This window comes from Methylomonas albis, from assembly GCF_014850955.1.
GTDB lineage: Bacteria > Pseudomonadota > Gammaproteobacteria > Methylococcales > Methylomonadaceae > Methylomonas > Methylomonas albis.
In genome coordinates this window covers 2,187,588-2,244,083 of the sequence record NZ_JACXSS010000001.1, presented here as the reverse complement: position 1 = coordinate 2,244,083, position 56,496 = coordinate 2,187,588, and the positions used below count along the sequence as shown (strand labels likewise).

General features: G+C 49.6%; 60 protein-coding genes and 2 pseudogenes (2 of these 62 running past the window's edge). 40 read left to right on the top strand and 22 right to left on the bottom strand.

Features of this window, described 5'->3' with window-relative positions; translation table 11 throughout:
- On the bottom strand, positions 1-459 hold the start of the coding sequence (locus EBA_RS10345) for a DUF2252 domain-containing protein (protein ID WP_192374651.1). It extends 741 nt beyond the left edge of the window; only the first 459 of its 1,200 coding nucleotides appear in the window; its start codon is at positions 457-459; the stop codon falls past the left edge of the window.
- Between the two features lie 245 nt (positions 460-704).
- On the opposite strand from EBA_RS10345, the gene EBA_RS10340 reads away from it, so the two are divergent.
- Positions 705-2,198, top strand: a complete 1,494-nt coding sequence (locus EBA_RS10340) for a hypothetical protein (RefSeq protein ID WP_192374650.1) — start codon at positions 705-707, stop codon at positions 2,196-2,198.
- Here the strand turns inward: EBA_RS10340 and EBA_RS10335 are convergent.
- The gene (locus EBA_RS10335) at positions 2,142-2,384 is read right to left on the bottom strand and encodes a hypothetical protein (RefSeq protein ID WP_192374649.1); all 243 of its coding nucleotides are present in this window, start codon (positions 2,382-2,384) and stop codon (positions 2,142-2,144) included. The genes EBA_RS10340 and EBA_RS10335 overlap by 57 nt on opposite strands.
- Before the next feature lie 191 nt (positions 2,385-2,575).
- On the opposite strand from EBA_RS10335, the gene EBA_RS10330 reads away from it, so the two are divergent.
- The gene (locus EBA_RS10330; protein ID WP_192374648.1) at positions 2,576-3,706 is read left to right on the top strand and encodes a hypothetical protein; all 1,131 of its coding nucleotides are present in this window, start codon (positions 2,576-2,578) and stop codon (positions 3,704-3,706) included.
- A 358-nt stretch (positions 3,707-4,064) separates the two neighbouring features.
- On the opposite strand, the gene EBA_RS10325 is transcribed toward EBA_RS10330, so the two are convergent.
- The 5 genes and pseudogenes from EBA_RS10325 to EBA_RS10305 all read right to left on the bottom strand — a co-directional run.
- Positions 4,065-4,622, bottom strand: coding sequence for a DUF2799 domain-containing protein (locus EBA_RS10325; RefSeq protein WP_192374647.1), 558 nt, complete (start codon positions 4,620-4,622; stop codon positions 4,065-4,067).
- A 154-nt stretch (positions 4,623-4,776) separates the two neighbouring features.
- A complete protein-coding gene (locus EBA_RS10320) occupies positions 4,777-5,223 on the bottom strand; it encodes an NIF family HAD-type phosphatase (protein ID WP_192374646.1) in 447 nt (148 codons plus the stop codon).
- A 364-nt stretch (positions 5,224-5,587) separates the two neighbouring features.
- Positions 5,588-7,522: a hypothetical protein gene (locus tag EBA_RS10315; protein ID WP_192374645.1), complete on the bottom strand. Its 1,935-nt coding sequence runs from the start codon at positions 7,520-7,522 to the stop codon at positions 5,588-5,590.
- An 80-nt stretch (positions 7,523-7,602) separates the two neighbouring features.
- The gene (locus tag EBA_RS10310; protein WP_223146752.1) at positions 7,603-8,490 is read right to left on the bottom strand and encodes an FAD:protein FMN transferase; all 888 of its coding nucleotides are present in this window, start codon (positions 8,488-8,490) and stop codon (positions 7,603-7,605) included.
- Positions 8,491-8,667: 177 nt separating this feature from the next.
- Positions 8,668-9,006, bottom strand: a pseudogene (locus tag EBA_RS10305) (TlpA disulfide reductase family protein); the annotation flags it as partial.
- Positions 9,007-9,424: 418 nt separating this feature from the next.
- On the opposite strand from EBA_RS10305, the gene fliK reads away from it, so the two are divergent.
- The 3 genes from fliK (at position 9,425) to EBA_RS10290 (ending at position 12,898) form a co-directional block, all read left to right on the top strand.
- Positions 9,425-10,942: a flagellar hook-length control protein FliK gene (gene fliK, locus EBA_RS10300; protein ID WP_225616524.1), complete on the top strand. Its 1,518-nt coding sequence runs from the start codon at positions 9,425-9,427 to the stop codon at positions 10,940-10,942.
- A 154-nt stretch (positions 10,943-11,096) separates the two neighbouring features.
- Complete coding sequence (locus EBA_RS10295) at positions 11,097-12,101, top strand: class 1 fructose-bisphosphatase (RefSeq protein WP_192374642.1); 1,005 nt, start codon at positions 11,097-11,099, stop codon at positions 12,099-12,101.
- Between the two features lie 62 nt (positions 12,102-12,163).
- Entirely contained in the window at positions 12,164-12,898 is a 735-nt protein-coding gene (locus EBA_RS10290) for a helix-turn-helix domain-containing protein (RefSeq protein ID WP_192374641.1), read from the top strand.
- Positions 12,899-12,901: 3 nt separating this feature from the next.
- On the opposite strand, the gene EBA_RS10285 is transcribed toward EBA_RS10290, so the two are convergent.
- Both EBA_RS10285 and EBA_RS10280 read right to left on the bottom strand, forming a co-directional pair.
- On the bottom strand, positions 12,902-13,666 hold the full coding sequence (locus EBA_RS10285) for an ABC transporter permease (RefSeq protein WP_192374640.1): 765 nt from the start codon (positions 13,664-13,666) through the stop codon (positions 12,902-12,904).
- A complete protein-coding gene (locus EBA_RS10280) occupies positions 13,663-14,568 on the bottom strand; it encodes an ABC transporter ATP-binding protein (protein WP_192374639.1) in 906 nt (301 codons plus the stop codon). The genes EBA_RS10285 and EBA_RS10280 overlap by 4 nt, the downstream gene beginning before the upstream one ends.
- Positions 14,569-14,686: 118 nt before the next feature.
- Between EBA_RS10280 and ppx the strand changes: the two genes are divergently transcribed.
- Together ppx and EBA_RS10270 are read left to right on the top strand one after the other, a co-directional pair.
- Positions 14,687-16,189, top strand: coding sequence for an exopolyphosphatase (ppx, locus tag EBA_RS10275; RefSeq protein ID WP_192374638.1), 1,503 nt, complete (start codon positions 14,687-14,689; stop codon positions 16,187-16,189).
- Positions 16,183-17,427 carry a hypothetical protein gene (locus tag EBA_RS10270; protein ID WP_192374637.1) on the top strand — a complete coding sequence of 415 codons (1,245 nt, stop codon included), beginning with the start codon at positions 16,183-16,185 and terminating at the stop codon, positions 17,425-17,427. The genes ppx and EBA_RS10270 overlap by 7 nt, the downstream gene beginning before the upstream one ends.
- A 75-nt stretch (positions 17,428-17,502) precedes the next feature.
- Here EBA_RS10270 and rpoS read toward each other — a convergent pair whose 3' ends face one another.
- Positions 17,503-18,483, bottom strand: coding sequence for an RNA polymerase sigma factor RpoS (gene rpoS / locus EBA_RS10265; RefSeq protein WP_192374636.1), 981 nt, complete (start codon positions 18,481-18,483; stop codon positions 17,503-17,505).
- Between the two features lie 468 nt (positions 18,484-18,951).
- Positions 18,952-19,467 carry a DnaJ domain-containing protein gene (locus tag EBA_RS10260; protein ID WP_225616095.1) on the bottom strand — a complete coding sequence of 172 codons (516 nt, stop codon included), beginning with the start codon at positions 19,465-19,467 and terminating at the stop codon, positions 18,952-18,954.
- 53 nt (positions 19,468-19,520) lie between these two features.
- On the opposite strand from EBA_RS10260, the gene mobB reads away from it, so the two are divergent.
- Both mobB and moeA read left to right on the top strand, forming a co-directional pair.
- Entirely contained in the window at positions 19,521-20,045 is a 525-nt protein-coding gene (mobB, locus tag EBA_RS10255) for a molybdopterin-guanine dinucleotide biosynthesis protein B (protein WP_192374635.1), read from the top strand.
- Positions 20,038-21,282, top strand: a complete 1,245-nt coding sequence (gene moeA / locus EBA_RS10250; RefSeq protein ID WP_192374634.1) for a molybdopterin molybdotransferase MoeA — start codon at positions 20,038-20,040, stop codon at positions 21,280-21,282. The genes mobB and moeA overlap by 8 nt, the downstream gene beginning before the upstream one ends.
- Positions 21,283-21,383: 101 nt before the next feature.
- Here moeA and EBA_RS10245 read toward each other — a convergent pair whose 3' ends face one another.
- The 3 genes from EBA_RS10245 to EBA_RS10235 are packed head-to-tail and all read right to left on the bottom strand — an operon-like array spanning position 21,384 to position 23,605.
- Positions 21,384-22,112: a DUF3581 domain-containing protein gene (locus EBA_RS10245; protein ID WP_192374633.1), complete on the bottom strand. Its 729-nt coding sequence runs from the start codon at positions 22,110-22,112 to the stop codon at positions 21,384-21,386.
- Between the two features lie 15 nt (positions 22,113-22,127).
- The gene (locus EBA_RS10240; RefSeq protein WP_192374632.1) at positions 22,128-22,451 is read right to left on the bottom strand and encodes a rhodanese-like domain-containing protein; all 324 of its coding nucleotides are present in this window, start codon (positions 22,449-22,451) and stop codon (positions 22,128-22,130) included.
- A complete protein-coding gene (locus EBA_RS10235) occupies positions 22,442-23,605 on the bottom strand; it encodes a pyridoxal phosphate-dependent aminotransferase (protein ID WP_192374631.1) in 1,164 nt (387 codons plus the stop codon). The genes EBA_RS10240 and EBA_RS10235 overlap by 10 nt, the downstream gene beginning before the upstream one ends.
- 110 nt (positions 23,606-23,715) lie before the next feature.
- Between EBA_RS10235 and dksA the strand changes: the two genes are divergently transcribed.
- The 4 genes from dksA to EBA_RS10215 are packed head-to-tail and all read left to right on the top strand — an operon-like array spanning position 23,716 to position 27,902.
- Positions 23,716-24,147: an RNA polymerase-binding protein DksA gene (dksA, locus tag EBA_RS10230; protein ID WP_192374630.1), complete on the top strand. Its 432-nt coding sequence runs from the start codon at positions 23,716-23,718 to the stop codon at positions 24,145-24,147.
- On the top strand, positions 24,138-25,043 hold the full coding sequence (gluQRS, locus tag EBA_RS10225) for a tRNA glutamyl-Q(34) synthetase GluQRS (RefSeq protein ID WP_324615378.1): 906 nt from the start codon (positions 24,138-24,140) through the stop codon (positions 25,041-25,043). Before dksA ends, gluQRS begins: the two co-directional genes overlap by 10 nt.
- A 26-nt stretch (positions 25,044-25,069) precedes the next feature.
- Entirely contained in the window at positions 25,070-27,010 is a 1,941-nt protein-coding gene (acs, locus tag EBA_RS10220; RefSeq protein WP_192374629.1) for an acetate--CoA ligase, read from the top strand.
- Between the two features lies 1 nt (position 27,011).
- A complete protein-coding gene (locus tag EBA_RS10215) occupies positions 27,012-27,902 on the top strand; it encodes a DMT family transporter (protein WP_223146663.1) in 891 nt (296 codons plus the stop codon).
- A gap of 22 nt (positions 27,903-27,924) precedes the next feature.
- Here the strand turns inward: EBA_RS10215 and EBA_RS10210 are convergent.
- Positions 27,925-28,206: pseudogene (locus EBA_RS10210) on the bottom strand (UTP--glucose-1-phosphate uridylyltransferase); the annotation flags it as partial.
- A 221-nt stretch (positions 28,207-28,427) separates the two neighbouring features.
- On the opposite strand from EBA_RS10210, the gene EBA_RS10205 reads away from it, so the two are divergent.
- The 10 genes from EBA_RS10205 to EBA_RS10160 all read left to right on the top strand — a co-directional run bounded on the left by EBA_RS10205 (position 28,428) and on the right by EBA_RS10160 (position 38,514).
- Complete coding sequence (locus tag EBA_RS10205; protein WP_192374628.1) at positions 28,428-28,568, top strand: hypothetical protein; 141 nt, start codon at positions 28,428-28,430, stop codon at positions 28,566-28,568.
- Between the two features lie 52 nt (positions 28,569-28,620).
- Positions 28,621-30,141 (top strand): DUF4301 family protein, encoded by a 1,521-nt coding sequence (locus EBA_RS10200; RefSeq protein ID WP_192374627.1) that lies wholly within the window; start codon positions 28,621-28,623, stop codon positions 30,139-30,141.
- A 505-nt stretch (positions 30,142-30,646) separates the two neighbouring features.
- Positions 30,647-31,966: a TolC family outer membrane protein gene (locus tag EBA_RS10195; RefSeq protein ID WP_192374626.1), complete on the top strand. Its 1,320-nt coding sequence runs from the start codon at positions 30,647-30,649 to the stop codon at positions 31,964-31,966.
- Between the two features lie 1,093 nt (positions 31,967-33,059).
- Positions 33,060-33,869, top strand: coding sequence for an energy transducer TonB (locus EBA_RS10190; protein WP_192374625.1), 810 nt, complete (start codon positions 33,060-33,062; stop codon positions 33,867-33,869).
- A 19-nt stretch (positions 33,870-33,888) separates the two neighbouring features.
- Positions 33,889-34,665, top strand: coding sequence for a MotA/TolQ/ExbB proton channel family protein (locus tag EBA_RS10185; RefSeq protein WP_192374624.1), 777 nt, complete (start codon positions 33,889-33,891; stop codon positions 34,663-34,665).
- Positions 34,665-35,075, top strand: coding sequence for an ExbD/TolR family protein (locus EBA_RS10180; RefSeq protein WP_192374623.1), 411 nt, complete (start codon positions 34,665-34,667; stop codon positions 35,073-35,075). The genes EBA_RS10185 and EBA_RS10180 overlap by 1 nt, the downstream gene beginning before the upstream one ends.
- Before the next feature lie 169 nt (positions 35,076-35,244).
- A complete protein-coding gene (locus tag EBA_RS10175) occupies positions 35,245-36,138 on the top strand; it encodes a dienelactone hydrolase family protein (protein WP_192374622.1) in 894 nt (297 codons plus the stop codon).
- A gap of 18 nt (positions 36,139-36,156) precedes the next feature.
- A complete protein-coding gene (locus EBA_RS10170) occupies positions 36,157-36,867 on the top strand; it encodes a cytochrome b/b6 domain-containing protein (RefSeq protein ID WP_192374621.1) in 711 nt (236 codons plus the stop codon).
- Positions 36,868-36,905: 38 nt separating this feature from the next.
- A complete protein-coding gene (locus EBA_RS10165; protein ID WP_192374620.1) occupies positions 36,906-37,367 on the top strand; it encodes a c-type cytochrome in 462 nt (153 codons plus the stop codon).
- A gap of 298 nt (positions 37,368-37,665) precedes the next feature.
- On the top strand, positions 37,666-38,514 hold the full coding sequence (locus EBA_RS10160; protein ID WP_192374619.1) for an EAL domain-containing protein: 849 nt from the start codon (positions 37,666-37,668) through the stop codon (positions 38,512-38,514).
- A gap of 150 nt (positions 38,515-38,664) precedes the next feature.
- Here the strand turns inward: EBA_RS10160 and EBA_RS10155 are convergent, their stop codons facing one another.
- Positions 38,665-40,152, bottom strand: coding sequence for an alginate export family protein (locus EBA_RS10155; RefSeq protein WP_192374618.1), 1,488 nt, complete (start codon positions 40,150-40,152; stop codon positions 38,665-38,667).
- 138 nt (positions 40,153-40,290) lie between these two features.
- Positions 40,291-40,476 carry a YezD family protein gene (locus EBA_RS10150; protein ID WP_192374617.1) on the bottom strand — a complete coding sequence of 62 codons (186 nt, stop codon included), beginning with the start codon at positions 40,474-40,476 and terminating at the stop codon, positions 40,291-40,293.
- Between the two features lie 306 nt (positions 40,477-40,782).
- Between EBA_RS10150 and cysT the strand changes: the two genes are divergently transcribed.
- The 4 genes from cysT (at position 40,783) to EBA_RS10130 (ending at position 44,631) form a co-directional block, all read left to right on the top strand.
- A complete protein-coding gene (cysT, locus tag EBA_RS10145; RefSeq protein WP_192374616.1) occupies positions 40,783-41,610 on the top strand; it encodes a sulfate ABC transporter permease subunit CysT in 828 nt (275 codons plus the stop codon).
- A gap of 8 nt (positions 41,611-41,618) precedes the next feature.
- Complete coding sequence (gene cysW, locus EBA_RS10140) at positions 41,619-42,482, top strand: sulfate ABC transporter permease subunit CysW (RefSeq protein ID WP_192374615.1); 864 nt, start codon at positions 41,619-41,621, stop codon at positions 42,480-42,482.
- Positions 42,483-42,578: 96 nt separating this feature from the next.
- Positions 42,579-43,622 carry a sulfate/molybdate ABC transporter ATP-binding protein gene (locus tag EBA_RS10135; RefSeq protein ID WP_192374614.1) on the top strand — a complete coding sequence of 348 codons (1,044 nt, stop codon included), beginning with the start codon at positions 42,579-42,581 and terminating at the stop codon, positions 43,620-43,622.
- A gap of 106 nt (positions 43,623-43,728) precedes the next feature.
- Positions 43,729-44,631: a LysR substrate-binding domain-containing protein gene (locus tag EBA_RS10130; RefSeq protein WP_192374613.1), complete on the top strand. Its 903-nt coding sequence runs from the start codon at positions 43,729-43,731 to the stop codon at positions 44,629-44,631.
- 175 nt (positions 44,632-44,806) lie between these two features.
- On the opposite strand, the gene EBA_RS10125 is transcribed toward EBA_RS10130, so the two are convergent.
- On the bottom strand, positions 44,807-44,965 hold the full coding sequence (locus EBA_RS10125; RefSeq protein WP_192374612.1) for a hypothetical protein: 159 nt from the start codon (positions 44,963-44,965) through the stop codon (positions 44,807-44,809).
- Here EBA_RS10125 and cysK point away from each other — a divergent pair.
- The 11 genes from cysK to EBA_RS10070 all read left to right on the top strand — a co-directional run bounded on the left by cysK (position 44,964) and on the right by EBA_RS10070 (position 53,996).
- Positions 44,964-45,941 (top strand): cysteine synthase A, encoded by a 978-nt coding sequence (gene cysK / locus EBA_RS10120; protein WP_192374611.1) that lies wholly within the window; start codon positions 44,964-44,966, stop codon positions 45,939-45,941. The two genes, EBA_RS10125 and cysK, sit on opposite strands and share 2 nt — an antisense overlap.
- Complete coding sequence (epsC, locus tag EBA_RS10115) at positions 45,938-46,867, top strand: serine O-acetyltransferase EpsC (RefSeq protein WP_192374610.1); 930 nt, start codon at positions 45,938-45,940, stop codon at positions 46,865-46,867. Before cysK ends, epsC begins: the two co-directional genes overlap by 4 nt.
- Before the next feature lie 98 nt (positions 46,868-46,965).
- Positions 46,966-47,883, top strand: a complete 918-nt coding sequence (locus EBA_RS10110; RefSeq protein ID WP_192374609.1) for a family 2A encapsulin nanocompartment shell protein — start codon at positions 46,966-46,968, stop codon at positions 47,881-47,883.
- Complete coding sequence (locus EBA_RS10105) at positions 47,870-49,519, top strand: family 2A encapsulin nanocompartment cargo protein cysteine desulfurase (RefSeq protein ID WP_192374608.1); 1,650 nt, start codon at positions 47,870-47,872, stop codon at positions 49,517-49,519. Before EBA_RS10110 ends, EBA_RS10105 begins: the two co-directional genes overlap by 14 nt.
- An 836-nt stretch (positions 49,520-50,355) precedes the next feature.
- Positions 50,356-51,132, top strand: a complete 777-nt coding sequence (locus tag EBA_RS10100; protein WP_225616093.1) for a transglycosylase SLT domain-containing protein — start codon at positions 50,356-50,358, stop codon at positions 51,130-51,132.
- Positions 51,133-51,150: 18 nt separating this feature from the next.
- Complete coding sequence (locus EBA_RS10095; protein WP_192374607.1) at positions 51,151-51,462, top strand: flagellar transcriptional regulator FlhD; 312 nt, start codon at positions 51,151-51,153, stop codon at positions 51,460-51,462.
- A complete protein-coding gene (locus EBA_RS10090) occupies positions 51,459-52,016 on the top strand; it encodes a FlhC family transcriptional regulator (protein ID WP_192374606.1) in 558 nt (185 codons plus the stop codon). Before EBA_RS10095 ends, EBA_RS10090 begins: the two co-directional genes overlap by 4 nt.
- Before the next feature lie 144 nt (positions 52,017-52,160).
- Positions 52,161-52,505 (top strand): UPF0175 family protein, encoded by a 345-nt coding sequence (locus EBA_RS10085; RefSeq protein ID WP_192374605.1) that lies wholly within the window; start codon positions 52,161-52,163, stop codon positions 52,503-52,505.
- A 6-nt stretch (positions 52,506-52,511) separates the two neighbouring features.
- The gene (locus tag EBA_RS10080) at positions 52,512-53,000 is read left to right on the top strand and encodes a DUF3368 domain-containing protein (RefSeq protein ID WP_192374604.1); all 489 of its coding nucleotides are present in this window, start codon (positions 52,512-52,514) and stop codon (positions 52,998-53,000) included.
- 122 nt (positions 53,001-53,122) lie between these two features.
- The gene (locus tag EBA_RS10075; protein WP_192374603.1) at positions 53,123-53,500 is read left to right on the top strand and encodes a hypothetical protein; all 378 of its coding nucleotides are present in this window, start codon (positions 53,123-53,125) and stop codon (positions 53,498-53,500) included.
- Between the two features lie 13 nt (positions 53,501-53,513).
- Positions 53,514-53,996: a hypothetical protein gene (locus tag EBA_RS10070; protein ID WP_192374602.1), complete on the top strand. Its 483-nt coding sequence runs from the start codon at positions 53,514-53,516 to the stop codon at positions 53,994-53,996.
- 22 nt (positions 53,997-54,018) lie between these two features.
- On the opposite strand, the gene EBA_RS10065 is transcribed toward EBA_RS10070, so the two are convergent.
- Together EBA_RS10065 and EBA_RS10060 are read right to left on the bottom strand one after the other, a co-directional pair.
- Positions 54,019-54,360: a hypothetical protein gene (locus tag EBA_RS10065; protein ID WP_192374601.1), complete on the bottom strand. Its 342-nt coding sequence runs from the start codon at positions 54,358-54,360 to the stop codon at positions 54,019-54,021.
- A complete protein-coding gene (locus tag EBA_RS10060) occupies positions 54,347-54,787 on the bottom strand; it encodes a hypothetical protein (RefSeq protein WP_192374600.1) in 441 nt (146 codons plus the stop codon). The genes EBA_RS10065 and EBA_RS10060 overlap by 14 nt, the downstream gene beginning before the upstream one ends.
- A gap of 109 nt (positions 54,788-54,896) precedes the next feature.
- Between EBA_RS10060 and EBA_RS10055 the strand changes: the two genes are divergently transcribed.
- Both EBA_RS10055 and EBA_RS10050 read left to right on the top strand, forming a co-directional pair.
- Positions 54,897-55,085 (top strand): transposase, encoded by a 189-nt coding sequence (locus EBA_RS10055; protein WP_225616091.1) that lies wholly within the window; start codon positions 54,897-54,899, stop codon positions 55,083-55,085.
- 3 nt (positions 55,086-55,088) lie between these two features.
- The gene (locus EBA_RS10050) at positions 55,089-55,721 is read left to right on the top strand and encodes a DUF4400 domain-containing protein (protein WP_192374599.1); all 633 of its coding nucleotides are present in this window, start codon (positions 55,089-55,091) and stop codon (positions 55,719-55,721) included.
- Positions 55,722-55,834: 113 nt separating this feature from the next.
- On the opposite strand, the gene EBA_RS10045 is transcribed toward EBA_RS10050, so the two are convergent.
- Together EBA_RS10045 and EBA_RS10040 are read right to left on the bottom strand one after the other, a co-directional pair.
- Positions 55,835-56,203 carry a hypothetical protein gene (locus tag EBA_RS10045; protein ID WP_192374598.1) on the bottom strand — a complete coding sequence of 123 codons (369 nt, stop codon included), beginning with the start codon at positions 56,201-56,203 and terminating at the stop codon, positions 55,835-55,837.
- Between the two features lie 278 nt (positions 56,204-56,481).
- Positions 56,482-56,496 carry the end of a hypothetical protein gene (locus EBA_RS10040; protein ID WP_192374597.1) on the bottom strand. The gene runs 768 nt beyond the window's last position, so only the last 15 of its 783 coding nucleotides appear in the window; the start codon falls outside the window, past its right edge — the gene reads right to left on this strand; it ends in the stop codon at positions 56,482-56,484.

Here is a 56,496-nt window from a genome sequence, read left to right as displayed (position 1 = left end):
AATCATGCCTGAAGCCGTCGAACGTTCGATCCAGCGGGCTTTGCAGACCTGGAGTTCCTGGCTATAGCACAACAGAAAACTCTTACATAACGCTAAGGCTTGGCTTTCCTTAATCTCCAAACTCTGTGCTGCGACCAATAAGCTACATAAAAATCGAGCTATATCCCAAGTACACGGCGCCAACAACGCTTCATCAAAATCGTTTATATCGAAATAGCTCAAGCGATTGTCGCCTCGGTAACTACCAAAGTTTTCCAAATGCAAATCACCGCAAACCCAGGCTAAGGGGGCATCGTTCAAAGCCGATTGTTGCGGCCAGTCTTGGTAAAACAGGTGGGCCGTTCCGCGCAAAAAGGCAAAGCTGCTTTCCCGCATGGCCTGATATTTCATATGCAGACGTTCGGGATCTCTTCCTTGATTAAAGGTATCGATACGTTGCCGTAAAGTAGTGCTGGTCATCCGTTTCAGTCCTGATAGAAATGGCAAATCCCCGTAATGGGGGCATATATTTCAGTCTAGCTAAACAGTTTGCTTAAACAACAATCTGGTTTCATTAAGCCAATCGCTTGTTGTGACAATCTGCGGTCAGCTCCCACAAGTCATCGCTAGTCATTATCTTGTCATTCTCAGTCGTTAGGGTGGCGTTGGAAAGCTGTAACTGGCTTTTCCAAATAAAACTCTAATCGCTGATCCCGAGAAATATTATGAATTTTAAAGTTTCCACCAGCTTGGTCACTGGCGCCGTGTTAACCGCTATTGGCCTGACAGCAACACTACCTTCCGTTAGTTTTGCCGAACATCATTACTCTGTCGTGCGCGCCGCTTTACCTAAAGGCGCTATCGAACACATTTTAGTGATCGATCTTGAAAACGAAAATTACAACACCACCTTTGGGCCAAACTCCCCGGCGGTTTATCTAAATAAAACCTTGCTTAGTCAAGGTGAGTTGATCACCAATTACTATGGTACCAGCCACGTCAGTGCGGGAAACTATATCTCGCAAGTATCTGGTCAAGGCCCGACTGTTGCCATCAACAATGACTGCTTAAATCTTGGTTCGCTAAGAAATCCGCCTTTGGTTGGTGGCTTTGAAGATGTATTACCAGGTTTAGCGGCCGCCGATCAAGCAGCCTATCCCGGCCAAGTAGTGGGTGACGGTTGCGTATTCCCTGCGCCAAGCGCTGATGCTCAAGGGGTGATCACTATCGGCGATCAGCTGGATGCCAAGTTTTCTCACGGTGACCGAGATCAACAGGATAAGGAGCATCGCGATGCTAAAAATCAAAAATTGACTTGGCGTTCCTATGCTGAAGATATGGGTAACGACCCGATTAGGGATTATGGTACGCCCGATCCGATGGGTGGAACCACTTGTGCTCATCCACCGATTGGCGGCGTCGATAACTCCAACTCTGCCGCGGCTGACGATCAGTATGCAACCCGGCACAATCCGTTCGTTTATTTCCATTCGGTGATTGACGATCAAGAGCGTTGTGACCGTCATGTCGTGCCACTGGGTAAACTGCAAGTCGGTAGCAACGGCGACGCGGATAACTTTAGCGGTCATTTATACGAAGATTTGAAACGCATCGAAACGACGCCTAAATTTATGCTCGTTTCACCCAATCTCTGCAACGACGGCCATGATGCTACTTGTATTGGCCCGAATGTGGAAGGCAGCAAAAATGCCGCTGGAAAAAATATCGGCGGACTGACTGCCGCAGATTTATGGCTGAAACACTGGATGCCTATGATCTTCAATTCACCGGCATACCAAAGCGGCAAGATGCTGGTAGTGCTGACATTTGACGAATCTGGTTTAAGCGATTCCACCGCCTGCTCCGCAATCGATCAAGCAGACTGCGATGCACCTAACGGCCCTAATGTCAGCAACTTTGGTTACAGCCAAGTGTTGGGCTTGTTTGGTCTGCAACAACCACCTAAAACAGATAATGTCTATCCTGGCGGCGGCAAAATCGGTGCGGTAGTTTTCAACAAACACTACATCAAACCCGGCAGCATCAATACCACCGGCACTTACAATCACTTCTCGGCGTTACGTAGCTACGAAGACTTATTGGGATTGCACGAAGGTGGCGATGACGGCTTGGGGCATCTTGGCTATGCGTCGAAAGACGGTTTAATCCCCTTCGGTCCGGATGTTTTCAATAACAGACACGACGATGATCGCGATTAATAAAATCAGTTGAATTGGGTCAATCCCAACCTGGCAGTGACGGCTCTTTGCACGCGTTGCTGTCAGGTCGATTCGTTTTGCTACTTCAGGAGTAGAGACATCTCTGTTTTGATCAATCAACGGCAAACCGCCGATTCCTTGCTGCACCCTCGTTTCCAAGGCGGGCAAACTTAATTTCGCAGTCATTAGGCTGTAACTTTGCATGCCTAATATCGAAAGCATCCGTTGCTAAAACGGATGCACAGCTGATCTCCCGATCAAGGTCTAGTACTGGTTATCAAGATATTCGCAACATTTGTTGACTTCTATCGCTATCCGCTTCTCCGGCCTACTGAATCAGCCTGGTATAAACAACAATATGCAAAGGATAACGTAGGATGAAAACGCCTTTTTTGAGAGTAAAGAATGTAGTATCGGTTTCGGCTTTATGCGCCGCCAGTTTGATTTACGCCACTTCAGGGTACGCTGACGACCAACGCCACGACGATGAAAACTCTGATCGTCCAATTACAGTCGCCGTGACCGGGGACTGGCCATACAATAAACTTTTGCTAGACAACGCCCATTTGTTGGTTGATTCCGTCAATGCAGACACCGCTGTTAGTCGGTTGATTCATGTCGGTGACATCCATGCTGGCAGTATGCCTTGCACCAGTGCCGATATTTTGCCGCCAATTCCTCAGTCAAATCCTGGCTATAACCAAAAAATTTATTACCAGTTTCAGCAATTCGCCAAGCCTGTTATCTACACGCCAGGTGACAATGAGTGGACCGATTGCCAAAAAACCAAGCAATTTAAAAGTGGTGCACCGCTGAATGAATTAGCTAGCGTCCGTAGCCAATTCTTTGCAAAACCTGGTTTGACCTTAGGTAAAGAAACGGAAGTTCTGAGTCAGTCGCGACATTTCGATCCAACATATCCAACTGATGCCCAATTTGTCGAAAACGTGATGTGGAAACAAGGGAAAGTGGTATTTGCTACCTTGAACGTACCCGGATCAAACAATGATACCTTGCCTTGGGCCGGCACTTTCGCTAATCAGACGGCACAAGATAAAGAAGTTTCCGAGCGCACCGGTGCTGACTTACGCTGGTTGGAAGCCGCTTTTAAGAAAGCCAAAAAAGAACATGCCCGTGCGGTAGTGATCGGCATTCAAGCGGATATGTGGGATCCAGCGGCCATTACAGCCACCAGTAACGAACTATCCAATTACACACCTATCGTACAAAAATTGGCTGACCTTGTAGAAGATTTTGGTGGTCCAGTCTTATTGTTAAACGGCGATTCACACGTTTACGGTGCCGATCAACCGCTGACAAATTCCAGCAGCGCAACAGGAAGCATTCACCATACTCAAGCTGTCCCCAATTTGACCCGTATCACGGTCCAAGGCTCAACGACGGCCCCTGCTGAGTGGTTACGCTTAACCATTGATCCGAGAAAACTACAGCCATTCAGTTGGGAAAATGTAGCTTACTGCGCCGATCCTGCCATTAGTTGCGAATAAGCATATTTGTTTAGTATTACTCGGCAAATACTGTAGCGGATGATTATCCGCTACAGCTCTAAACGAAAAATCATCATCTTCAATTCGCTTGTAACTCGGGTTGGATTCAAAATAGGCTTAATTTAGCCATCTGAAGGTGAATGACGCTAAACCATTTTTTAGTTCAATGTCCGCTTAATTGACTAGACCAGACAGCTAATAATTGGGGGCAAAGGACTGGTTTGGGTCGATACCGACATTACACACGCAGTCTTCCTGAGGATTAACTGCAAGATCAATCTCCAGTATTTCTGAGTTTTGGGCTAGAAGCTAATTTTGAAATATCAAATGTCACCGGACACAATCGGGTTTGAAGTTCTCAACGATAAGACAGTGATTCATGGCGAAAATCATCGAGTTGCCGCTCGTGGTAATAAAGATCGTCGCGAGTCCGGTCCCGGTTGCGGGATAGCTGCCGGATATCGTCACGAATTCTGTCCCGGTCTTTGTCGGATAATTTTTTATCCGACAAATTGTTTTCCTTGCCGGAGAGTTGGCTATCGATCCTATCGAGTTCGGCGCGTTCCTTATGTACCGCAAGGGCCGCCGCATGGTAGCGGCTAAATACCGCATCGATAGCCGGCGGACAGACATGGTGATAATCGTGCCCATCCAAACCCTCTTTAAAAGCATTCTCGATCAGGCAATACTCTTTTAAGCCCTGTTCGCGGCCGGCAAGATACTGGGTATCGTTGAGCGCGATGCCGTATTCGGAACAGGCTTTTTGATGATCGTGCAAGCGGTCGTTCGCCGCCCCGGCTCGGCCGTCTTGCAAGCCCACGCCAAACCAATCGCCGCGCTGACAGTCTTGTTGGCTAAGCGTCGCGCAGCCGCTTAAAAAAATAGCCAATAGATAGCAACTTAAGTATTTCATCATGATTTATCCTGCCGGCTAAAGATCCACCACACCGCGAGAACAGCCGCAACGTTCCGTCTGCTCTCACCCACCTTGAAACCTAGGAAATATAGCCCACATTGGCAATTAATCGAACCGGCCAGGGGATATTGTTTGCACGACAGATTCGACTCGCCTAATTCCGCAAAGATAGGTAATGTTCCAGCAACTTTAATACACGCTCAAGTTCGGCATCCGTTTCCGAATAAGGTGGATCGAAACTGTCGATTTTGATCCACCGCGACGTTTGCCGGGCGTGGATGAACGGTTCGAAATCGTCAATCAGCAACACATCGCCATCTTGGGCGTCCGGAATAAACCCCGGGTCTTTCACCGGCCCTTGCCATTGAATATATTCGATGTCGGCAAACCACGGCGGCGCATAACCGTCTTCGACCAGCCGTTTAGCAATCGGTCTAAATCTCGCCTCTTCCACCGCGGTGAAGATCACAATCCGCGGGAAGCAGTCTTTACACTGTATTAAAAAATGTCTGAGTCCGGGGCGGGGAATTTGACTGTAAGCGGTCGAGATCAGGGTGCCTTCCAGGTCTAGGGCTAAAATAGTCGGTCTTACGATAGGCATGCATATTCAAGGTGGCGGCGAATCAGGGCTAAAAGGGCCATTTATCGAGCTCCGGGGTTGCCGGTTGCGCTAATTTTCCCCAGCAATCAGGCTTTTTTCCGGATCGTTTTCCAAAATAACCAGAAGATTTTAGCGCCTGACTGAAATGTTGCGGTTCCGAGCGAGATCGTTTGCGAAAAAAGCTGCAACGATTTGATCGTTGAAGCGAATTAATGGCGTTAAATGCTCGGCCGTTTCGGTAAATTGCTCGGAAGTTGCGGCTCGGCGCTAAAACGTCGGCGAAAATAAGGCCGGCGATTCGGTTCCGAGCAGCAATGATTAGGAAATTTTCTTGAGATTGCTTGCAAACCGCCGGGTTTACCGACTATTTCAAGCCGTACACCTTCAACTGACTGCAAACCGGCAATTGGTTATCCGGCACGGTGCAGTCCGAGGTACCGACTCGATAAATCATCACGTACACCCGGCCATTGGCCACTACCGGCGGAATCATCCGCGACATTTTGCCGAGACCGCCGCTATTGTCGTCGCCGGTGCGGAACAAGCGTTGCAGTTTATTGCCGGGCAGCATCGTGGTGGCATCGTAGGCGATCAACTGGCCTTCGGCGAACTCCTTGTTGGCGTCGCCGAATTTGGAAAATACCGCCCAGACGATGGCCGAATCAAAATCGATAGCGTGTGCAAAGCCGGTGCTGGTGGATGGCTTGCCGGATACCATCAACAGACCGCCAGGCATGCCGCCAGGAGATTCGACGCCTACTGAAGCCAAGTCGTCGGCCTCGGCGCGAAAGCTTGGCAAGTTGCCGTCCAGTGTCGAAAAGTTATAGCTCTTCAACCGGGAGTTTTCGCCCCAGACATAGACCACGCCGCCGGTTTCATCGCGTTGCGCCAAGGCCAGGGAATGGATATGGTGCATTTTGTTGTTTTCCGGATCGCCGCAAGGCACGAACCAACCGTGGTCGCTATTGCCGGAGGCCGGACACGGCAAGCTGCGATTCAAATGCTGGACCCTATCCCAGTTTTCGGCGGTTCCTCCGCCATAGTAGGTCGCCACCAATGGCGGTTTGGACAATAGTTGATTGAAACGGTCGTTTTGGCCCAGCTGGAATTTGTCCAGGGAATAAATGATGCCGTCCTTGGTGCCTTGCAGCAGCAAGCGTGAGCCCGGTACCAGCATCGGTCCGGCCGCGCCGAAATCCCAGTCGGCGCCGGCACTGCCTACCCCTGCTCTGCCGCAGGACACTTCCGAGTCATTGTCTTGCCACAAACATTTGTCTTTGGACACCCGTTCGTCCAGAAAGGCTTTGTAAAAATCCACTTTCTGCAATTCCGGTCTGGCGCCGCTAACACCGGGTTTAAAGCGCAATTTGATCATGCTCTCGGCCAGATCGACGTCGCCGTTATTCGAGGTGCCGTTCGATGTCGCGACATAAACCATATCGTCTTCGGTGACCGGCGCGCCGCCGGCTTGCCAGATGCCTGCACCCCAGGAATTAAACGCAGTGGCGCAGAATATCGCCGCGTTTTTGGAAAAGCCGGGCAGACCCAGCAGAGCCCTGGTGTCGAAAGCCACCACAAAGCCGTGCGGATTTTTTCGGCCGCCTTGGTAACTTTCGCCGTTGGCGGCAAACGCCATGACCAAACCGTTATTAGCGGTTAGCGCCAGCCCCGCGCGCATCTTCGGATAAACGAATTGCTTGGTTTGCTGGTTCAGCCGGTAAGTAGCGCCAGCATCGTTGAACCAGCAACCATTACCCTCCTGCGATTTACCGAAGATGCGTAGCGGCGGGCTTTTCTGACTGCCGGTTAGCGGATTTAAGGCATACACCCAGTAATCGCGAAAGCGGTTGTCGTTGTTTTTCTTTTGCCAGGAAGCGACGAACAGCGTGTTGCTGGCCGGATCGATAATCGGCGTGGCGGAAATACCCCAGGTTGGCGTGTGTTTCCACATGTCCATGTCTTGCGAGCTGATCTCGGGGCCGAGTTTAACTTTATAGACTGTGTCGTTGGTGCGCGCGTTGATGCCGATCACTTCATTCTTCATCGTAGTGATGATCACCAAATCGTCGGCACCCGCACCGTTTTCGAGCACCAAGGGCTGCGTTTCCACTTTGGCATTGAAGTCGTAAGTACGCAGCAGGCCGAATTGGCCGGGATTAACATTGCTTCTGTTAAGTGCAAACTCCTGATTGTTGGCTGTGGTGCGAAAATTATTCCCGGCGCGCTGCGTCACGCTAACGGCTAGCGCGGCATTAACCCAAAAAACCGTACAGATAAAACCCAATCGCATGCATGTCATGGCTTACTCTCCCCAGTTGAATGTCAACTGAGCCTAGAGTGAGTGACAGGACATTGTCAAGCCCTTTATAAATATGGTTTTTATGGCCTTTGGCCTAACACTTTCTGAAAAAGTGAACCGCCGCAGGTGCCTTGGACATCCACCCAAATATGAGGCAGGTTTAGCTGGCTCAACCAGGCAACGCCATCCGTCTGTTTCAACATTGCAATCGTTGATGCGCTGCCGGCCACCACGCAAAAATCGCCGACCACGGTCACCGCCGCCAAATGCCCCACGGGCCAGCCGGTTTTCGGGTTGAGAATATGGCCGTACCGGACGTTATCGATAACCATACAGCGCTCGTAATCGCCGCTGCTGGCAATCGCGCCCTCGTACACGCTCAGCGTCTCCAGCAAATCGCCGCGCCGGCGGGGATCACGGATGCCAACCCGCCAGGGACTGCCATCGCCACGGGGGCCTATCACGCGAATATCGCCGCCCAAATTCACCACGCCGCGCGTGACACCTTGGTTTCGGCAAAGCGTGGCCGCGCAATCTGCGGCGTATTCCTTCACCACCCCGCCAAAATCGATCTCCATCCCCTGCACAGAAAAGGATAAGACCGGCGATTGCCAGGACACCTTCTCCCACCCCACTTTTCCCAGCAGTTCCACCATCAGCGCCGGCGCGGGCAAGCAGCCCGAATCGAACTTCCAGGCCCGGCGCAAAATGCCCGATGTCACATCGAAAAGCCCATCGCTTTGTTCGTAGCAAGTCATCGCGTAATCCAGCAACTTCGCGGTTTCGTCATCCACCGTAATCGAGCCGCCAAGCGCCGCCACCCGATTAATCTCCGACAAAAAACTATCCGCTCGGTAACGCGAATAACGCGCCTCCAACCGCTGTATATCGGCCACCGCCAAAGCCACTGCGGCATTGGCGGTGGCCGGGCCGGCGGCAAACAATTGAATCTCGCAAGGCGTACCCATGGCCTTAAATTCCCGGCGATAATAGTTAAGCGGCTGACGCTTGACAGTTTTTTTAGATTTCACGGCGTTGACGGTGCGGCAAGAGTAAGCCGACGATTTAAACAAATTTCGGTTCGGCGATAAAGCCCTGCAAGTCGGATTTACCGGCATAAACGGCCAAGCCATCATCCGCCTCGCCTAGCTTGCCGGCTCGTCCAACAACTGTTTGAGCACACTGCGTAATTCCTCCACTTCGCTGGGACGAAAACCTTTATGGATATGGCGCAACCTGCCCTTGCGGTCGATCAGATTCGACGATGGCATGGCCTCCACCGCAAAGTCCTTGGCACATTGACGTTGCGGATCGGCGGCCACCGTAAACTCGGGTCGTGCTTTCGCCAGAAACACCTCGGCCTCCTGAGTTTCTTCGTCCAGGTTGACCGCCACCATTTGTAAGCCCAGCTCTTTGTGCAAACGGTTCAACTCGCCCATGAAGGGAAACGACTGCATGCACGGGCCACACCACGAGGCCCAAAATCTACATACACCACCTTGTTCTTAAATTGTTGCCATTGATAAGCTTGCGCGCCGCGCGGTTTGGCCTGGGTTTGACGTTAACTTCGGCATGACCCAAGATAGCGGCATGCTCCGGCGCGGCCCACAGCCGTTTCGCCGTCGACCAGCAGGTCTCGGTTCTGCATCTGCCGCTACATTGTGTGATATACCGCCTTCTTTTTAACGCTTTAGTATTGGCTTTTGGGCAGGGATGGTCGGCTTATTTTGCGCACTAATCTGAATAGTGCAAGCCGAAGCGAACGGCAACTTGCCTTGGTATTAAGCGGGTGCCTGGCTTGCAGCCGCAAGTCGTCTAGGCGAGTGTTTTGTAGTAATCTAGCTTGGCCCGTCGAGGTTTACGGCGGCGTGTAAATCCCGATTGCGGCGAGGTGTGAGTGTGATGGAGATTAAGCTGCCTTTAGATGCGAAACTGGTGATGGCATTGGGCAAATCAGGCCCGCCAGTCTCGGTCTCGGAGTTGAAACTGAATCAAGTGTTGGACGCCAAAATCATCAGCAACCAAGTCATTCTGAATACGCTGACCGTCAGCGTTGCCGATAAAACCATGACCTTGCAGAGCCAACAGGCATTGCCGTTACAGCCCGGCCAGTCGCTACAGTTACAAGTGGTAAAACTGCTGCCGACACCGGAGTTAAAAATCATCGCGCTGCCCGTGCCCCAATCACCTAACTCTCCAGGCTTCGCGGCTGCGGAATCATCGACACTTAAACTATTGCCCTCTCCAACTGCAAGCGCACCTGCACCCACGGCGCCACCGTTCACCAGCAACCCGCTAGCGTTATTAAACCCTGGCGAACACGTCCAGGCACAGGTGTTGAATATCGGTAAATATACCCTGACTCTGCAACTAACATCGGTGCCGGGCCACACCGATCAACCGCAACAAACAGCGACAACTGGCGGCGATAGCCGAGTGGTAATGGATAGCAAACAATTGCAATGGAGCGAACCGGCGGCTAAGTTGGTGCTAAGCGTCGGTAGCCGCATCGATTTACAAATACTGAAGAGTGGCGAAAACCCAGTGCTCGGCGCGTCTTTATCGGCCCCATCAACTGAAGAACACATAGCGACAGTATTCAAACAGTTGTTGCCGCTGCAAGTACCTCCAGCGCAATTATTGGCGCAACTCGGCCCTTTGCTACGGCCCACTGCCAGCGATAAAACTGTAGGCGAACTACTCAAACAGCTTGCGCACGAAATATTGCAGCAAATTCCGGACAAAACCAAGCTGTTCGAACCGACCACGCTAAAACAAGCCATCGCCCAGTCCGGGCTGTTTATGGAACGACATTTGGTCGAGGCCGAGACGAATCCGCAATCGCTCGTGCTGCAAGACGATTTTAAATTAAAACTGAGCAAGTTGATTGCTCAGTTAGGCTTGGAACTGGCGGCCCCTAAAGACGAAAGCTCGGCACAGCAGACGCCCAGTGATTTATTAAAGGAAACCCTGCAAAAAGCCCAAGGCAATCTGGCCAAACTCACCTTGGATCAGCTCAATTCGCTACCCAGGGACGACTCACCCAAACAGGTCTGGATACTGGAATTACCGTTCTTTAATAAAACCAATCCCGAGACACTGCAACTCGTGGTGGAACAAGACAAACAAGCCAACAGTGAGAGCAGCCAAAAAAACTGGGTAGTGAGCATTACCATTACCCCTCCCGAACTTGCTACAATACGCTGCAAAGTCTCCTGTTACGACGGTAGTGTTAACACCCGGTTCTGGAGCGAATCCACCAGCACCGTGGATAAAATCAATACGAGTCTGGATTATCTAAGACAGCAATTCGAACAAAAGGGATTGAAACCAGGATTTATGGATGTTCAACAAGGAAAGCCTACACAAGCCAATCCGCAAACCCTGCCGCCGCAAAGTCTGTTGAGTGAAAAAGTCTGATACTGGGCCGAATGCACATTTGGACAAGCAAACCAGCCACGAACGAGCGGAATCTTGGTTCACCAAAATACATTTAGTCGATAAACCAGGCATAGCACTACTTCGTTTGCCGAACAACCTTATTACTCTAGCCGACGCCATGGAGAATTAACGCATGACCCACCAAGTGACCCTGACCCAGTTCATCATTGAACAGCAGCGCGGATTGCCGGATGCTTCCGGTACTTTCACGCTGCTACTGAATAATATTGTGACTGCGTGTAAACAGATTTCTCACCGCGTCAATTGCGGTGCGTTGATTGGGGTGTTAGGTAGTGCCGAATCGGAAAACATCCAGGGCGAAGTGCAAAAAAAGCTAGATATTATTACCAACGACATCATGGTTAACGCCCTGGACTGGAGCGGCTCCTTGGGTGGCATGGCATCGGAGGAAATCGACGATCCGATCAAAATCCCGAAACAGTATCCGAAGGGTAAATATCTGGTGCTGTTCGATCCGCTGGACGGCTCGTCGAATATCGATATTAACCTGACCGTCGGCACTATCTTTTCGATTCTGCGTTGCCGCGAAGGTGTCGAGCCGGAAACCGAGGATTTTTTGCGCAAAGGCACCGAACAAGTGTGCGCCGGCTTTGTGTTGTACGGCCCATCCACCATGTTGGTATTAACCACGGGCAAGGGTGTGAATGCCTTCACGCTGGATCAGGATATCGGCGAGTTCATCCTGACCCATTGCAATATGAAAATTCCAGAGGAAAGTAGCGAATTTGCTATCAACATGTCCAACCAACGCTTCTGGGAGCCGCCGGTAAAACGTTATATAGACGAATGCGTGGCCGGCACCGACGGTCCGCGCGGCAAGGACTTCAATATGCGTTGGGTCGCTTCACTGGTGGCTGAGGTCTATCGCATACTCACACGCGGCGGGATATTCCTGTATCCGCACGATTTACGCGATCCATCCAAACCCGGCAAGCTGCGTCTGATGTACGAGGCTAACCCGATGGCATTTATCATCGAACAAGCCGGCGGGATGTGTTCAACCGGTCGCGAACGGATTTTGGACCTAAAACCCAGCAGTATTCATCAACGGGTGCCGTTGATTTTAGGTTCTAAAACCGAAGTAGAACGGATAATTGGCTATCACCAGCAAGATTAACCAGCAGCCCTTTGCAATTTCGCCGTTTCCTTGTGAAACGGTAAACTATCAAGCCAAAACCTATGCTTTCATCAAAAACTCAAGCGGTCGCACCGAGTAAAAACCAAGTCAGTTGCATTAATTGCAGTCTGGATAATATTTGTTTACCACGCGGCCTGTCGCAAGCCGAGATCAATAACATCAGCCAAGTGGTCAAAGCCCGCAAGACGTTACAGCGCGGCGACTTTATCTACCGTGAAGGCGACAATTTCCGCGGCATTCTGGCTATAAAGTCCGGCAGTGCCAAACTGGTGGCTAACGATAGCCATGGCAACGAGCATATTTTGAATATTCTGTTGCCCGGCGAATTGCTGGGCTTCGACGGTCTATCCGCCGAAAAGCACGGCTGCGCGGCGATTGCCTTGGAAACTATGAGTTTCTGCATCCTACCGGCCGACAATATGGAAGACTTGTTCAAGAACATGCCCAGCCTGACGCGCGAATTGTTCCGGCATACCGGCGAGAAAATGCTGGAAGACAAAAATCAGCTGGTGCTAAGCAAAAGACCGGCGGAAGAACGCTTGGCTTATTTTTTGATCAGCTTGTCAGAAAGGCTGAAGCGGCGTGGATTTTCGTCGTCGGAATTCAAACTGTCGCTCACCCGTCAGGAAATCGGAAATCACCTGGGTTTGGCCTTGGAAACGGTGAGCAGGTTGCTGAAAAAATTTCAGGACGACAACTTAATCGTGGTGCAAAATCGCTTTATTGCGATCAAAGATCTTGTCGCTTTACGCAATATGTTGCTGCCTCTGGAATAAAAATCAGTTTTTAATACCGATACCTTTATGCAGCAGCAGCAAACTAAGTGCGGTTAAGAACACAATAAACCCGCCCGTCATCGCGAAAGCCAGTTCGATGCCCACATCGCTTACGCCAATCATGCCGTAACGAAAGGCGTTGATCATGTATAAAATCGGGTTAGCCTGTGCGATTTTTTGCCAAATCCCTGGCAGCATCTCTACCGAATAAAATACGCCGCCCAGATAGCTCAACGGCGTCAGTACAAAGTTGGGGATGATGGAAATATCGTCGAAACTATCGGCGAACACTGCATTGATGAAACCGGCTAGTGCGAACAAGGTTGCAGTCAGCACAAACACTATGACCGCGACGTCCCAATGCAGAATCGTAGTCTGGGTAAACAGCATAGAAATACCCGCGACCACCACGCCAACCAACACCCCGCGAACGATACCCCCGCAAACGTAACCGGCCAAAATCACGTAGTTCGGCACCGGTGCCACCAAGAGCTCTTCGATATGGCGCTGAAATTTAGTGGAATAAAACGAGGACACCACATTGGAGTACGAATGACTGATCACTGACATCAGAATAATGCCGGGTACGATGTAATCCATATAGCTGACGCCGTGCACCAAACCGATACGGTCACCGATCAACTTGCCGAAGATTAGAAAATACAGCGCCGTGGTAATGGCCGGCGGCAATAAGGTTTGCGGCCAAATCCGGGTGAAACGGCGGATTTCTTTGATTAAAATCGTAAAAAATGCGACCGAATAATTCATTGCACCAAATCCAAAAATAATTGTTCCAGTCGATTGGACTTGTTCCGCAGGCTGAGGACTTCGATATGTTGCTCAGATAGCGCCTGAAATAATCGGTTTAGACCGAGGCTTTTCGGTACAGCCACATCCAATACGGTGTCGGCATTCAGAGCAATGTCGTACCCCTCTATCATCGGCGCGACGCTCAGCGGGCGGGCAATATCCAATACGAAATGATCGGTATGCAAGCGACTCAACAAGCTGTTCATCGCCGATTTCTCGATGATTTGGCCGTTATTGATGATGGCGATATTCCGGCACAGGCTTTCGGCTTCTTCCAGATAATGGGTAGTCAAAATGATAGTGGTGCCCTGCTTGTTTACCTCCTGCATCATTTCCCACATCGAGCGACGGATCTCGATATCAACGCCGGCGGTAGGTTCGTCCAGTATCAACAAGCGCGGCGAATGTACCATCGCTCTGGCTATCATCAAGCGCCGCTTCATACCGCCGGACAAACGCCGAGACACTACATCGCGCTTATCCCACAACTCCATTTGCCGCAAGCATTGTTCGGTGCGCTGCAAGGCTTGCTTGCGCGGAATGCCATAATAGCCGGCTTGGTTCATCACCACACTCATGCTGGTTTCGAACTGATTGAAGTTGACTTCCTGAGGTACCACGCCAATACAGGTTTTGGCAGCAACATTATCTTTATCCAAATCGTGACCGAAGATGCTGACCGATCCGCTGGTTTTGTTGACCAGCGAACTGATGATGCCGATCAAGGTCGATTTGCCGGCGCCATTGGGACCCAACAACGCGAAAAAGTCGCCGCGCTGGACATCGAGATCCACGCCTATCAAGGCCAGAAAGCCATTGTTATAGGTCTTTTTTAGGTTTTGGATGGATAAAGCCGTCATGCTCTAATGTTATAATCTTGGGCAAAGAAATTGACGCGTTCTTTAAAAATACGCCAACAAAGCTTTACGATTCTATCAGAATTCGCCAACCCTCAGCAGCCTGAACAGGAATAGACTCTTGCCACATCAAATACCGACCAGTGTTGCTGCCGTCGATCTTGGTTCCAACAGTTTTCACATGATCATATGCAGTTTACAGAACGGCAAATTACAAACTATCGACCGCTTGAAAGAAATGGTGCGGCTGGCCGCCGGACTGGATCAACACAAAAATCTAGACCCCATCACGCAAGAGCGGGCTCTAGCCTGCCTGGAGCGTTTCGGTCAACGCATCCGTGATTTCGCGCCCAACAGTGTCGCGATTGTCGGTACTAATACTTTGCGCATCGCTAGGAACTCACAACAATTCATTAATAAGGCTGAAAAAGCCTTAGGGCATCCGATCCATATCATTTCGGGCATTGAAGAAGCGCGGTTAATTTACCAAGGTGTGGCCCACAGTCTGGGCAGCAATGCCAATAACCGCTTTGTGATGGACATTGGCGGCAGTAGCACGGAGTACATTATCGGCCGCGATGATATTGCCCATACCAAAGAAAGCCTGAACATGGGTTGTGTCACAGTCAGCCAGAACTTTTTCAAAAACGGTGCGCTGTCTAAAAAATCCTTCCGTAAGGCGATGCTACATGCAGAGCAACATCTGGAACCTTTTCTAAACACTTTCAACTCCAAAAACTGGGACGAAGCCATCGGTGCCTCCGGCAGCCTGAAAGCTATCAGTAATGTCCTACAAACCATGGGGTGGAGTAATAACGGCATTACCAACGAAGGACTGGAACAGTTGGTCGCGCACCTATTGAAATATAATCGAATCGAAGAGATCAGCTTTCCGGCCTTGAGCATCGAACGGCGACCGGTGTTTATCGGTGCGGTAGCAATTGTCTATGCCACGTTCAAAAACTTGAACATCCAGCAAATGACGGTTTCAGATGGGGCATTGCGGGAAGGTTTGGTGCAGGACCTGCTGGGCAGAATTTACAATGATGACGTCCGTTCGCAGACTGCCCAAACCATTGCCGCCCGTTACCACACCGACACCTTCCACAGCGAACAACTCAAAGAAACCTTGCGTTACATTGTTCAGCAACTGGATAGTTTCCCTTGCTTTAACGACAATCCAGCCAGCTTACAGTTCTTGGAATGGGCCGCGGAATTGCATGAGATTGGCTTCGAGATTGCCCATAGCCAATACCACAAACACAGCGCCTATATTATTGCGAATGGCGATTTGGCGGGCTTTTCCAAACAAGATCAGTTGCTGCTATCGAAACTGGTGCGTAGTCACCGCAAAAAACTTAGTTTGAGCCGATTTGCGGATTTACCACCGCCCTGGCGGCAGCATGCGCCGATTATGGCTGTGGTGTTTCGGCTGGCCACGTTGCTGCATCGCAATCGCAATAGTAAGCGCCCTGACTTTACTATCATGATAGATGGTCAGGATATAAAAATAGACTTTCCGGGGCCTTGGCTTGAACAAGCACCGCTGACACATGCCGATCTGAAACAAGAAATGTACTACCTCAAGGAGGCCCGCTTTAATCTTATCTTCGATCAATGCTGAAACTCCTGCTATACACCCTACTTTCACTAGCAATATTGTTCGTAGGACTATTGTTTTTCGCAATCGACGATACGCCTTTGTTAAAAATCCATCATGGCTTGAACCGTGATGATATTCAGCGCGCGAAACTGCTATTGCATGTAGCGCCGGAGGAAAGAGGTCAACTTAAAATAGTTAGTCTGGATCAAAAGGACTTGAATATTGCAGTAAGTTATCTGCTAAACCACTTTGCGGAAAATACAACGCAAATTCAGATTATTAATGACAGATTAATGATACAAATAGCGATATTTGTACCCAAAAGCCCCTGGGGTAGGTATCTCGATTTTAGTTTCAGTCTCCGTCAAGTGGACGACTCCATCACTATCAAGTCCTTGAAAATTGGCGAAATCTCCATTCCCGATCCGGCAGCAAATATCCTGATTCCCGCTATCGTTCATCACACACCGCTCGAACAACATTGGCAACTACTGAGCCAATACGTCAAGAAAGTACGCATTAGCCCACAAGCCCTGGAAATTAGTTATCTAGGCTCCATTGTCGATGCGGCCAAGCAATTGGCTATCCAAAAACATCGGGATTATCCAAATCTGCATCGCTATCAACAGCAAATTAACGAAATCGTTGGCCAACATGATCCCAATTGGCGCCTGTCGTTAACTGATTTGCTACAACCACTGTTTCTAACGGCGTATCAACAAACCCCGGAGGACGATGCGATTCAAGAAAATCGGGCGATTATCATTGCGGTTGGCAGTTATATCTATAAACACGACTTACGCCGTTATCTGCCTCTGGGCTTGGTATACAGTAAGGAATATCCCGTATTTGCATATAAACGAGTGGATATACCTCAGCATTTTATTGCTTCGGCACTATTGGCGATCATAGATTCCTCATTGCTAGGCGAGCAAATCGGCATAGATAAAGAATTGGGAGATGCGCAAAAAGGTAGCGGCTTCAGCTTCGTCGATCTGACTGCGGATCGGGCGGGAACCCGATTCGGTCAAATAGCCGTTGCATCAATCACAAAAGCCAGAGAATTACAGAAAATAATGTCTAGCACTAAAGATTATTCGTCCATCATCCCGGAAGTACAGGATTTACCCGAGAATATGGATGAACAAACGTTCACGAGCAAATTTCAGTCCATAGGAAGTTCCGCATACAACGAACTCATCCAACAAATTGATGCGAGGATTTCAGCCTTGCCGCTATATCGAATAATGGGGTCTTAATTTTTAATACCCAGCACCCAAACCAGATCTGACAACGCCACACTACTCTGGTTTGCTATGGGCTAGATTTTACTATTAGCTAAAAATTGATTCGAACGAATAGCCGCTGCTTTCAAGAATTTCTTTGAGGCGTTTCAAACCGTCCATTTGTATCTGTCTAACTCTTTCGCGAGTTACACCCAGCTCAAGCGCAACTTGCTCCAGAGTTGCGTTTTCGAAACCACAAAGACCGTATCTGCGGCAAATAACTTCACGCTGCTTCTCGGCAAGTTGATAAACCCAATAAGTGACATTATTTTGGATGAAGTCATCTTGCAAAATTTCAGCTGGATTACGGCTTTCTTCTTCGGAAATGGTTTCCAACAGAGGTTTATCAAAATCCTTACCGAAAGAAACATCAACGGATGTGACCCGTTCGTTAAGTTTAAGCATTTTACTGACGGTTTTAGCGGGCTTATCCAGATGCCGCGCTATTTCATCGACAGTTGGTTCATGATCAAGCTGTTGTGCTAAATTGCGCTGCGCTTTCAAATAAATGTTCATTTCCTTAACAATATGAATCGGCAGACGAATGGTACGGGTCTGGTTCATAATGGCTCGTTCTATGGTCTGTCTGATCCACCACGTTGCATACGTTGAAAATCTAAAGCCACGGTCAGGATCGAATTTTTCTACCGCTCGGATCAATCCCAAATTACCTTCTTCAATCAGATCAAGCAGAGGCAGGCCTCTGTTTAAATAGCGCCTGGAAATTTTCACAACCAGACGTAAATTACTTTCAATCATGATTTTTCGGGCTTGTGGATCGCCTTGCTGAGTGCGTCTGCCGTAAATTTTCTCTTCGTCAGCAGTTAACAGTTGGGATTTACTAAGTTCATTTAGATATGCTCGCGTAGCATCAAAAGTACTTTCGTTTTGCGATTCGTTACTTTCTATCTCGACCAGCTTAAACGTTTCATTCGGATCGATTTCTACAACTTCGTCATCGACATCATCAAAAGAAATGAAATCTGGAACATCCATATCTTTAATTACATCTATCGTTTCTTCCATCATGATTAATCTCCCAGGTATTTTGGCTTGCTGATTCTGTTATTTTTATTGGTAAGTGTCTCGCCGTATAACTATTCAAATGCGTATAAGATTGAAACCCAACAATGGAGCCTGCCCTGTTAGCTGTCTAAACCACCTCAGCCAACAGAAAAAATCTTAAGAACATCATGCCTCTTTTTTCCAGTTTCCGTTCTATTCAACCCGAGGACACAGACCTTAACGGCGAGTGCCAGTATAACTTTAAAAGATTTATCTTATAAATTGAATTTACTCATATTTTTGTGGTCCACATCTCTTTTTTGAGTTTTATTCATAACGCCCTACCTAGCCGTTTAAAGGCTAAAATCAGCAAAATGAAACCAAAATATGAGCCACTTCTAAATTATGAAAATAAGAAAGTGATACCCATCACATATATTTAAAGAATTATAAGTATTCATAATTCTGAGACAAATTTCAGGCCATATCTTTTCACCGGACTAACAATGTTTTTTTGGCTTGATTAATTTGGGCCGCCAAATAATCTGAACCACCTCGATCAGGATGAAACCGCGAAATAAGTTTCCGGTGCGCCTGAATAATTTCTTCTTCCGTTGCGCCGGGCCTAAGCCCCAAAACCCCTAAAGCTTCAGCTTTTGTCATGCTGGCTTTTCGAGCGCCCCCTGGAGCTGACTTACCATCTTGTGGACTGCCAGATTTGAATCGCCGCCAAATGCTATGAAGTTGCGGAGCATACCTCAATATGAGAGGCATCGAGCGCAGCAAAAATGCGAAGATTACGCCGAATAATGCGAGCAGACCACTAAGCTTTCCACTAAGCATCAAGACGATGAAAATCAGCGCAGCGGCGGCCCAGGCTAGTTGTTTAAGACGTTTGCTACGCAATTCGGCGGGGGCCTTCATAAACCCAGGCAGCATTAAAATTGCCACTAGCGCTACCAACAACATCACTATGCGTATCACCGACTCTCCAAACGCTTCAACCAATGCACATCATAATAACTTAGAATACTGGCAGTTCGACAATCGTAGAGATACTCATGTTCACCCCACCAGTCCTCGGCTTCGCGGCCGCTAGCGGCACCGGTAAAACCAGTTTATTGACAAAACTTATCCCGATACTGAAAGCACATAATCTGCAAATCGGTGTGATCAAACACAGTCATCACGACTTCGAGATTGATCAACCCGGCAAAGATAGTTTTCGGCTGCGCGAAGCGGGCGCCACTCCTGTTATGCTTATCTCCCAATACCGGCGTGCGATAATTAGCGAACTGCCTGCTGATGCTGACATTTCGCTAGCTGAACAAATTGCCCTATTTCCCAAAGCGGGTCTGGACTTGATTTTGGTAGAAGGGTTTAGGCACGAGAGCTACCCGAAAATAGAACTCTGCAGACCTAGCCTGGGCAAACCGTTACTTTATCCAAAAGATCCGTCGATTATCGCAATAGCGAGCGATCAACCTTTATCTATAACGGCGGCTTTGCCATGCCTTGACCTAAACGATCCGCAGGCCATCGCCGAATACATTATCGAAATCTTTCTAAAGCGCCAACGTGACTGACATCTGTTATCCCAACAAACACAATTTATTAAGCGTCCAACAAGCGCTATTGGAAATCCGCAAAGCCATCGAGGTCATCACCGATCTGGAAGTAATCGCTTTGCCCCAGGCGCTAGGCAGGATACTTGCCGATAGCGTGGTCTCACCTATCGACATTCCTCCACAACGTACCGCAGCGATGGATGGTTACGCGTTTGCCGCGAGCGATATATCTGCCGGGCATCCGCCTAAAATGCAATTGATAGGCACCGCTTGGGCCGGACAACCGTTCTTGGCGCCGCAGATGCCGGGCCAATGTGTCAGAATATTTACTGGCGCTGTGGTCCCTTCATTCGCAGACAGCGTTATTACTCAAGAACAAATCGAAGTGGATGGTAACACTGTATCACTTCCCCTGGATTGGCAGCCGTATAAGAATATACGCGCGGCCGGCAGCGACGTTAAACAGCATGAGGAGTTAGTTAGCGCACCCAAAAAGCTTACCGCTCGCGACCTCAGCCTGCTGGCCGCAGCAGGCGTCGACAAAATCAGCGTCAAACGCAAACTCAGAATAGGCTTTTTCTCGACAGGCGACGAATTGGTACCATTGGGGGAACCGCTTGCCACCGGTCAAATCTACGACAGCAACCGCTATTTGTTAGCAGGATTACTGTCCGACCCAAACCATATGGTCAGCGACTTGGGCATCGTTGTCGACGATCAATTTAAACTTGAACAAACCTTCAGGCACGCAGCCCAGCAACATGATGTCATCATATCTACCGGTGGCGCATCGGTTGGAGATGCGGATTTTGTCAAACAAACTCTGGAAAAATGCGGACAGGTGAGTTTCTGGAAACTGGCAATAAAACCCGGAAAACCGCTGGCTTTTGGCAAAATCGGCGAGTGCTGGTTTTTCGGTTTACCCGGCAATCCTGTCGCCGTTTTAGTCACTTACGAGAAATTCGTAAAACCAGGCTTGGAAAGGCTTGCTGGTGCGCCAGCCACGCAGGCGTTGCGTTTACGAGTCCGGTGCGACAGCCCGCTAAAAAAATCGCACGGGCGTCAAGAATATCAACGTGGCATCCTGTGCCAATCAGCCGACGGTGAATTAGTCGTCCGTCTTGCCGGTCAACAAGACTCTCATCAATTGAAAGTTGCCAGTCAGTCTAATTGTTTTATTGTAATGGATGCGGCCAGCAGCGGCATTGATGCGGGTGAGATGGTGACAGTGGAGCCTTTTAGCGCGGTGCTATGACCGCTAAAGCGCTACTTATGCAGTACCAGCCGGAGTGTTCTACACGTTCCGGCTGAAAAACTCGAAACTTCCGCGCCTTAATCGAACGGCAGAATACGTGCCTAAGCAGTGGCTTCCGCAAGATCTCCTAAATAACCATGTTTTCTTGCCAGATATTCGTCTACGAATGCCTGCATCGGCTCGGCTTCATAATCGCGCAAACCGCTGACCGCTAATTTTTTGCAGCCAGAACCAACCACTTCTTCACCGCATTTGATTTGGAAATAAAGATAAGCTGTGGCCCGTTTGCCGTTGACTTCCATTTTCGGCTCCAGCATTTCCAAGCGCGGTTCGTGAAAGTCCATCCGGTTTAAGGTCAAGGTCATGCTTTCATAGATCACCAAAGGCCGATCTATATTGAACATCACTTGCTCTTTAGCCAATAAAGGTACCAACACATACGGGAAATTCTGCCCGGAAAAAGCCACATAATCGCGGATCAATGCCTCGATTAAAGCAGGATCGCGGATCACATCGCCAGAGCGTTCAATCTGCAAATAGGTCTTACCTTGGTTGTCGGTGACATCGATTTTTTCGGCGTCATCATCAGGAAAGTTCAACAACACGCCGTGACCGACCATACCGGAAAAAATGAAATGCATGTTCTGACTAAGACCGTATTTATCCAGCACCAGCGAAAACAACAAATCGCCAGGCACGCAAAAGCGTTTGGCGTCTTCGTCGTGCAAGGGGTTGAAGTCATGAGCAACTTCCTTAGCAAACATGCTGGCCTGTGCGGCGCTGATAGCGACACTGCCATCCTGAATGGCATAGTATTCTTTTAAAAACATAAATTTATATATTATTTAGTAGCGTGGAACAGACGGATCACAAATGACGGACCAGGCATCGATACCGCCTTTCAAATTAATCAAGTTTTGAAATCCGGAGTTCTGCAAAAAATTGCAAGCTTGCTGACTACGCATACCGTGATGGCAAATCACCACCACATCTCGATCGGCAGGCACCTCATCGAAGCGTGCCGGTATTTGCTGTAGCGGTATTAACACGCTACCGGCAATCTTAGCGTAGGCGAACTCATGAGGCTCTCTAACGTCCAGTAAAAATACCGACGGGTCGTCCTGTAAACGCTGTTGTAGCTGTTGCGGGGTATATTGGCTTATGGGCATATGAATCTTTCCAGTCTTTGAAGCGCGGCAGTCATTCTATCGATTGAGGCGGTATATGCAAATCGAATGTGCTGATTGGCCAGGTAATGACCAAAGTCTTTGCCGGGTGTTACCGCCACCCCTTCTTGTTCTAGCAGCTGCCTGGCAAACTCAAAACTGTCGTCGGTAAACGCACTGCAATCGGCATAAATATAAAACGCCCCTTGTGGTTTACAGGCTATTTTAAAACCCAAGCACAGCAAGTTGTCGTAAAGAAAATCCCGACGCTTTTCAAACTCGTCGCGGCGGCTATGCAATTCGGTCATATTTTCAGCGCTGAAACAGGCCAAAGCCGCGTATTGAGAATGGGTAGGCGTAGAAATAAAAATATTTTGCGCCAGTTTTTCCACAGCATCGATAAAATATTCCGGCACGATCAACCAACCGATGCGCCAACCGGTCATGCCAAAGAATTTGGAGAAACTATTGATCACAAACACATCGTCGCTGAATTCCAACGCGCTGCTGACTGTTTCACCATAAACCAGTCCGTGATAAATCTCGTCGGAATAAAAACAACCTCCTAAGGCGTGGGTCTGTTGAATCGCATCACGTAGCGCATCGTTACCTATGAGGGTACCGGTAGGGTTTGACGGTGAAGCAATTAATACGCCTTTACTGGCCGGCTGCCAGTGCTGTCGAATTAATTCGGCATTCAGTTGATAAGCCGTATCTGCGCCGACATTCACAAACTGCGTTTTACCGTCGAATAGTTGTACAAAGTTATCGTTACAGGGATAACAAGGATCAGCCATCAAAATTTGTTCGCCGGGATTTAGGCTGATACCAAACGCCAGCAAAAACGCGCCGGAAGCGCCAGGCGTAATGAAAACCCGTTTTGGATCCAAATTTACCCCGTATTGCGTCTGGTAGTAATCGGCAATACTGCGACGCAATTCCGGCAATCCGGCCGCAGCGGTATATTTGACTTCTCTACCCTGCATAAACACCTTACCAGCGTCCAAAATTGCCTGCGGTGTCTCGAAATCCGGCTCACCGATTTCCATGTGAATAATGTCGCGACCTTGCTGTTCGAGTTGCTTGGCGCGTTGTAATAATTCCATCACATAAAATGAGCTGATGCCGCGCATTCGCTCGGCGACGTGGTGTTTCATGTCCAAAATCCGTTAGTAAAAAGCGCCTTCATCATAACAAACTTCTTGCTTGCCCCCGGCTATTCTGTTAAAAAGCCCCGATTTTTTTATAGACCGCCAGGAGTCATTGGATGAACAATTCTAACCCTGCCGCATCGGAATTTACTTTTAAGCCTTATGAAGAAACAGAAGGCGAAGAGTACATGAACGAGGCGCAGTTGAGCCATTTTTCCGCCATCTTAAACAAATGGAAATCCGAGTTAATGATTGAAGTGGATCGTACCGTCCACCACATGCAGGACGAAGCGGCCAACTTTCCGGATCCCAACGACCGGGCTACGCAGGAATCAGAGTTCAGTCTGGAACTGCGCACCCGCGACCGCGAACGCAAATTGATCAAGAAAATCGATGAGTCGTTGAAGGAAATCGAATCCGGCAACTACGGCTACTGCGAAACCTGCGGCATAGAGATAGGCATTCGCCGTCTGGAAGCCCGTCCAACCGCCAACCTGTGCATCGATTGCAAAACACTCGATGAAATCAGGGAAAAACAATTGGGTTAATTCTGCCCAATTCCGCACCGTATATCGGCCGGTTTGCGCCATCGCCAACCGGCCCGCTTCACCTCGGTTCTTTATACACCGCACTCGCCAGCTATCTGGATGCCCGTCGTCATAAAGGGCGATGGCTTTTGCGAATCGACGATCTCGATACGCCTCGCAATATGCCAGGTGCCGGTGACGAAATCCTATATTGCCTGCAAAGCTTTGGCTTGTATTGGGATGGCGAGGTGGATTACCAAAGCGATCATCTCGAGCAATATGAACAAGCCATTGTCCAATTGCAAAACCAGCATGCGCTTTACCCTTGCACCTGTAGCCGCAGTTTGTTGGCGAATTCGCCGCTGATTTATCCGGGCTATTGCCGGACAAATGAACAATCGGCCCACGCACCTCATGCCTTGCGTGTTAAAACGACTGATGTTTCAATTGATTTTAGCGATGCCTTACAAGGTAAAATCAGTCAAAATCTGGCCAGCGAGTATGGCGACTTTATCGTCAAACGCAAGGACGGCATCATCGCTTACCAATTGGCTTGTGTCGTCGATGATCAAAGACAAGCGATTAATCAAGTGGTAAGAGCTTGCGATTTATTGGATTCAACACCCAAGCAGCACTATTTGCAGCGTTTGCTGGGTTACCCGTCGCCGCGATACATGCATATTCCGTTGATTGTCGACCGAGAGGGCCATAAGCTGAGCAAACAAACCCGCGCCGAAGCCGTTAATCCAAATCAAGCCGGACCAACCTTGTTTCTGCTGCTAACCTTACTCAAGCAAAATCCACCGCTCAATTTGCGGCTGGCCGCAATCGACAGTATTCTGGAATGGGCCATCGAACATTGGCAAGCCGAGCGCTTGACGAACACCCAAGCCGTCTCTGGCTTACAACACAATTAATAACGTTCAAAGAAGGAGGTTACGTTATGTCAGACCAAAAGATTTATCCGGTTAACCCGCAGATCGCCGCCAGCGCACATATTGATAGCGCTAACTATCAGCGACTCTATCAACAATCAATAAACGAACCGGAAACTTTTTGGGCCGAACAGGCCACCGAATTTTTGGATTGGCATAAACCTTGGCAAGAAGTATTGCAGTACGACTACCCCAAAGGCGAAATTCATTGGTTCAAAGGCGGCCAGCTTAACGTCACCGTCAATTGCCTGGATAGACACCTGGAAAAACGCGGCGATCAAGTCGCGCTGATTTGGGAAGGCGACGACCCAAGCCATGACCGTAAACTGACATACCGCGATCTGCACACCCAAGTTTGCCAATTTGCCAATGTTTTAAAAGCCAATGGCGTACAAAAAGGCGATAGAGTCTGCATCTATCTGCCGATGATCGCCGAAGCGGCTATAGTCATTTTAGCCTGCGCCCGAATAGGCGCGGTGCATTCCATCGTCTTCGGCGGTTTTTCCGCCGACGCGTTACGTGACCGTGTCATCGATGCTGATTGCCGCTTGTTGATCTGTGCCGACGAAAGCTATCGCGGCGGCAAAGTTGTGCATTCCAAATTGAATGTCGATAAAGCCGCTAATCAGTGCCCCAACCTGAATACCATCATTGTTATCAAGCATACCGGCCACGACATCCCTTGGACCGCAGGCCGCGATATTTGCTACCACGAAGCGATGCAAACCGCATCAACCGACTGCGAGCCGGTGATGATGGACGCCGAAGATCCTTTGTTTATCCTGTATACCTCTGGATCCACCGGCCAACCGAAGGGCGTGCTGCACACCACCGGCGGTTATTTGCTGTACGCGGCGATGACCCACAAATATGTGTTCGATTACCAGGAAGGCGACGTCTACTGGTGTACCGCCGACATTGGTTGGATTACCGGCCATTCCTACGTGCTGTACGGGCCGTTATGCAATGGCGCCACCAGCTTGATGTTCGAGGGCGTACCGACTTATCCGCATCCGGACCGATTCTGGCAAGTCATCGACAAACATCAGGTCAATATTTTTTATACCGCGCCGACCGCGATTCGCGCACTGATGGCACATGGCGATGATTTTGTAACCCGCACCAAACGCAGCTCATTGCGCATTCTGGGCAGCGTCGGTGAACCGATCAACCCGGAGGCCTGGGAATGGTATTACCAGGTGGTAGGTAGTAAACGATGCCCGATAGTGGATACCTGGTGGCAAACCGAAACCGGCGGCATCCTCATCACGCCGTTACCTGGCTCGACGCCATTAAAGCCCGGATCAGCCACATTGCCGTTTTTCGGCGTAAAACCGGCGATACTCGATCCAGATGGAAACCTCCTAGAAGGCGAAGCGGAAGGTGTTCTGGTACTGACTTATCCATGGCCCGGTCAAGCTCGTACGATTTACGGCGATCACGCGCGCTTTGTCGACACCTATTTCGCTAAATTCCCCGGCTATTATTTCGCCGGTGACGGCGCGCGGCGCGATGCGGACGGTTATTACTGGATTACCGGCCGCATCGACGACGTTCTAAATGTATGCGGCCACCGTTTGGGTACCGCAGAGATCGAAAGCGCATTGGTATTGCACGACCTGGTAGCCGAGGCTGCGGTAGTCGGTTTTCCGCATCCGATTAAAGGCCAAGGGATTTATGCTTACGTCACCTTAAACGTCGGCATCGAAGGCAACAGCAGTCTGAAAGGCGAATTGAAGGATCTGGTTCGCGAAGAAATCAGCGCTATCGCCCTGCCCGATCTCATTCAGTGGGCACCCGGCTTGCCGAAAACTCGTTCCGGCAAAATCATGCGCCGCATCCTGCGTAAAATCGCCGCCAACGAATTTCACGATCTCGGCGATACCTCAACCTTGGCCGATCCTTCCGTAGTGGAGCAATTAATTGCCAACCGTCTGAAATTGCCTTAAGGTGAAAACCCGCCTGGCTTTTGCCTATTTCAGTGTCATTCTGGTCTGGACCACTACGCCACTGGCAATTAAATGGAGCAGCATAGGCGTCAGCTTCGTGTTCGGGGCGATGGCACGGATGTCCACGGGCTTGGCCTGTCTGCTGTTGCTATTGCTGTTATTGCGCCGGCGTATACCCCTCAATCGCCGGGCGTTAATGACTTATCTGGCGGTAGCGATTCAGCTTTACGGCAGCATGTTGGTGACCTATTGGTCCGCACAATTCGTGCCGTCCGGCTGGATTTCGGTGATTTTCGGTTTAAGCCCGTTCATGACCGCTTTCATGGCGGCCGCGTATCTGAAAGAACATAGTCTGGGCTGGGGTAAGTTATTCGCTTATAGTTTGGGTATGGGCGGACTAGTGGTAATGTTCAGCTCGGCGCTGGAATTGGATGAACTAGCACTACAAGGCGTGATTGGCGTGCTGGTGGCTACCTTTATCCATGCGTCCAGCGCGGTGTGGGTCAAGCAGATTGACGCGCGTTTATCGGCTTTACAATTGGTTACGGGCGGATTGTTAATCGCGGTGCCATGCTATATCGGTACCTGGTATTGGCTGGATGGCGGAAACTTGCCTGAAAATATTCCACCGCAAACCCTGTATTCAATTGCATATCTCGGTGTGATTGCCACAACTCTGGGTTTTGCTTTGTATTATTTTGTGTTGGCCAACATGCAAGCCACCAATGTGGCGATGATGAATCTGATGACGCCTGTCATGTCATTGGGGCTTGGCTACACGGTAAATCATGAGCCATTGACGTTGAAAACCATGGCAGGCACCGCGCTGATTATGTGCGCGCTGTTGATTTACGAAGTCGTCAATCGCCGACAACAACGGAATGGCGGGTAATCGCCATTCCGCCGTCTGAGAACTAAATCTTGCTGACGCGTTGTTGCAGATACGCGGCGAATTCGGCTTTAATTTCCTCATGCAGCAAACCGTACTCGACGTTAGCCAACAAGAAACCGAATTTTGATCCACAATCGTAACGGTTGCCTTCAAATTCGTAAGACAACACTTGCTCGTCTTTCATCAACGCAGCAATCGCATCGGTCAATTGAATTTCGCCGCCGGCACCACGACCGGTATTTTCGATTTTTTCGAAAATCGCCAGAGTCAGAATATAGCGACCAACAACGGCGATGTTAGGCGGCTGATCTCCACCGTCAAAAATGGACAGATCAAGAAGCGAGTGATTGATAAAAATGGGTTTCAAAATCTATCGGACTTAAAAAGCGGTTGGTTGAATGTAACCTGATGGGATTGTAATCCGTTTCGATAGATTCAAATACGGCCTGCCGGATTGATTCACGAAACGTGGGGATAATTTTGGTAAAGGCTACGGAGTCGGATACCACAACCACAATCCCTACTATGGGCAGATCAATGCCCTTCTTCGGCGGCAAAGAGGATTTCTTTGATCATGGCGGTTATCTGCAGCATTGGGTTGCGGCTATTTTCTCATCTGATGATTTTTTCGAGGCACCCAAATGTAGCTGTACTTTTGTCGTATAATTAACTGTGCAGATAAATATTACAGAATTTTCAACATCAAAATTATAATATCATGCTTTCAATCAACGATTTACAGCAAATTAGCGAAAAATGTATTTCAGAATCACAAATTATTTATCAGCTTAAAAGTTTTGAAACCGGTTTCCCGTTTTTGAAAATCATTAATGCTGCATCACCAGAGCGTGGTATTACCATTGCTTCGGACTCACAAATCAATGATTTGTTGGAAACATGGGATTCTTATTTGAAAACCAATGCTTCAATACTAAAGTTTGTTCCGGCATCGGGTGCGGCCAGTCGTATGTTTAAAGATTTATATGAGTTTTTGGATGCCGATTATGCCGAACCAACAAAACCTGCTGAAATTAAATTTATTACTGAAATTAAAAACTTCGCGTTTTACAATGCTTTGAACGAATGTTGTTTGAAAAATAATAATAAAAGCATTGATGATTTGATTGAAAATGGAGAGACGAAAGCTATTGTGTCTAATTTATTAAACAGTAATGGCTTGAATTATGGTGCGTTGCCTAAAGGCTTACTTTTATTTCACACATATAATAACGAAACACGTACTTCGCTACAGGAGCATTTGGTGGAAGGTGGATTGTATGCTTCTAATGCATCGAATGAAGTAAATATTCATTTCACAGTTTCAACTGAACACCGTCAACTGTTTGAAAAACATGTAAATGATACACTTTCTGAATACGCAAATGTACTGGGTAAAAAATTCAACATCAGTTTCTCAGAACAAAAGCCATCGACTGACACTATAGCTGTCGACGAACAAAATCAACCATTTCGCGAAAATGGCAAATTAGTTTTTCGTCCCGGAGGACATGGCGCTCTTATTGAAAATCTGAACGATTTGAATGCAGATGTGATTTTTATTAAAAATATTGATAATGTGGTTCCTGATTATCTTAAAAACCAAACAGTTAAATATAAGAAAGCTATTGCAGGTTTATTGATTAAACTTCAACAAAAAGCGTTTGAAAATCTTCAATTATTGAATGAAGAGAATATTTCTATTTCAAGCTTACATGAAATTGCACTGTTTTGCGAAAAGGAACTTAACAACATTCACCCTGAAATTGATAAATTGAATGAAAGTGAATTAAAACAGTATCTGAAATCAAAACTAAATCGTCCGATTAGGGTTTGTGGTATGGTTAAAAATACCGGAGAGCCTGGTGGTGGTCCTTTTCTTACTGTAAATGCAGATAGAACCGTGTCTACTCAAATTCTCGAAAGTTCGCAAATTGATTTATCAAATCCTGCTGAAAAAGCTAAAATGATGAATTCAACACATTTTAATCCTGTTGATTTGGTATGTGGAGTGAAAAACTATAAAGGCGAAAAATTTAATCTTTTACATTATGTCGACAACCAAACCGGATTTATTTCATCGAAATCCAAGGGTGGTAAAGAATTGAAAGCTTTAGAGTTGCCCGGACTTTGGAATGGGGCCATGAGCGATTGGAATACAATTTTTGTTGAAGTTCCCATCGAAACATTTAATCCGGTAAAAACAGTGAACGATTTGCTTCGTCCTGAACATCAAAAATAAGATAATTTTTTTTCTAATTAAAATTATTTAATCATATTTATTCAAAAGGTTTATCATAATATTTGTAATGAGCTTTGTTATCTGCATACTTATTTTCTCGATGCAGTTTCTTTGGAAACATGGCAAATTTAAAAGTGAAGTGCGCGATCTTTCTTGAACCTGCTGTTGCTATTTTCCTCTCCGTATCGGTGAGGATGATCAAGGTATATAGAATACACATCACCATATAAATTCCGCTTTGGTCTACTTATCAATCACTCGCTTGTTGAACTGTCCGTTTTTGATGGCGGGGATCACTGCAGGTAACGAACGAGTGCCCAGACCGGCAACCGGAAAAACAGCTTTAGTAATTTTCTGACTCATAATGTCTCTATTGGTTAAGGTTTTACTTTGACGAACGGATGATGTGTGCCAAACCTTATGGCAAAATCAAATAAGCACTGTAAGGTGTTTAATTTAGGCGATAATGTAAGTTTATTTCCAACTCTCAGCACGAGATATAGCAATGATAAGACTGTTATGCACCTTTTTGGTAGCATTGATACCGGTAAAACTGGCTTTTAGTCAGGACTTGCTGGAAACCTATCAGCTGGCGAAAGCAAATGATCCGGAGTTTAAAAGTTCGGACATCAATAAACTAGCCATCGCCGAGACCAAGTCGCAAAGCATCGCGCAGATGTTGCCGAATCTTTCCTTTAGCGCCAACAGCAGCCGCAATCGTCTGGAAAGTACCAGCTTTTTGGGAACCACCTTGCAGCATTACTGGGACAGCAAATTTGGTATGAATTTGAAACAACCGGTGTTCCATTGGGATCATTGGGTACAGCTCGATCAGGCCGATAACAAAATTGCTCAAGCAGAAGCGCAATTCCAGGCCAAACAACAAAGTTTGATCCGCAGAACCGCCGAAGCGTATTTCAATATACTGGCCGCGCAAGACAATCTGGAATTCGCCAACTCGGAAAAAAAATCCATCGAAAAACAATTGGAACAGGCCAAACAGCGTTTCGACGTCGGTATCATAGCGATTACCGATGTTTATGAAGCCCAAGCCGGCTATGATAGGGCTCTGGCCAGCGAGATCGAAGCACAAAACCTTTTGGATAACAGCAAGGAAGCCTTGCGGGAAATCATCGGCGAGAATGCCGCCGAACTGAACAGTTTACAGGCGCAAATCCCGCTCAGCCCACCCGCACCCGAGGATTTGGCTTCCTGGTCGAATACGGCGGAGAACAATAATTTCTCTATCGTCGCGCAAATTAATCAAGCCGAATACGTCCGCAAAAACATCGAATTACAACAATCCAAACATCTGCCCACTCTCGACATCGTCGCCCAATATAGCGAAATGGACACCGGTAACCGCTACGGATTGCGCGGCGATAATGAAAGTTTCGGATTGCAACTCAACCTGCCTTTGTATGAAGGCGGCGGCACCTCTTCCCGCAGCCGCCAAGCTGCCTACGAGTATGAAGCTGCCAAGGAAGATTTGACTAAAGTAAAACGCAGCATCAATCGCGGCGTAAAAGACGCATTTCGCGGAGTGGTTTCCAGCATCAGCAGAGTCAAAGCATTAGATGCCACCAGCAAATCGGCGGAAATGGCTGTGGAAGCCGCCGAAGCCGGTTTTGAAGTGGGCACCCGCACCATGGTCGACGTGCTCACCGAGCAGCGTAATTTATATAAAGCCAAGAGCGATTACGCCAGAAGCCGCTACGACTATTTGATCAACGGCATCAAACTCAAAGAAGCTGCCGGCAGCCTGAATGAACAAGACCTGGAGCAGATCAATCAATATTTACAGGGAACGCTAGGTAAGAACTAGCCCACCCGTGGAATGCTCGACGCCGCTCGTTAACATTGCCGGTTTTGCCGCTCCCCAATGCGGGGTGCTATTGGCAAAGCCACATTGTTATCATGCAGGTTTCGGCCATCAGCGGTAAATGTCCAGCCGAAAGAGGGCTAAGGGTGTTGTGAGTTTCCGTTTCTGAGACATAACGAAGGCTCATTCCTCTTACTCTTATTTTTTGCGCCATAAATACAGGTCGGAATTCTGGGTGATTTTGTTTCGTTCATGTTTCCGTGGACTTAACAAGGAATTAGATGGTTAACAGTATACCTACCGGTAAATCTTCTCCTATACAATAAGTTTTTAATCAAAATATATTTTCTTTTCTGTATATCATCGACAACAGGTAATAGTGGCCGGTAAAGTTCAAATTGCGGCCATTGCATCAGACGGATCGATTTACGGCAAAGGGTCGATTGCGGTAAATCAACAATCTCAACCCTGTTTTGCACAGCACACCCGATTTCCCTGTTGCTTGTCCAACCACATTTTGTGCAATACAAAAATATTTTCAGTTATCGACCAAGCTAGTGTTTCACACCTTAGCGTGCAAATAGCTCAAACTACTTGCAATAAGGACAAGACCTTGGCCGACAAATCGACGCTAGCAAGCTCGAACCAAGTACCGACACTCGCTCCCATCAATCCGATTTTTGCTCTCCCCGGCTTATTTAGGCCTCTCCCGCACTCAGCGTTAGTTGACGTCTGCGGGCACGGTAACTCGACTACTCAACAACTGTTGCCCTACGAACACCTCCTAAACATAAGACCAGGGAAATTGGTGCTCAGCAAGCAATGCGGCATTTAATCCCAGCTGAAGTCCCTGGCTATCCGCGAGCGCAGTGCCCGACTTTTTCCCTGAAAAACAATATATAAATAAACCACTTAGCACTCTTCCCTGCCCTCAATGCCCGACATTGCGGCGTCTTCCGCCAATCTGGTATAGCTCGTGCTTTATTAGAAATCAATAGCACCGAACAAAGCCTACTTACCGAATTAGACAGTCGCCCACTTTACGCGACACAACAGAGAATATGGCCTTTATATTTAAGAAATGGGGAACATTGGCATGAGTAGTCCTTTAGCGACGTTCAATAAACTGGCACCGGCAGGAGCTCCCGCAGATTGGGAAGCGGCAGACCTTGTTTCGTTAAAACCGTCTGTTGCTCAGTTGACCGAAGGTTTGACGCATTCGCGCGTTGCGGTGGCCTTGGGGGATTTTAAGTACGTCACCGAAACGCGCGATCACAAATGGGTCGATTTTCTATTAATCGGCGTACTGACAATTTTTATCCACAACACGGTCGTCAATCATTTTAGCGGCGCGGCGCTGGAGCAGGAAATTGCCGAACCGATTAAACCGGAGACCAAAATCCAAATCACGCTAACTCGGCCGCAGCCGAAACCGGTGCCGCCACCGCCGCCACAAGTTAAACCACAACCGCCCAAACCCAAGGTCGTACCGCTAAAGCCGCCAAAAATTCAACCCGTGCCCAAAGTCGTTGAGGAAGCGCCGACGCCGGCGCCTGTTGAAGGGCCGGTGGTAGACAACGCCCCACCGGCTCCGCCCGCACCTCCCGCTCCGGTGGTTGAAGAAAAAATCACCGAGCCGGTAGCCGATGCGGCCTACCTGCACAACCCGCTGCCCGAATATCCGGAAATTGCTCAAGAACGCGGCTGGGAAGGCAAAGTGGTGATGAAAGTTCATGTGCTGCCCGACGGCTCCACCGATAGTGTGACCGTCAGCAAATCCAGCGGCCAGAAAGTCCTGGACGATGCTGCCGTCAAAGCCGTTCTCAAGTGGTCTTTCGTGCCGGCCAAACGCGGCGATACGGCGATTGCCCGCTACACCACGGTTCCATTCACTTTTAAATTGTAATTATTTTTGAGGATCAAAAATGTCTGATATCGCAACCAACGTCATCGTCGATGGCACCCTGAACACCTTAATCGCCGCTTCGGTAGTGACCTGGGGCTTAATACTCATCAAAGGCGTGCAACACCTGCGTATTTCGTATCACAACCGCCGTTACAACAAGGAATTTTGGAGCGCTCCGAATATCCAGGCCGCAGCCCATCTGGAAAATCAGGACGGTCCGGCCGCCCGAGTCGCCGGCATCGGTTTTTCGACATTAATCGAAACCGCCGGCGGCGCCTCTACTCACGACCTGGAACACATCTGGGACAGACAGGAGCTGCTGGACAGACGCCTGCGTCAGCAAATGCAAAAAGAGCGCGGCTCACTGGAAAGCGGTCTGGCGGTGCTGGCCACCATCGGCAGTATTTCCCCATTCGTCGGCTTATTCGGTACTGTGTGGGGCATCATGGGTGCCTTGACCAATATCAGCAAAACCGGCTCGGCCAGCCTGGAAGTGGTTGCGGGTCCTATCGGTGAAGCGTTGATCGCCACTGCTGTGGGTATCGCGGTCGCGGTGCCGGCGGTAGTGGGTTACAACTTTTATATCCGTCGCAATAAAGTGGTTTGGGCCTTTTTGGATGATTTTGCCATCGACTTTGTGCACTTGGCCCTGAAAAGCTCGTTCATCATCGAACGCGCCGGCAGCAAACCGGCCTCGGCGGCAGCTTCCGCACGTTTGACCGAGGTCAGTGGCGGTAAAAAGCCCAACATCAGAGACAACCATGAAGAATTGATCGCGAAAGAGGCGCACGCGTAATGGCATTCAATACTAAAGAAGACGGCGGCGATGACGTAATGGGCGAAATTAACGTCACCCCCTTGGTGGATGTGATGTTGGTGCTGCTGGTGGTGTTTATCGTCACGGCGCCTTTATTAACTCAGGCGGTACACGTCAACTTACCGAAAACCGCGGAAACCGCGCCACCGGATGACAAACAGGCGTCTTATTTGAGTGTGGATGCGCAGGGCAAAATTTACATCGATAAACAAGAATTTCCGTTGGAAATTATCGAAGGCGAGTTGAAAAACCGTTTGGCTACCAATCCCGAGTTCGCGCTGAATTTGAACGCGGACGACGCGGTGCAATACGGCATCGTTGCCAAAGTGATGTCATCCATCGAACGGGCCGGCGTGACCAAGCTGTCGGTTCTGACGGTTCCGCAATAAACCTCGGCCTAGCCGGGTAACCGAGTTACCCGGCTAGGCCACCGTGGCGCCAGACACTGCGGTACAAGCTCAAGCGGAATAACACAATGCGGCAAAACCAAGGATGCGGAGATTCCGCGTCCGGGTTTTGTTTGCGTTTATGAACTTACTTTTTCAGGAGACAGCCAAGATGGCGCGCAAAACCGCTCAAGATTTTCATCCGGAAGCCTTACAAGCTTTTGATAAATATGTACACGGCGACATTTCCCGTCGGGACTTTTTATCGTCGGTACCCAAATACGCCCTACTCGGCCTGACCGCCGAAGCCTTGCTGGAAGCGCTTAACCCGCATTTCGCCGAAGCCAAGCAAGTCGCCGACGACGATCCACGTATCAAAGCCACCTATGTGGAATACCCATCCCCGCATGGTAACGGCAAGATTCGCGGTTACTTGGCACAACCGGCCAAAGCCGCCGGCAAACTGCCCGTGGTGCTGGTTATCCACGAAAACCGGGGCTTGAATCCGCATATCCAAGACATCGCCCGGCGCCTGGCACTGGATAATTTCATCGCGTTCGCACCGGACGCGTTGTTTACCTTGGGCGGTTATCCGGGCGACGAAGACAAGGCTCGCGAATTGTTCCAAAAACTGGATAAAGAGAAAACCCAGGCCGACTTTTTGGCGGCGGCGCAATTCATTAAAAAATTGCCGCAAGGTAACGGCAAGCTCGGCGCGGTAGGCTTTTGCTACGGCGGCGGCATTGTCAACTTCCTGGCTACACGGCTACCGGATCTGGGCGCTGGTGTACCGTTCTACGGTGCCCAACCGGCCGCCGATCAAGCTGCAAAAATCAAAGCACCATTACTGATCCATTACGCCGGCGTCGACGACCGCATCAATGCCGGCTGGCCGGCCTATGAAGCGGCCTTGCAAAAAGCCGGCGTCAATTACGAAGCCCACACCTACCCGGGCGTGCAACACGGCTTTAATAACGACACCACCCCACGCTATGACGCCGCCACCGCCAAGCTGGCCTGGGACAGAACCATCAGTTTTTTCAACGCTTATCTACGCGACAGTTAAATCATCGGGAGGATTTCAATGAAAGTGGAAGTGCATATTTGGGATTGGCCATTACGCCTGTTTCATTGGTTGTTGGTCATAGCCGTGGTCGGCGCTTACGCCACCGGCAAACTGGGCGGCAATCTGACCGACTGGCATGCCCGCTTCGGCAGTTTGATTCTGGGTTTGCTGGTATTCAGATTGATCTGGGGTTTTATCGGCACCACACATGCGCGCTTCGCCAGTTTCTTTCCGACCTTTTCTCGGCTGGTGGACTACGTCAAAGGCGAATGGCAAGGCGTCGGCCACAACCCGGCCGGTGCGATAGCAATTATCGCCTTGCTGGCTGCATTGAGTTTTCTGGCCGTCACCGGCTTGTTCGCCAACGACGATATTGCTTTTGAAGGCCCGCTGTTTCATGTCATCGATAAAGAGCTCAGCGACAAACTCAGCGGCTGGCATATTTATGCGGTGAATATCCTGCTGGGTTTGGTAGCGGTGCATGTCAGCGCGATTGTCCTGTACCAACGCCTGCAAAAAACCAATCTGGTCGGTGCGATGCTGACCGGCAAAAAACAATTGCCCAAATCCCTGGCGCCCTCCCCGATCAAGCCGGTCGGTCCGTTCCGTTTCGTGATCACCTTGTTGATCGCGGCGACGGTGGTCTGGAGCGTTTGGAGCGGCGGTTTTGTGAATTATCTGGCGCCGTTGGCCAGTTTCCAAACGGCTACGGCCAATCCTAAAACCTAAACCTTAGTTTTTCTACAACACCACAAGGAGCTAACCCCATGAAATTGAAACTGATAATCGCGCTGGCGCTGGGCGCTGCCACGACGACGGCCATGGCCGGCGAAGTGGAAGACCAGATCCGCTTCCGCCAATCCGCCTACTCGTTTTTGGGCTGGAATACCGCAAAAATCAAAGCCCAGGCTGCCGACCATCCGGAAACCTTTAACAAGGATCAAGTGATCGCTGCCGCAAATGCCGTGGCTGCTGTTGCCAATTCCGGCCTACTCAGCCTGTACGGGCCAGGCACCGATAAAGGCACCGGCTGGAAAGCAACGCGTCTGAAGCCCGAATTCTTCGAAAAACAGGATGAAGTGAAAGAAATTGAAGCCACATTCATCAAGGAAGCCAACGAATTGCAAAAAGTGGCAGCCAATGGCGATGCGGCAGAGGTTAAAGCTCAGTTCGGCAAAGTCGGTGCGTCTTGCAAAAGCTGCCACGATTTGATTCGGGTGCGCGAATAATTCAAGCGCTTAGTAAAGCCAAAAATCCTTGATGCTTTAAGGCGTTTCTAGCAACTCAACTTAGCGAAGCTTGTCCGAAACGATTCGGACAAGCTTCCTCCTGAACGACGCGTACGCACACCGGTTCGGTAATTTTCGAATAGGGCTTCACCACTTTCCTAAGCTGGCTTTAGGGCTTAACTTCTAATCCAGACATATAAACTTCAATTATTATCGTTTTATTTAATGAGTTAGTTTCGCTACCCTCTGCGTTTATTAGCAAACCAACAGTTATTAGGGACTTACTGGACAGATACTCATGCCTTTACAACAATTAGTCGAATATTTTAACGATAGACTGGAGCAGGAACACAATAACGGCTTACGACCGTTTGTGCTCGACAAGGACGCGGTGCACGGCGTATTCGGCCCCATCTGCATCGGCAGCAGATTGTCGCCGCTGCGCCAGACTTTGCGAACAGCAAATGTTATCGGCCACATCGCGCAACTGAGCGTATCCGCTATCAACAAACAGTCCATTCAAAGCAGCGAACTGGAACAATACCTGGCCTTGCCTCAAGCCAAACAAGCCAATGTCGAATCCATCATCAACTTTGATCGGATGTCGCGAGCCGTGCATATGCTGAACTATCTGCCGCAAGCGCATCTTGAGGAATTATTGTTTCTGGAAGTCGACCCGCGGCATATTCTCGGTGTCAAAGAAGACCATGGCGCCTATTTTGAAGAGGTGATAGTAGCCTGCGGCCTGCAAACCGCCAACGTCGCCATTACATTGACGGTAAACAACGCCTATGCCGGTTTTTATCAATTGTTGTTGAGAGGTCTGCAAAACTATCAACGGCGCGGCTACCAATTGGCCTTGAAGTTTGATTATCAAACGCTAGACAAACCAGCCTTCGAGCTAATCACTCGCGCCGCTCCCAATTTTGTCGGCATAACAGCCATGGAGTTAGAGCATATCCGCGACAACAAACTACCGGAAAAACTCCAACATTTAAGTAGTTTGGCAAAATCCATCGACAGCCAAAGCTTTATGCTGAACATCGACGATAAACGAACCGCGGCGTTGGCCCGCAACACCGGCTTCAACCTGGTACAAGGCGATTATTTCGAACAAAGCGTCGAATTAACCGCAGCCAACGGCTAACTCAAAGCAACCGGCACAAAAAAGCCCGCGATATAGCGGGCTTAGATTGACTAACTCCGACACCAGCCATCCATTCGCAACCGGTATCGGCTGTTTGGGGTGAATCCGTTCACCCCTTTGCGGTTAGCGCTAGCGGCCTCGGGCATTTACTTACTTATAGCTTGGCTTGCCGTCACCAAAGGCATTCAGCGATACTTCAAAGAAGAAGAAGTTGCTGGGCTCGGTAGTGAAGGGCCCGGTAGGCGTGGCTTGGGAGGTGGTGTAGTCGCCTGGCGTGAAACGGGCGTAGCTCAAGCTCCAATCCACATAAGGATTCAACTTGTGCCGCAGACGAATGTCGAACTCGTGACCCAGGAAGGTTTTGCCATTCACCCCGGTTAAACCGGCACGATTCCAGCCGCCGCCATCACTAGCCATCCAATAGGCGTTGTAACCGGTGTCGATCTGTACGTTTTTATAGGGGGTAAACTCCATCCGCACCTTGGGTGCGTGAATGTTGTCCCAGGAGAAATAGTCGTTGCGCGACCAAGGTTGGTTAAAACCGTAAAACGTATCGAAACGCTGATTGCTGTTATCCCGGGTACTCTTGTCGCCGGAGCCGTAACCGTAATAAGCGCTGGCTCTGGGTTTCCAGTCATGATCAAAGGTGTAACCCAACTCCAAAGAGTAGGCAATGGCATCATGCTGCTGCAAGACCTCCCCACTTTGTTTCGTTGCGTCAAGCTTGCCTGAACGGCCAAACTGTTTATTGATGTCGGTATCGTAGTCGAAACCGGTATCAGGTATCACGCCGTACACCCGCAAACCAGGCGCATAGATGTCCATGTCGGCTTTACGGTTGGCGACTACGCGATTCAACGGATCACCATCCACTTTACGGCCCAAAAAATAGGGCTGGATAGTGATGAAATCCGACCATTGCTTAATGCTCAACACCGCACCATAAACCCAGGTGTCTTCGTCGGGCTGGTCGAATTCGTTCATAATCCGATCCACCGGCTGCAAGGCAAAGGTATCCAAATCCCAGTTGTTTTGCTTTTTACCGAAGCGGACCCGATAGCCTTCGAAGTTATTGGTGGTGTTACGGAACTGGTTGTTACCAATCAAGCGTCGGTCCAATAACTCCAAACTTTGTCGGCCCGCTCGAATACTCAGAGGGCGGTTATGGCCCAAGGCATTATCGAAATACAGTTCGCCGTAACCCTGAATCAGGTCAAATTCGTTCACTTCCGAATTGGTTTTCGGATACAAACTGTTATAGCTACGCGAGTCCTGCGCCTCTACCACAAAGCGAAACGGGTCCAGGATGTCATGAATACCGATATAAGCGCGGGTTCTCAGCAACCAGATATTGTCCGGGTCGTTTTTGAAGCGACTGCCGGTAGGCCGATAGTCGTTCTCGCGGTATTCGTATCGGCTCCGAAAATCCAGACCAACATCCAGCCATTTCACGTCACGAAATTGCTCGAACTGGGTTTTGCTCAAATTGCGCACATAGCTGGGTGGATCGGGCTCCGGCTCGACTCGGTAGCCTTTGGTTTTTGCGTAATAATCCTCGGCGGCTACCGAGCCTGACCACACCAACAACAGGCCCAGGGCGCCCGATGTCGACAACTTATTCAATGAGTGACGTTTCATATTGTTATTTTGGGGTTTTAGGGTTTTGGTTTCTTGTCTAAAAACAAGTCTTGGATTCACACGCCCTTCCATTGGTCGCGTTTGACTGACGGTTAACCGGTCTAAGCGGCGTATCCGTCAGCTAAATCGTGCTGATTGTTACGCGGACGCTTTTTGCTGACCGAGTCGAAACCGCTCGCGTTTATCGATTTGGACAATCCGGCCGTCGTGAATCACGACTTCGACCGAGCCGAAGCGGATATCCTGCAAAATCGCGGCAATTTGCAGTGCAATTTCTTTGTTGTCGCCTTGCTTTAACGCATGGCTGTTAAGTTCAATCGCCATATAGCCTCCTGGAGTATGGTGGGTTATCGTGCTGTTCTGCATATATCTCACGGTTAATTACCCATGATCGTTGGACAAATGGTAAGAAAACCACAAAGCGATTGAAAACGATATAAACAGAAATGTATATCTGTTAATTGGATATATAAGATTGCGAATATTTACCCTCCCATCCTGACCGTAACAGCCGAAACTCAACCATTGATTATCTAAATATAAGATTATTAATTCAATTTATATCATTTCCGTTGGCATTCAGGATTCTCTATCCTGTCAGCACCTACTGACTGTTTCCAGAGAAACGCCATGACCCAAAGCAACATCATGCCGGGCTTTCGACCGGCATTGGCCTTCACCTTGTTCTACCTGGCACTGGTAGTACTGATCCCCTTGAGCACCCTGGTATTTAAGAGTTTGCAATTGGGCTGGGGCGAGTATGTGGACATCATTACCAATAATAGGGTGTTGTCGTCGTTTCGAGTCAGTTTCGGTACGTCGTTGATCGCCGCCTTGGTGGCCGGCCTATTTGGTTTTGTGATTGCTTGGGTGTTGGTGCGTTATCCCTTTCCCGGCAAGCGTTTTCTGGATGCCTTAATCGACCTGCCGTTTGCTTTACCGACGGCAGTGGCCGGCGTGATCTTGGCAACCATCTTTCAGCCCAGCGGCATGCTGGGTAAATGGTTGATGACCTCCTTTGGCATACAGGTGGCCTATAAGCCCTTGGGTATTGTGGTGGCGTTGATTTTTATCGGCATTCCGTTTGTGGTGCGGACCATCGAGCCGGTGTTGCAAGAATTCGACACCACCATGGAAGAAGCGGCCTCCAGTCTGGGCGCCACCCGCTTGCAAGTGTTTGCCCAGGTGATCTTTCCCAACATTTTCCCGGCGCTGTTGACCGGCGTGTCGCTGGCGTTTGCCCGTGGGGTTGGCGAGTACGGTTCGGTGATCTTTATCGCCGGCAATCTGCCTTATGTCTCGGAAATCGTCCCGTTACTGATCATCACCAAACTGGAACAGTACCAATATGCCGGCGCGACGGCGATTGCATTGACGATGCTGCTGGTGTCTTTCCTGTTGCTGTTGTTCGTTAACTTATTACAACTCTGGGCGCGCCGCCGCTCCGGGCAAATTTAGGAGGCATCATGCACGCCAATGTTCATGTGATTAGCGACGCCACCGGCCAAGCACACTTCAAAGCACTGCACGATCCGTTTTGGGTGCGCTGGGGCCTGGTCGGCGTCGCGGTAGGTTTTATTGTGTTGTTTCTCTGTGTCCCGCTGGGTTTGGTGTTGTATCAGGCGTTCTCCAAAGGTTGGCAAGCCTATTGGACGGCGCTGGCACAACCGGATGCCATCGCCGCGATGCAGCTGACCTTGCTGGTGGCACTTATCACTGTACCGCTGAATACCGTATTTGGCATCGCCGCGGCTTGGGCCATCACCCGCTTCGAGTTTTGGGGCAAAAGCTTATTGACCACCTTGATCGATCTGCCCTTCTCGGTATCGCCGGTTATTTCGGGACTGATTTTTGTGCTGATGTTTGGCGCTCAAGGCTGGTTCGGACATTGGTTTTCCGCACATGATATTAAAGTGATATTCGCGGTGCCCGGCATCGTGCTGGCAACCATCTTTATCACCTTCCCCTTTGTCGCACGCGAACTGATTCCGCTAATGCAGGAAATGGGCAACGAGGAAGAAGAAGCGGCGCTGTCGCTGGGTGCCAGCGGCTGGCAGACCTTCTTCAAAGTCACTTTGCCCAATATCAAATGGGCTTTGCTGTACGGCGTATTGCTATGCAACGCCAGAGCAATGGGCGAATTCGGCGCGGTATCGGTGGTGTCCGGCCATATTCGCGGCGTGACCAACACCCTGCCCTTGCATGTCGAGGTCAGTTACAACGACTACGACGTGATCGGCGCATTTTCCAGCGCCTCGATATTAGCCTGCCTGGCCATCGTCACGTTGGTTTTAAAAAGCTTTTTGGAATGGAAACAGGCCAGGACCTAAAGACGAAAAGACGAAAAGACGAAAAGACGAAAAGACGAAAAGACGAAAAGACTAGGCGTTCTCGCGTCCGATTCACAGCCTTTATGAGACAAAAACATGAGTATTCTGCTTAACAATATCAGCAAAAATTTCGGCAAATTTGCCGCCTTGTACGACGTCAACTTGGAAATTCCGGAAGGCGAGCTGGTGGCCTTATTGGGCCCATCCGGCTGCGGCAAAACCACCTTGCTGCGCATCATCGCAGGCCTGGAAACCCCGGATTTCGGCCGGGTGCTGCTCAGCGGCGAAGACAAGACTGAACAACATGTCAGCCGGCGCGGCATCGGTTTTGTGTTTCAACACTACGCCTTGTTCCGGCATATGACGGTGTTTGACAACATCGCTTTCGGGTTGCGGGTCAAGCCGCGCAAAGAACGGCCTACCGAAGCCTTTATCAGCAAAAAAGTGCACTCCTTGCTGGAGTTGGTGCAACTGGATTGGCTGGCCGACCGCTTCCCGGATCAATTGTCGGGCGGACAGCGGCAGCGGATAGCTTTAGCTAGAGCCCTGGCGGTGGAACCCAGCGTATTGTTACTGGACGAACCGTTCGGCGCGTTGGACGCCAGTGTGCGTAAAGATCTGCGGCAATGGCTACGAAATTTGCATCAGGAATTGCATGTCACCAGTATTTTTGTGACCCACGATCAGGAAGAGGCGATGGAAGTAGCCAGCCAGGTGGTGGTATTGAATCAAGGCCGTATCGAACAACAAGGCGCGCCGGCCGATATTTACGATCATCCGGCCAATGCCTTTGTTTCCAAATTCATCGGCCAAACCAATATCTTCGACCTCTCGGAAACCGAAAGTAACTGGCTGCAACGTGCCGGTATTCTGGCGGAAAAACCGCAAGGCATCTTCGCGCACGTCCGCCCGCATCATATCGACATCGTTAAAGCCGAAGACGCTTCCGGCTCACCGGTGACTTTGAAAGACTGGCAACATCTGGGGGCAACCATTCGGGTGGAGCTGTTCAACCCGCAGCACAACGGCTCCGGTGCGACGCTGTATGCGGAAATGCCCAACGAACGCTTCAGAGAACTGAATTTAACCAAGGGTGACCGGGTGGCGGTGCATATCAAGCAGGCTCACTGGTTCAATTGACAGAAAACCCGACAAGTTCTGGCTATCGGCAGTATAGCCAAGCAGCAGTAAGCACGCTTCGCGTGCCTTGCATTGATCGCTCACATCACCCCACGGAAAGCTCGGTATGAATCTCAATCAGCTTGAATTATTGCGCGTCCTCAAAGACACCCAGTTCAACCAATCCAAAGCAGCGGAAATTATGCATGTGGTGCAGTCTGCCGCCAGCCGGCAGTTGCAGATGCTGGAGGAGGAATTGGGCTCGCCGCTGTACGAACGACACGGCAAAAAGTTGCTGGGCTTGACGCCGCTTGGCGAGCAGGTTATGGAACAGGTGGATAGAATCAATCAAGCCAAAAAAAACATCCTGTCCATAGCCGACGATTTTCGTGAAAATCGCAACGGCGCCTTACACATCGCCACTACCCATACTCAAGCCAAATATTTGCTCCCGGGACCTGTGCAAAAATTCCGGGAGAAATATCCGGGCATCACCATTTACATGGTGCAATCCTCGCCACAGGAATTAATAGAGCAACTCCATCAGCATCGAGCCGACATCGCCATCTGTACCGAAAAACTGGACGAAGACGAGAAATTAGTCGTCAAATCCTGCTACGAATGGCAACACATTGCGGTGGTGCCGCGTCATCATCCCTTGGCGCAAGGCGATGTGACGCTGGGTCGGCTGGCCGCGTTTCCGATTTTGACTTACTCGCAAGGCTATACCGGCCGCTCGACTATCGAAAAAGCTTTTAAGAGCGCCGGTAAAGAACTGGATATTACCTTGTCCGCCGCTGATTCCGACATTATCAAGACCTATGTCAGGCTGGGCTTGGGAGTGGGGATTATCGCCGGCACCTCTTATGAATCGCGCAACGACAACGATCTGGTCGCCAGGGATTTGTCGCACCTGATTCCGCGCTCGGTAACGAAGATCGCCTATTTGAAGCAATTATATCTACCGACGTATTTGCAATATTTCATTAACGAGCTGCTTTCCAAAGCCGCCAAAGAACAAGCATATTAAAATCAAGCAGGAATTTGCGTTTCAATTTCTATATTTATCATAAGAGCGAACGCAAGAAGCTTAATTATGCGGCCTTCCCCACAAAAACAAAGACTTATAGATACCCATACAACCGCAATACGCGCTGAGCAACGAGGTAAATCATATTTTTAGATTTATATATCTCAAATAAGCATTAAGTAAACCTAAGCTGCCCGTACCTGTATTGACAGCCTTCGTTTAAACCAAGTATTTTAAAAAAATCGCTGACCGGACCACCGGAAGCCAGTACGCCTAAGCAGGCTGCTGGCTTTTTTTTGGCCCGCAGAAAACCAAAAGGGAGTAATACCGCCATGACACATTGGTATCCAGACAACTCGCAATCGATAGGTAATACGCCTTTAGTCCGGCTAAACCGCATTACCGACGGCGCACCAGTGACTTTGCTAGCCAAAATCGAAGGCCGCAATCCAGCCTATTCCGTGAAATGCCGCATCGGTGTGGCCATGATCAACGACGCCCAGCAGCGCGGTCTGCTCACCGACGGCAAAGAACTGATAGAACCCACTAGTGGCAATACCGGCATCGCCCTAGCCTTCGTGGCCGCCGCGCGCGGTATTCCACTGACCCTGACCATGCCGGAAACCATGAGTCTGGAACGGCGCAAATTATTGGTGGCATACGGCGCCAAACTGATCCTCACCGAGGGTGCCAAAGGCATGAAAGGCGCGATTGCCAAAGCCGAAGAAATTGCCGCATCCGATCCGGACCGCTATGTATTGCTGCAACAGTTTAAAAACCCCGCCAACCCCAGCATCCACGAACTCACCACCGGCCCGGAAATCTGGACCGACAGCGACGGTGCCATCGACATTTTAGTGTCCGGCGTCGGCACCGGCGGCACGATTACCGGCATTTCGCGGTATATCAAATTTACACAAGGCAAACCCATCGTTTCTATTGCAGTAGAACCCGAGGCCAGTCCGATATTGACTCAGTTTCGCGCCGGAGAGCCGCTGCAACCGGCGCCTCACAAAATTCAAGGGATAGGCGCTGGTTTCGTACCGGAGGTATTGGATTTGTCGCTAGTGGACGAGATCGCCCTGGTGAGCAACGACGATGCCATTAACTACGCCCGGCGGCTGGCGCGCGAGGAAGGCATTCTGGCCGGCATTTCCTGTGGCGCAGCAGTGGCCGTGGCCGTCCGCGTGGCAAAGCGTCCGGAAAACGAAGGCAAAACCATCGTCGTCATCTTGCCGGATTCCGGCGAGCGTTATTTGAGTTCGACCTTGTTTGAAGGCCTATTCGACCCGCAAGGTGTAGCGCTATGACCTCAAGCGAAAACGGCCAACGCTGGGAAATAGATGCATTGGTCGCCGAATTGCGCGAATTGCGTCTGCAATCCCTGGAAAATCGCCATCGCCGCGAACATCCGCCCAAATTGCCATCGCGCAAGGTGTTGAGTCAAATCGTCGACAATCTGGGCGCGGCGCTTTTCCCCAATCGGCTGGGGATGCCCGACCTCACCGACGAAGGCATCGATTATTTCGTCGGCCATACGCTGGACTCACTGCTCCGCCAATTGCACCGACAAATTAGCCTGGAATTGCAATTCATTGCCGAACAGCACGGCCTGTCCCTAGATACGCATAGTCAGGCCTCAGACATCACGCGTCAATTCGCAGCACTGCTACCCAGCGTGCGGAAGTTGATCGACAGCGACATTCAAGCCGCCTACGAAGGCGACCCGGCAGCGCGTTGCTCCGACGAAGTGTTGGTTTGTTATCCCGGCATTACCGCCGTGATCCATCATCGCTTGGCGCATGCGCTGTACGAGCTAGGTATGCCTTTAGTGGCGAGAGTCATTAGCGAAGTGGCGCATTCCGCCACCGGTGTCGACATCCATCCGGGCGCGCAAATTGGCGAAAGTTTTTTTATCGATCACGGCACCGGCGTGGTGATAGGCGAAACCGCGATCATCGGCCGTCGGGTGCGCTTGTATCAAGCTGTCACGCTGGGTGCCAAACGCTTTGACAAGGACGACAACGGCATTCTGGTCAAGGGCCACGCCCGCCATCCCATCGTCGAAGACGATGTGGTGATTTACGCCGGCGCCACCATTTTGGGCCGAATCACCATCGGCCACGGCTCGACGATAGGCGGTAACGTCTGGCTAACCCACAGCGTCCCGCCCGACAGTCTGGTCAGCCAGGGTCAGAATCGAACCGAAGTCTTTGCCGGCGGCGGCGGGATTTAGGAGGCAAAAGCAATCCGGATATTTTTGAAGCCACCCACTTAATCCGTAACTAAAAACACGTTTAACAAACCACCACCCACTAAGAAAGGAAAATCACCATGTCAGACATCCATCAAGCCCATACCGCGTTAGGCGACGTCGCTGCGCGCACCTTATCCAACGCCACCAAAACCGTGCCCATGATGGGTACTATCACCCCGCGCTGGCTGGTGCATTTGATGCACTGGGTCCCGGTCGAAGCGGGTATTTACCGGGTCAACAAAGTTAAAAGCGAAACCAGCATCGCGGTCGACTGTTCTAGTCTGGATGAGAAAGTATTGCCGCAAACCTATGTGGATTACGAAGAATGGGGCCGTGAATATCGCCTGAACGCGGTCAACACCGTATTGGACGTTCACACCCGCGTCGCTGATTTGTACAGCAGCCCATACAACCAAATCCACGAGCAGCTGCGATTGACCATCGAAACCGTAAAAGAACGCCAAGAAAGCGAGCTGATCAACAACACCGAATACGGCTTGTTAAACAACGTCGCGCCATCGCAAAAAGTGCAAACCCGCAAAGGCTCGCCAACCCCGGACGACCTGGACGAGTTGATTGCCCGAGTCTGGAAAGAGCCTGCTTTCTTCCTGGCCCACCCTCGCGCCATCGCCGCGTTCGGCCGCGAGGCCACTCGCCGTGGTACACCGCCGCCAACCATTTCCATGTTCGGTTCCCAATTTTTAACCTGGCGCGGCCTGCCCTTGATTCCGACCGACAAACTGAAAATAACCAACGGCAAAACCAACATTCTGCTGTTGCGCACCGGCGAAAGCCGGCAAGGCGTGGTCGGTTTGTATCAACCCAATCTGACCGACGAACTGAGCATGGGCCTGTCCGTGCGTTTCATGGGCATCAACCACAAGGCTATCGCGTCCTACCTAGTATCCCTGTATTGCTCGCTGGCCGTGTTGACCGAAGATGCCATCGGCGTATTGGAGAATGTCGAAATAGGCAACTACTATGACTACCAATAACAGTGACCTGGCTGGCTTGGCGCAGCAAGCGCTGAGCGGCGGCACGGTGCCCGACGGCTTGCCGGACACCGCCGAACTGACGCGCCTGGCCAATCAGTTTTTTCGGGAAGTGCCTAATGCTGGCGAAGCCATCGATACCGAGCCGGTCTCGGCGGCAACTGCCGTACCTTTTAACAACGTCAGTTCCGGTTTCGACTCCCGGCCTGGTATCGACGACTCGGCTATTTCGGCCTTGGTGCAGCGCAGTTTTGCGTTGCCCGGCACAGCGGATTTGCAAACCGCCCTTGCCACACCGTTTGGTAAGAGTCAGCCCACCACGCCCAGCGCTTCATCGTTTTATTTTTTAAACGACGTATCGGAATTGGCTCGCGCGGCGCAAATACCCGGTTTAGGCTCTGCGCATCCGCCATTTGATGTGCATGCTGTGCGGCGAGACTTTCCAATTTTGCAAGAGCGCGTGAATGGTTACCCGCTGGCCTGGCTGGATAACGCAGCGACCACGCAAAAGCCGCAGGTGGTGATTGATCGGATTTCCGAGTTTTATCAGCACGAAAATTCCAACATTCACCGCGCCGCGCATGAATTGGCGGCACGTGCGACCGATGCCTATGAAGGCGCGCGGCAAATCGTCGCGCGTTTTATCAATGCCTCGTCCGCCGATGAAGTGGTCTTCGTGCGTGGCGCTACTGAAGCCATCAATCTGGTAGCCAAAAGTTGGGGTAAGCAAAACATTGGCGCGGGCGACGAGATCGTCATCAGCTGGCTGGAACATCACGCCAACATCGTGCCCTGGCAGCAACTGTGCGCGGAAACCGGTGCGGTACTCAGAGTGATTCCTGTCGATGATAACGGCCAAGTGATTTTGTCCGAGTATCAAAAACTGCTGAGTGCCAAAACCAAATTGGTGTCGTTTACGCAGGTCTCGAATGCCTTGGGTACTGTCACACCGGCGCAGGAAATGATCGAACTGGCTCATAGGGCAGGCGCTAAGGTACTTTTAGACGGCGCGCAATCGGTGTCGCATTTGAAGGTTGATGTACAGACCTTGGATTGCGATTGGCTGGCGTTTTCCGGTCACAAAATCTTCGGCCCGACCGGTATCGGCGTGCTGTACGGTAAAGCGGAAGTTCTGGAGGCTACCCAGCCTTGGCAAGGCGGCGGGAATATGATCGAAGACGTCACCTTCGAGAAAACCGTCTACCAACCGGCACCCGCCAAATTCGAAGCCGGCACCGGCAATATTGCCGACGCGGTGGGCTTGGGAGCGGCGCTGGAATATCTGAATAAGATCGGCATCGAAAATGTGGCCCGCTACGAGCATGAACTGCTGGTTTACACCATGCATGCCTTGCAAGCCATCCCTGGTGTGCGTTTGATCGGCACCGCGCCGGAAAAGACCAGTGTGGTCTCGTTTGTAATGGATGGTCATAGCACTCAAGACATTGGCAAAACCTTGAATGAGGTCGGTATCGCCGTAAGGTCCGGCCACCATTGCGCACAACCAATACTGCGCCGCTTCGGTCTGGAAACGACCGTTCGGCCTTCTTTGGCGTTTTATAACACCTATGAGGAAATCGATAGGTTATCGGCAACCCTGAAGCGCCTGCAGTGCACCACACGGCGATTTTTGGGTTAACATTTTGAGGTCAAGGCTTTAAGCCTTGACCTCAAATACTCTTGCTTGAAATACAATAGATTTCTTACCCTAACGATATGGCTTATTCGCCCATGACCGAGAAGCCATTATTACAGTCCATTTCATTTTTGATAGCCCTCTCTTTCAGATAAGCTGAAGAACTACCTGCTTACCGGATAGCTCGGCCAGCGGATGTTTATCCGACGCCGCTATTACCAAATCTTATGCCTTAATTTACTTGTTCCGCCTGCAGCTCAAAAGCCTTGTCTTGATTCGAGCTGGTTTTTAAAGGCGTCCCAAGCGACAATAGCATCAGATAAAGTCCCGACGGAAGCGGCTAATTTATGCCCGCGGACAGCTGTCCATCCAGGATTAACCCGGATTAATGCCCCAATCGTTGCAACCTGTTGATACAAAACTCGCGCTAAATCCGACAGTCTACAATCGTTCGCTATGCAGGCATGTAAGGGCGTTTTAAATACGATTGTTTGACGAATCGACAAGTTAAACTCGATTTAGAACTCAAGACAAATTTGCTCATAAATGAACATCGATAAATCTCAAGACAGCAAGAACGGCAACACCATGCAACACACACCGATGATGCAGCAGAGCGTGCTCATTGTTTTTAAAGGGATTTTTATATATGCAAATTCATACTTATACTAAATCCTATACCAAGCAACAACTGCCGAAGGCGGGCTTAATTACTTGAAAATCGTGTTTGAGTTAACCTTGTGAACCGGCGTGATCAGCTCGGCTTGTCTTCATAAAGATACTCCGTCAAACATTCCAATTAATCTAAGCGCTAATTTTTGGCTTGACATCCTAACGTGATGCCAAGCGAACATTTGTTGTTACACCTGCCAAAGTTGACAAATCAAGGTAAAAGAGCCAAAACAAGCGTTTTTCCAACATATAGAATTTTCGGCATCATCGTAAACTCGCCTCAACACCATTACGGCGAGCTTGCGATGTTCATTATTCCTTCAAAAAATCTTAAGCTTAAGTTTCCTATTGTTAAGCACCTTCGGCTTGGCATTCTTGGTGGCCTTTGCATCATCAGCCAAACCATGGAATCCATGGCTGCTGAATCCATTCAAACCCATAGCAACAGCCATCCGTCTCCGCCATCAAAAACCAAATTACGGAACACGCTTTGGGGGCAAGTTGCTGGGAGACATGGTATTGACCCCTACATTCTGTATGCCGTTGCGCTCACGGAGTCGCGAAAAAACGATGGACAGAATCGTGTCATACCTTCGCCCTGGGCCATCAATAACGCTGGCAACGCCTTTATTCCTCGCAGCCAGAAGGAAGCCAAAGCGTTGCTTTATCAATTGATGGATCAAGGTAAACGCAATATCGATATTGGCATTATGCAAGTAAATCTACGGTGGCATGGCCACCGTGTTGCGAAACCTGAGCAACTCTTGATACCGAGCACTAATCTCGAAATTGGCGCAAGCGTACTCTCCGAGGCCATCCAATCGGCGCCTGGCAATCTCGCGCATGGCATCGGCCGATATTACAGTTGGAAAAACGAGCCCGCCGCCATCCAGTATGGGCAGAAAGTGATTGCCTTGGCCGATCAGATCCGAGCGATTCTTTAGTCCATCGAGGATTTCTGAATGGATGAAAATCTTTACAAACTCAATCTCGACTACCTCATCGTCGCTCAATCCTTAATTTTTTCCGAGAGCGAACAAAAAGCCATGTTCTGCTTAGGTCTAACGACCGAAGCGGTTTCATTACTCCGAAAGATGCCGCTCGAACAGTTGAAGAGTCTGGCTCGAAGCGATTGTCTCACCTTTGTTCCCCGTTTCAACTCGCACAAATGGAGCAAATTCCTAAACGCCCAAAAAACCGAAGTGCCGGATGTAATCGACTCACGAGCCATCGAACTCCTGATGCTTTTGTCCACCCATTCAGCAGAGTCATGAGCAACCATTGCGCTTTTGCTGCTCGACTCAAAGATCAGTATTGGGCCTATCAATTACTGAAACGAAAGTTGCGTACCAAATTGGCCAGCCGGGTCATCAAAACGCTGCGCCCTAAAGAATTGTGTAATCTTTACTTTTCGCTGCACCACGAAAGCCCAGTGGCGGGGCTCGTCCCCAGCATTATGACAATACCGCAGTCACGCGAGTCGTTTCTTTACATGGCCCTATTTGCTTCAATCTATCGAAGCGCTTGCTCAGGCGCTATCAGGGCAGAAATTGACCTGAATGCCATGGTGTTTGCCTGGGACACATTTTGTGCATTTTATCCAAACCATATTCAAGAACGCCGACCGTTTGGCCGCATACGGCCAGCTAATTTCGATGAAGCCTGGATTATCGTCGAAGCCTTGAGAGACGGACTCACTGAATTACCTTACTGTACGACCTGCCATATACCCTATTTGGTTATTCATGGCTGTAAATACCAACAGGTCTGCCAAATGTGCATGCTAAACCAAATCCCTAAATCCAGAGAGCGATCAACGAGTAACTGATCCTAGGAGCAGTCAAACTTAGTTACTTAGTCCCATAGCGGTCGATGCGTTGTCAAGGCAGGTCGATCCCACTTCACATTGTTGCATCAATTTTCATTCAGAGGCTTATAATCCACCCATCCTATCTTCCTATGTAATCAGGCTATGAAAACCGTGAATGTCAGTGGTCTAAAGAACAATCCCAGCGAAGCCTTGCGCATGGCCCACGAGGATATGGTTCTGGTCATGAATCGAAACGAACCTGACGCGGTGATGGTTGGCCTCAAAGCCGCCAAAATCATCGGTATGCCAGGTGTGCGTAAAGCCCTGGCTACGGCCTTATTCAAAGACGGCAATCTGTCCCTTGCTCGCTCCGCTAAACTCGCCGATATGCCGTTGGCAAACTTTATTGCGCACGTCTCGCGCTTGGGTATTTCCGTCATCGATCAAACGGCTGATGAAGTTGAGGATGATTTGGACACTCTGGACCAGTGGCTCAACCAAGTCTGACCGCTGATGACCCAAAAAGTGATTGTCGATGCGAGTCCATTGATCGGACTGGCGTTAGTAGACGGTTTAACCTGGCTACCCCAGTTATTTGGCCAGGTTTTCGTTCCCGAAACGGTTAAACAAGAAGTTTTACCAGGCAAATTGGCGCCAGGTGAACAAGCATTGGCCCAAGCATTCGACTCAGGTTGGTTAACGGTATGGCCGGAAATTATCATATCCTGTTTGGACATTGATCTGGACGCTGGCGAAACGGATTGCATTAACATTGCGCTATCATCGCCCGAAAACTATTTGCTGATCATGGACGAACGTGCCGGACGGGCGGTGGCCAAAGAATATGAATTGCAAATTGTCGGCACTGCCGCCGTGATCGGATTAGCCAAAAAGCGAGGTTTGATTGCGTCGGCTCGGTCTGCTTTTGAAGTTTTGCACCGCTCGGATTTTCGAATTTCAGCGACTGTAATCAACAAGATTCTGGCGAGTGTCGGCGAGTAAACCGCTCGATATGCAGGTCATCTTTCTTTGCCTTGTTGAAATCGTTTTGATTTAACAAACCGACTTGGAACGTTAGTTCATTCGCAGTAGGATTGCCCAACCGCTTAAGCATGGAGAACGCTATGCCGACACAGTCATCACTCTCAAATCGATTCAAAAGGTCCAACCAATCGATTCAATCCCGATCAAATCATTCGGTGTTTAATGGCCATCATGCAACTGTCGACTGCCCTGATTGCCATCGAATCATGGTGCCGCGCGTCATTACCTATTACGGGCAACCAACAAAATCGATTTGTCCTTTTTGTGGTGCGACGTTTGCGCGGTTTCCGAGCGGCATCAAAAGGTTTTTAACCCGGGGAGTCGCTATTTTTGCCAAAAGATTTTTTCGAGCTTCCCAGCAGGAAAAAATCGGCAAAAATTACGCGACCACTTATGCCTGCGGCGCCCCGATTCGTCCGCGCCACCTCGTTCCGACCCAGCAAGGGGTCGAAACTTAGGCTCTCGCATGACTTGACGCCGTGTCGCGATGCCTTGCAGGTTTTCTCCGCTTCGCTGCGAATACCCGCCCGGCGCTACGGCTATCGGGGACTAAAAATCTTCACTTCGCTTGCGCTCCGTTTCCAAGATTTTCAGCGGAGGAGTGAAAATCAGAAATTATCATTGACCGTTTTAAGGATAACGACATTAATTACACTTGGCTGTATGGCGTTACTTTCTCTGAGTGATTGGCTAAAACTACCCGACCCAATAGGACTATACGTTTTTTATGCTACTGTAATTTTTGGTATAACTTGTTTGGCCGAGTTGCTTTATCAAAGCATTGAATTTACAGCAGTCAAACTCTCTCATGAAAGCAACTACTATTGGGCGTCATTAATTGCATTAATAGCTATAGCTGCCATACAAAACCCGAGTCTTCTTGGCTATGCTGGCGGATTTTTCATGGCTTTATTGCTTCGTGCGACAATCTCGAGGCTAATACAGGCCCTGTGATTCTTCCAATGATTGAGGCCGCTTAGTAATTAATTCTACCGAGAGCCCGATTATAGTTTCCAATCTGATTGACTAAATCTGCTCTGTTTTGACCAACTGCGCTAATCAGTAATTTGGCGATATTGTTTCCTTCCTGCTCGCCTTCCTCATCAATCAAACGCTGTTTTAGCCCATCAAGAGCACCTTGACTAGATCCCGCCACATCGAACCCAGCAAATGCCTCGAACATAGCGGCGCGATAATAGGCTTGCTGACATGGAGTGATACGTTCGGCAACTTCAGTCATTCGTTGGTCTACCCAAGCATCCGTCACTTGTTTAAAACCGGTATAGGAAAATGATGCGCGGATTTTATTGAATCCCAAATTCCAACATCTTTCGCTCTAGCTTGTTCATAATGCCGTTATATTTTTTTACATACTCGTTTCCAGCAACGCCTGCAGCCTCGATATTCTTAGCAGTATTGTAAATACTCCCGCCTAAGTAATCGTAAGTTACCTCAGCAACTGAAGGCGTTTCGTTGGCAGCTGCCGCAATCGATTGCCTAAAATGCTCGGCTTTGACATTCGCCAATTGCCCAAAGCCTTCTCTTGAATTTTGTTCACGCTCGGCCAAATCACGATCATGTTGTGCTTCGATACGGGCTTCGCCGCCGGCTATTTTCCCCGTCGCTGAACCAATCTGTGCCTGAGCACGCTGATTTAGCGATTCAGTTTCAGCCCGTGGGTCTTTAAGTTGAGCCTGTTCGACTGACGCCTGAACCTTGCCTGTTTCCGGTGCATTGGACTTCAAGAATTCGTTCCGGCTGGCATCCCAGCTTTGATCGGCTTGCGGTGCATCCCCCAGCGTCAGAATAGTTGTCGCCTCAAATTTTTAGACCCCTTTAAATTTGAGACAAAAAATGATCACCCCGAAGAAGCGGTATTCTGACGAGTTCAGAGAGCAAGCCCTGGCGAAAGTCTACAATCGTGGAACACGAACCATTCAAGACATTGCCGACGAATCTAACCTCAGCATACATACCTTAAAAACCTGGATGAGCAACGTGGCACCGACGGATACGGTCGGCACAAGACCGTCGAGGCGCTAGCTCATGACACGCAATCTGTTGTTCAGCCTGATGCTTTGGCTACTGGAAATGATCCTGGTAGCCAGCTTCGTTTCCGACCGCTGGACGCCTGAACTGCAGCGCGCCGAAGACCGGATGATGATCGGCTATTTTGGTATTGAAAAAGAATCTCAGATCAGTCATACCGCGCAGCGCTGGTTTGATCGCTTGTTCGTCAGCACCGGCATCCGAGAAAGCGTGTTCCGCTATTTCATCCCGACCGCGTGCGAACGCCAAATGTCCAAAGGCTTCGAGGATGTGAGACGGCACGATTTGTTTCCCTTCATCGAAAGCCGGCTCAACGTGCTGTGGGACACCATCTTTCAAATGATCAAGCGTCTAACCACCGCCTGCATTTGGTTGCCATACCTAACAGCCGCCTTGTTGCCGTTTGTCATCGACGGACTGGTACGGCGCAAGATCAGCCAAACCAATTTCGATTACCCAAGTCCCATGGCTCATCGCTACAGCCTTTACCTGATTCTGGGCGTGTTGTATCTGTTGCTGGTCAGTTTGACCTTGCCGTTCCCGATTCCGCCACAAGCCATCCCTATGAGCGTCCTTGCCGTTGCCTACGCCGTTAACGTTTTGTTGGCCAATACGCAAAAGCGGGTCTAACAGGTTATTGAAAAAGTACAGATTAAATTTAAAATTCAACAGCCTGCTAACCCCCACGTGCCACCAGCCATTGACTTCATTTTTTTAGGGCCGCCTCAGCTAATTGTCTTATTTCACGCCTTGGTGTCGATTTGCGAACCGACTCTTAACGACGTTGCGGCATTGTCCAGATTGTAAAGCGTGTGAAGCACGTCACCTAAATAGCGTCTGGCATCTTCCATGCCTTGTTCGCCGCTGTCGATCGCTTGGTTAATGAGCGCATAGCGCCTTTCGTATTCCTTGATGGCATCTATTGGCACGTCCGGGTTCAAGTCGTATTGGTCATTGTTGACCGTTAACACCAGGAATTCACCGGCGGCATTGTCGGAAATCTCACCATTGAAATTCAAATAACCGCCCAACTTAGCGAGCTCATGCGGCGAAATATGCCGCAAATCCGCGCTTGCCAATGCCTGTTTCAGCTCATACGGTATCAATGCCATTTGTTTTGCATTGAATTTCTGACCAATTGGTGTGCTATCGGTGGTCTTTAATCGATTTTGCTAAGGCATGGGATCGACGCTTTCCAAGAATCGATAGTTATGCTGGGATGAATTTGCGCCGATCTGCATATATACACTCCTTAATTTCGCGTGAACATTATCGGCAGGAGCGACGAATGATTGAGTCGAAAATCATTAGCTGGTCCGCTAGCTTGACGTGGATCGAACCGCTCATCCAAAGTCTCGCCGGCAAGATCGTTAATTTACGTTGATGCCGCTTACGCCAATAACCG

Bases quoted from the DNA above. Each gene is read 5' to 3' on its own strand.
- EBA_RS10130 (WP_192374613.1), top strand. From the start codon at position 43,729: ATGAATCTCAATCAGCTTGAATTATTGCGCGTCCTCAAAGACACCCAG.
- EBA_RS10075 (WP_192374603.1), top strand. From the start codon at position 53,123: ATGCCGACACAGTCATCACTCTCAAATCGATTCAAAAGGTCCAACCAA.
- EBA_RS10170 (WP_192374621.1), top strand. From the start codon at position 36,157: ATGAAAGTGGAAGTGCATATTTGGGATTGGCCATTACGCCTGTTTCAT.
- EBA_RS10295 (WP_192374642.1), top strand. From the start codon at position 11,097: ATGACCCACCAAGTGACCCTGACCCAGTTCATCATTGAACAGCAGCGC.
- fliK (WP_225616524.1), top strand. From the start codon at position 9,425: ATGGAGATTAAGCTGCCTTTAGATGCGAAACTGGTGATGGCATTGGGC.
- EBA_RS10245 (WP_192374633.1), bottom strand. From the start codon at position 22,112: ATGTTTTTAAAAGAATACTATGCCATTCAGGATGGCAGTGTCGCTATC.
- EBA_RS10205 (WP_192374628.1), top strand. From the start codon at position 28,428: ATGGGCAGATCAATGCCCTTCTTCGGCGGCAAAGAGGATTTCTTTGAT.
- EBA_RS10335 (WP_192374649.1), bottom strand. From the start codon at position 2,384: ATGACTGCGAAATTAAGTTTGCCCGCCTTGGAAACGAGGGTGCAGCAA.
- EBA_RS10320 (WP_192374646.1), bottom strand. From the start codon at position 5,223: ATGCCTATCGTAAGACCGACTATTTTAGCCCTAGACCTGGAAGGCACC.
- EBA_RS10105 (WP_192374608.1), top strand. From the start codon at position 47,870: ATGACTACCAATAACAGTGACCTGGCTGGCTTGGCGCAGCAAGCGCTG.
- EBA_RS10090 (WP_192374606.1), top strand. From the start codon at position 51,459: ATGAGCAACCATTGCGCTTTTGCTGCTCGACTCAAAGATCAGTATTGG.
- EBA_RS10200 (WP_192374627.1), top strand. From the start codon at position 28,621: ATGCTTTCAATCAACGATTTACAGCAAATTAGCGAAAAATGTATTTCA.
- EBA_RS10270 (WP_192374637.1), top strand. From the start codon at position 16,183: ATGCTGAAACTCCTGCTATACACCCTACTTTCACTAGCAATATTGTTC.
- EBA_RS10100 (WP_225616093.1), top strand. From the start codon at position 50,356: ATGCCAAGCGAACATTTGTTGTTACACCTGCCAAAGTTGACAAATCAA.
- EBA_RS10110 (WP_192374609.1), top strand. From the start codon at position 46,966: ATGTCAGACATCCATCAAGCCCATACCGCGTTAGGCGACGTCGCTGCG.
- EBA_RS10045 (WP_192374598.1), bottom strand. From the start codon at position 56,203: ATGGCATTGATACCGTATGAGCTGAAACAGGCATTGGCAAGCGCGGAT.
- EBA_RS10195 (WP_192374626.1), top strand. From the start codon at position 30,647: ATGATAAGACTGTTATGCACCTTTTTGGTAGCATTGATACCGGTAAAA.
- EBA_RS10125 (WP_192374612.1), bottom strand. From the start codon at position 44,965: ATGGCGGTATTACTCCCTTTTGGTTTTCTGCGGGCCAAAAAAAAGCCA.
- EBA_RS10325 (WP_192374647.1), bottom strand. From the start codon at position 4,622: ATGATGAAATACTTAAGTTGCTATCTATTGGCTATTTTTTTAAGCGGC.
- EBA_RS10235 (WP_192374631.1), bottom strand. From the start codon at position 23,605: ATGAAACACCACGTCGCCGAGCGAATGCGCGGCATCAGCTCATTTTAT.
- acs (WP_192374629.1), top strand. From the start codon at position 25,070: ATGTCAGACCAAAAGATTTATCCGGTTAACCCGCAGATCGCCGCCAGC.
- EBA_RS10135 (WP_192374614.1), top strand. From the start codon at position 42,579: ATGAGTATTCTGCTTAACAATATCAGCAAAAATTTCGGCAAATTTGCC.
- EBA_RS10315 (WP_192374645.1), bottom strand. From the start codon at position 7,522: ATGACATGCATGCGATTGGGTTTTATCTGTACGGTTTTTTGGGTTAAT.
- cysT (WP_192374616.1), top strand. From the start codon at position 40,783: ATGACCCAAAGCAACATCATGCCGGGCTTTCGACCGGCATTGGCCTTC.
- EBA_RS10185 (WP_192374624.1), top strand. From the start codon at position 33,889: ATGTCTGATATCGCAACCAACGTCATCGTCGATGGCACCCTGAACACC.
- epsC (WP_192374610.1), top strand. From the start codon at position 45,938: ATGACCTCAAGCGAAAACGGCCAACGCTGGGAAATAGATGCATTGGTC.
- EBA_RS10155 (WP_192374618.1), bottom strand. From the start codon at position 40,152: ATGAAACGTCACTCATTGAATAAGTTGTCGACATCGGGCGCCCTGGGC.
- EBA_RS10280 (WP_192374639.1), bottom strand. From the start codon at position 14,568: ATGACGGCTTTATCCATCCAAAACCTAAAAAAGACCTATAACAATGGC.
- mobB (WP_192374635.1), top strand. From the start codon at position 19,521: ATGTTCACCCCACCAGTCCTCGGCTTCGCGGCCGCTAGCGGCACCGGT.
- EBA_RS10160 (WP_192374619.1), top strand. From the start codon at position 37,666: ATGCCTTTACAACAATTAGTCGAATATTTTAACGATAGACTGGAGCAG.
- EBA_RS10080 (WP_192374604.1), top strand. From the start codon at position 52,512: ATGACCCAAAAAGTGATTGTCGATGCGAGTCCATTGATCGGACTGGCG.
- EBA_RS10150 (WP_192374617.1), bottom strand. From the start codon at position 40,476: ATGGCGATTGAACTTAACAGCCATGCGTTAAAGCAAGGCGACAACAAA.
- EBA_RS10240 (WP_192374632.1), bottom strand. From the start codon at position 22,451: ATGCCCATAAGCCAATATACCCCGCAACAGCTACAACAGCGTTTACAG.
- cysW (WP_192374615.1), top strand. From the start codon at position 41,619: ATGCACGCCAATGTTCATGTGATTAGCGACGCCACCGGCCAAGCACAC.
- cysK (WP_192374611.1), top strand. From the start codon at position 44,964: ATGACACATTGGTATCCAGACAACTCGCAATCGATAGGTAATACGCCT.
- rpoS (WP_192374636.1), bottom strand. From the start codon at position 18,483: ATGATGGAAGAAACGATAGATGTAATTAAAGATATGGATGTTCCAGAT.
- EBA_RS10190 (WP_192374625.1), top strand. From the start codon at position 33,060: ATGAGTAGTCCTTTAGCGACGTTCAATAAACTGGCACCGGCAGGAGCT.
- EBA_RS10055 (WP_225616091.1), top strand. From the start codon at position 54,897: ATGATCACCCCGAAGAAGCGGTATTCTGACGAGTTCAGAGAGCAAGCC.
- EBA_RS10290 (WP_192374641.1), top strand. From the start codon at position 12,164: ATGCTTTCATCAAAAACTCAAGCGGTCGCACCGAGTAAAAACCAAGTC.
- EBA_RS10165 (WP_192374620.1), top strand. From the start codon at position 36,906: ATGAAATTGAAACTGATAATCGCGCTGGCGCTGGGCGCTGCCACGACG.
- dksA (WP_192374630.1), top strand. From the start codon at position 23,716: ATGAACAATTCTAACCCTGCCGCATCGGAATTTACTTTTAAGCCTTAT.
- EBA_RS10180 (WP_192374623.1), top strand. From the start codon at position 34,665: ATGGCATTCAATACTAAAGAAGACGGCGGCGATGACGTAATGGGCGAA.
- EBA_RS10285 (WP_192374640.1), bottom strand. From the start codon at position 13,666: ATGAATTATTCGGTCGCATTTTTTACGATTTTAATCAAAGAAATCCGC.
- EBA_RS10050 (WP_192374599.1), top strand. From the start codon at position 55,089: ATGACACGCAATCTGTTGTTCAGCCTGATGCTTTGGCTACTGGAAATG.
- EBA_RS10085 (WP_192374605.1), top strand. From the start codon at position 52,161: ATGAAAACCGTGAATGTCAGTGGTCTAAAGAACAATCCCAGCGAAGCC.
- EBA_RS10095 (WP_192374607.1), top strand. From the start codon at position 51,151: ATGGATGAAAATCTTTACAAACTCAATCTCGACTACCTCATCGTCGCT.
- EBA_RS10340 (WP_192374650.1), top strand. From the start codon at position 705: ATGAATTTTAAAGTTTCCACCAGCTTGGTCACTGGCGCCGTGTTAACC.
- EBA_RS10310 (WP_223146752.1), bottom strand. From the start codon at position 8,490: ATGGGTACGCCTTGCGAGATTCAATTGTTTGCCGCCGGCCCGGCCACC.
- EBA_RS10330 (WP_192374648.1), top strand. From the start codon at position 2,576: ATGAAAACGCCTTTTTTGAGAGTAAAGAATGTAGTATCGGTTTCGGCT.
- EBA_RS10175 (WP_192374622.1), top strand. From the start codon at position 35,245: ATGGCGCGCAAAACCGCTCAAGATTTTCATCCGGAAGCCTTACAAGCT.